Annotated in this window: 60 protein-coding genes, 7 pseudogenes and 1 riboswitch (1 of these 68 running past the window's edge); of the genes and pseudogenes, 61 read left to right on the top strand and 6 right to left on the bottom strand. The window is 41.1% G+C overall.

Translation table 11 applies throughout. The features are described from left to right. The 7 genes and pseudogenes from gndA to BCAMP_RS02895 all read left to right on the top strand — a co-directional run. A protein-coding gene (gene gndA, locus BCAMP_RS02925) for an NADP-dependent phosphogluconate dehydrogenase (protein WP_035313514.1) crosses the window boundary here: on the top strand, positions 1-1,135 show its 3' portion. 281 nt of this gene lie to the left of the window's left edge; 1,135 of the gene's 1,416 nt are visible here — the last part of the coding sequence; its start codon lies beyond the left edge, outside the window; the stop codon is at positions 1,133-1,135. Between the two features lie 544 nt (positions 1,136-1,679). Beyond that, positions 1,680-2,823 (top strand): annotated as a pseudogene (gene hemW / locus BCAMP_RS02920) (radical SAM family heme chaperone HemW). A gap of 160 nt (positions 2,824-2,983) precedes the next feature. After that, positions 2,984-3,208, top strand: coding sequence for a hypothetical protein (locus BCAMP_RS02915; RefSeq protein ID WP_035313513.1), 225 nt, complete (start codon positions 2,984-2,986; stop codon positions 3,206-3,208). Positions 3,209-3,421: 213 nt separating this feature from the next. Beyond that, entirely contained in the window at positions 3,422-4,462 is a 1,041-nt protein-coding gene (gene hrcA, locus BCAMP_RS02910) for a heat-inducible transcriptional repressor HrcA (RefSeq protein WP_035313512.1), read from the top strand. A gap of 17 nt (positions 4,463-4,479) precedes the next feature. After that, the gene (gene grpE, locus BCAMP_RS02905; protein WP_035313511.1) at positions 4,480-5,028 is read left to right on the top strand and encodes a nucleotide exchange factor GrpE; all 549 of its coding nucleotides are present in this window, start codon (positions 4,480-4,482) and stop codon (positions 5,026-5,028) included. Positions 5,029-5,084: 56 nt separating this feature from the next. After that, positions 5,085-6,912: pseudogene (dnaK, locus tag BCAMP_RS02900) on the top strand (molecular chaperone DnaK). Positions 6,913-7,041: 129 nt separating this feature from the next. Next, the gene (locus BCAMP_RS02895) at positions 7,042-7,995 is read left to right on the top strand and encodes a DnaJ C-terminal domain-containing protein (RefSeq protein WP_035313510.1); all 954 of its coding nucleotides are present in this window, start codon (positions 7,042-7,044) and stop codon (positions 7,993-7,995) included. An 85-nt stretch (positions 7,996-8,080) separates the two neighbouring features. On the opposite strand, the gene BCAMP_RS13395 is transcribed toward BCAMP_RS02895, so the two are convergent. After that, positions 8,081-8,764: an LPXTG cell wall anchor domain-containing protein gene (locus BCAMP_RS13395; RefSeq protein WP_198015685.1), complete on the bottom strand. Its 684-nt coding sequence runs from the start codon at positions 8,762-8,764 to the stop codon at positions 8,081-8,083. A gap of 76 nt (positions 8,765-8,840) precedes the next feature. Next, positions 8,841-9,440: an Ig-like domain-containing protein gene (locus BCAMP_RS12410; protein ID WP_051456837.1), complete on the bottom strand. Its 600-nt coding sequence runs from the start codon at positions 9,438-9,440 to the stop codon at positions 8,841-8,843. A gap of 261 nt (positions 9,441-9,701) precedes the next feature. On the opposite strand from BCAMP_RS12410, the gene prmA reads away from it, so the two are divergent. The 13 genes and pseudogenes from prmA to era all read left to right on the top strand — a co-directional run bounded on the left by prmA (position 9,702) and on the right by era (position 20,081). After that, positions 9,702-10,643 (top strand): 50S ribosomal protein L11 methyltransferase, encoded by a 942-nt coding sequence (gene prmA, locus BCAMP_RS02885; RefSeq protein ID WP_035313509.1) that lies wholly within the window; start codon positions 9,702-9,704, stop codon positions 10,641-10,643. Position 10,644: 1 nt separating this feature from the next. Then, positions 10,645-11,391 carry a 16S rRNA (uracil(1498)-N(3))-methyltransferase gene (locus BCAMP_RS02880; RefSeq protein ID WP_035313508.1) on the top strand — a complete coding sequence of 249 codons (747 nt, stop codon included), beginning with the start codon at positions 10,645-10,647 and terminating at the stop codon, positions 11,389-11,391. Positions 11,392-11,550: 159 nt separating this feature from the next. Further along, positions 11,551-11,724 carry a 30S ribosomal protein S21 gene (rpsU, locus tag BCAMP_RS02875; RefSeq protein ID WP_029091162.1) on the top strand — a complete coding sequence of 58 codons (174 nt, stop codon included), beginning with the start codon at positions 11,551-11,553 and terminating at the stop codon, positions 11,722-11,724. 19 nt (positions 11,725-11,743) lie between these two features. Continuing rightward, positions 11,744-12,187 carry a GatB/YqeY domain-containing protein gene (locus tag BCAMP_RS02870; RefSeq protein ID WP_035313507.1) on the top strand — a complete coding sequence of 148 codons (444 nt, stop codon included), beginning with the start codon at positions 11,744-11,746 and terminating at the stop codon, positions 12,185-12,187. A gap of 86 nt (positions 12,188-12,273) precedes the next feature. Further along, complete coding sequence (locus BCAMP_RS02865; protein WP_051456836.1) at positions 12,274-13,029, top strand: NfeD family protein; 756 nt, start codon at positions 12,274-12,276, stop codon at positions 13,027-13,029. A gap of 43 nt (positions 13,030-13,072) precedes the next feature. Beyond that, positions 13,073-14,080: a flotillin-like protein FloA gene (floA, locus tag BCAMP_RS02860; protein WP_051456835.1), complete on the top strand. Its 1,008-nt coding sequence runs from the start codon at positions 13,073-13,075 to the stop codon at positions 14,078-14,080. A gap of 20 nt (positions 14,081-14,100) precedes the next feature. After that, positions 14,101-14,610, top strand: coding sequence for a hypothetical protein (locus tag BCAMP_RS02855; protein ID WP_035313506.1), 510 nt, complete (start codon positions 14,101-14,103; stop codon positions 14,608-14,610). Positions 14,611-14,726: 116 nt separating this feature from the next. Continuing rightward, complete coding sequence (locus tag BCAMP_RS02850) at positions 14,727-15,689, top strand: PhoH family protein (protein ID WP_035313505.1); 963 nt, start codon at positions 14,727-14,729, stop codon at positions 15,687-15,689. 146 nt (positions 15,690-15,835) lie between these two features. Continuing rightward, a complete protein-coding gene (locus tag BCAMP_RS02845; RefSeq protein ID WP_035313504.1) occupies positions 15,836-17,860 on the top strand; it encodes an HD family phosphohydrolase in 2,025 nt (674 codons plus the stop codon). Between the two features lie 22 nt (positions 17,861-17,882). Further along, entirely contained in the window at positions 17,883-18,365 is a 483-nt protein-coding gene (gene ybeY / locus BCAMP_RS02840; protein ID WP_035313503.1) for an rRNA maturation RNase YbeY, read from the top strand. After that, positions 18,358-18,753, top strand: coding sequence for a diacylglycerol kinase family protein (locus BCAMP_RS02835; protein ID WP_269479252.1), 396 nt, complete (start codon positions 18,358-18,360; stop codon positions 18,751-18,753). The genes ybeY and BCAMP_RS02835 overlap by 8 nt, the downstream gene beginning before the upstream one ends. Positions 18,754-18,767: 14 nt before the next feature. Further along, a pseudogene (locus BCAMP_RS02830) lies at positions 18,768-19,162 on the top strand (cytidine deaminase). A gap of 4 nt (positions 19,163-19,166) precedes the next feature. Next, the gene (era, locus tag BCAMP_RS02825) at positions 19,167-20,081 is read left to right on the top strand and encodes a GTPase Era (protein WP_035313501.1); all 915 of its coding nucleotides are present in this window, start codon (positions 19,167-19,169) and stop codon (positions 20,079-20,081) included. Between the two features lie 165 nt (positions 20,082-20,246). Here the strand turns inward: era and BCAMP_RS02820 are convergent, their stop codons facing one another. Both BCAMP_RS02820 and BCAMP_RS02815 read right to left on the bottom strand, forming a co-directional pair. Further along, entirely contained in the window at positions 20,247-21,401 is a 1,155-nt protein-coding gene (locus tag BCAMP_RS02820; RefSeq protein ID WP_035313500.1) for a toxic anion resistance protein, read from the bottom strand. 15 nt (positions 21,402-21,416) lie between these two features. Continuing rightward, positions 21,417-22,076: a 5-bromo-4-chloroindolyl phosphate hydrolysis family protein gene (locus BCAMP_RS02815; RefSeq protein WP_051456834.1), complete on the bottom strand. Its 660-nt coding sequence runs from the start codon at positions 22,074-22,076 to the stop codon at positions 21,417-21,419. Between the two features lie 145 nt (positions 22,077-22,221). On the opposite strand from BCAMP_RS02815, the gene BCAMP_RS02810 reads away from it, so the two are divergent. From BCAMP_RS02810 to BCAMP_RS02620, 41 genes and pseudogenes are all read left to right on the top strand, one after another. Then, on the top strand, positions 22,222-22,773 hold the full coding sequence (locus BCAMP_RS02810; RefSeq protein ID WP_035313498.1) for an NUDIX domain-containing protein: 552 nt from the start codon (positions 22,222-22,224) through the stop codon (positions 22,771-22,773). Between the two features lie 145 nt (positions 22,774-22,918). Beyond that, positions 22,919-23,386, top strand: coding sequence for a ferric iron uptake transcriptional regulator (fur, locus tag BCAMP_RS02805; RefSeq protein WP_035313496.1), 468 nt, complete (start codon positions 22,919-22,921; stop codon positions 23,384-23,386). Between the two features lie 148 nt (positions 23,387-23,534). Further along, positions 23,535-24,428, top strand: coding sequence for a site-specific tyrosine recombinase XerD (gene xerD, locus BCAMP_RS02800; protein ID WP_035313494.1), 894 nt, complete (start codon positions 23,535-23,537; stop codon positions 24,426-24,428). A gap of 29 nt (positions 24,429-24,457) precedes the next feature. After that, positions 24,458-25,273 carry a purine-nucleoside phosphorylase gene (locus BCAMP_RS02795; RefSeq protein WP_035313492.1) on the top strand — a complete coding sequence of 272 codons (816 nt, stop codon included), beginning with the start codon at positions 24,458-24,460 and terminating at the stop codon, positions 25,271-25,273. A gap of 25 nt (positions 25,274-25,298) precedes the next feature. Beyond that, positions 25,299-26,609 (top strand): diaminopimelate decarboxylase, encoded by a 1,311-nt coding sequence (gene lysA, locus BCAMP_RS02790; RefSeq protein ID WP_035313521.1) that lies wholly within the window; start codon positions 25,299-25,301, stop codon positions 26,607-26,609. A 1-nt stretch (position 26,610) separates the two neighbouring features. After that, positions 26,611-27,348, top strand: a complete 738-nt coding sequence (locus tag BCAMP_RS02785) for a segregation/condensation protein A (protein ID WP_035313490.1) — start codon at positions 26,611-26,613, stop codon at positions 27,346-27,348. A 5-nt stretch (positions 27,349-27,353) separates the two neighbouring features. Beyond that, the gene (gene scpB, locus BCAMP_RS02780) at positions 27,354-27,980 is read left to right on the top strand and encodes an SMC-Scp complex subunit ScpB (protein WP_035313489.1); all 627 of its coding nucleotides are present in this window, start codon (positions 27,354-27,356) and stop codon (positions 27,978-27,980) included. Next, positions 27,952-28,683 (top strand): pseudouridine synthase, encoded by a 732-nt coding sequence (locus BCAMP_RS02775; RefSeq protein WP_035313487.1) that lies wholly within the window; start codon positions 27,952-27,954, stop codon positions 28,681-28,683. The genes scpB and BCAMP_RS02775 overlap by 29 nt, the downstream gene beginning before the upstream one ends. Positions 28,684-28,701: 18 nt before the next feature. Beyond that, complete coding sequence (locus tag BCAMP_RS02770; protein ID WP_035313485.1) at positions 28,702-29,424, top strand: response regulator transcription factor; 723 nt, start codon at positions 28,702-28,704, stop codon at positions 29,422-29,424. 75 nt (positions 29,425-29,499) lie between these two features. Next, positions 29,500-31,338, top strand: a complete 1,839-nt coding sequence (locus BCAMP_RS02765) for a HAMP domain-containing sensor histidine kinase (RefSeq protein WP_051456833.1) — start codon at positions 29,500-29,502, stop codon at positions 31,336-31,338. Continuing rightward, positions 31,325-31,840 (top strand): acyl-CoA thioesterase, encoded by a 516-nt coding sequence (locus BCAMP_RS02760; protein ID WP_035313483.1) that lies wholly within the window; start codon positions 31,325-31,327, stop codon positions 31,838-31,840. The genes BCAMP_RS02765 and BCAMP_RS02760 overlap by 14 nt, the downstream gene beginning before the upstream one ends. Positions 31,841-31,965: 125 nt before the next feature. Then, on the top strand, positions 31,966-32,421 hold the full coding sequence (locus BCAMP_RS12405) for a helix-turn-helix domain-containing protein (protein WP_051456832.1): 456 nt from the start codon (positions 31,966-31,968) through the stop codon (positions 32,419-32,421). Positions 32,422-32,571: 150 nt separating this feature from the next. Further along, positions 32,572-32,745: a hypothetical protein gene (locus BCAMP_RS13390; protein WP_156921114.1), complete on the top strand. Its 174-nt coding sequence runs from the start codon at positions 32,572-32,574 to the stop codon at positions 32,743-32,745. Continuing rightward, a complete protein-coding gene (locus BCAMP_RS02750; RefSeq protein WP_035313482.1) occupies positions 32,742-33,347 on the top strand; it encodes a hypothetical protein in 606 nt (201 codons plus the stop codon). Before BCAMP_RS13390 ends, BCAMP_RS02750 begins: the two co-directional genes overlap by 4 nt. 63 nt (positions 33,348-33,410) lie before the next feature. Further along, positions 33,411-33,734 (top strand): hypothetical protein, encoded by a 324-nt coding sequence (locus BCAMP_RS02745; protein ID WP_156921112.1) that lies wholly within the window; start codon positions 33,411-33,413, stop codon positions 33,732-33,734. After that, positions 33,731-34,573: a hypothetical protein gene (locus BCAMP_RS02740; protein ID WP_156921110.1), complete on the top strand. Its 843-nt coding sequence runs from the start codon at positions 33,731-33,733 to the stop codon at positions 34,571-34,573. Before BCAMP_RS02745 ends, BCAMP_RS02740 begins: the two co-directional genes overlap by 4 nt. Continuing rightward, complete coding sequence (locus tag BCAMP_RS12400; protein WP_051456831.1) at positions 34,566-34,883, top strand: ATP-binding cassette domain-containing protein; 318 nt, start codon at positions 34,566-34,568, stop codon at positions 34,881-34,883. Before BCAMP_RS02740 ends, BCAMP_RS12400 begins: the two co-directional genes overlap by 8 nt. Further along, positions 34,846-35,202, top strand: a complete 357-nt coding sequence (locus BCAMP_RS12975) for an ATP-binding cassette domain-containing protein (RefSeq protein ID WP_198015684.1) — start codon at positions 34,846-34,848, stop codon at positions 35,200-35,202. Before BCAMP_RS12400 ends, BCAMP_RS12975 begins: the two co-directional genes overlap by 38 nt. A gap of 79 nt (positions 35,203-35,281) precedes the next feature. Next, positions 35,282-35,404: riboswitch (FMN riboswitch) on the top strand. A gap of 159 nt (positions 35,405-35,563) precedes the next feature. Further along, positions 35,564-36,136 carry an ECF transporter S component gene (locus tag BCAMP_RS02730; RefSeq protein WP_035313475.1) on the top strand — a complete coding sequence of 191 codons (573 nt, stop codon included), beginning with the start codon at positions 35,564-35,566 and terminating at the stop codon, positions 36,134-36,136. Between the two features lie 14 nt (positions 36,137-36,150). Beyond that, on the top strand, positions 36,151-36,399 hold the full coding sequence (locus tag BCAMP_RS02725; protein WP_035313474.1) for a ferredoxin: 249 nt from the start codon (positions 36,151-36,153) through the stop codon (positions 36,397-36,399). 109 nt (positions 36,400-36,508) lie between these two features. After that, positions 36,509-37,546, top strand: a complete 1,038-nt coding sequence (locus BCAMP_RS02720) for a helix-turn-helix domain-containing protein (RefSeq protein WP_035313472.1) — start codon at positions 36,509-36,511, stop codon at positions 37,544-37,546. Further along, positions 37,539-38,969, top strand: coding sequence for a RecQ family ATP-dependent DNA helicase (locus tag BCAMP_RS02715; protein WP_051456829.1), 1,431 nt, complete (start codon positions 37,539-37,541; stop codon positions 38,967-38,969). The genes BCAMP_RS02720 and BCAMP_RS02715 overlap by 8 nt, the downstream gene beginning before the upstream one ends. A 217-nt stretch (positions 38,970-39,186) precedes the next feature. Further along, entirely contained in the window at positions 39,187-39,744 is a 558-nt protein-coding gene (locus BCAMP_RS02710; protein ID WP_198015683.1) for a LysM peptidoglycan-binding domain-containing protein, read from the top strand. 204 nt (positions 39,745-39,948) lie between these two features. Continuing rightward, positions 39,949-40,632, top strand: a complete 684-nt coding sequence (gene cmk, locus BCAMP_RS02705) for a (d)CMP kinase (RefSeq protein WP_035313468.1) — start codon at positions 39,949-39,951, stop codon at positions 40,630-40,632. A gap of 97 nt (positions 40,633-40,729) precedes the next feature. Then, complete coding sequence (gene rpsA, locus BCAMP_RS02700; protein WP_035313466.1) at positions 40,730-41,917, top strand: 30S ribosomal protein S1; 1,188 nt, start codon at positions 40,730-40,732, stop codon at positions 41,915-41,917. Positions 41,918-42,030: 113 nt separating this feature from the next. Next, positions 42,031-43,341: a ribosome biogenesis GTPase Der gene (gene der / locus BCAMP_RS02695; protein WP_035313464.1), complete on the top strand. Its 1,311-nt coding sequence runs from the start codon at positions 42,031-42,033 to the stop codon at positions 43,339-43,341. 20 nt (positions 43,342-43,361) lie between these two features. Beyond that, entirely contained in the window at positions 43,362-44,375 is a 1,014-nt protein-coding gene (locus BCAMP_RS02690) for an NAD(P)H-dependent glycerol-3-phosphate dehydrogenase (RefSeq protein WP_269479253.1), read from the top strand. A 173-nt stretch (positions 44,376-44,548) separates the two neighbouring features. Continuing rightward, positions 44,549-44,824, top strand: a complete 276-nt coding sequence (locus BCAMP_RS02685; protein ID WP_035313461.1) for an HU family DNA-binding protein — start codon at positions 44,549-44,551, stop codon at positions 44,822-44,824. Positions 44,825-45,064: 240 nt separating this feature from the next. Beyond that, positions 45,065-45,622, top strand: coding sequence for a GTP cyclohydrolase I FolE (gene folE, locus BCAMP_RS02680; RefSeq protein ID WP_035313459.1), 558 nt, complete (start codon positions 45,065-45,067; stop codon positions 45,620-45,622). Between the two features lie 21 nt (positions 45,623-45,643). Next, a complete protein-coding gene (locus tag BCAMP_RS02675) occupies positions 45,644-46,372 on the top strand; it encodes a heptaprenyl diphosphate synthase component 1 (protein ID WP_035313457.1) in 729 nt (242 codons plus the stop codon). Then, a pseudogene (locus BCAMP_RS02670) lies at positions 46,369-47,095 on the top strand (demethylmenaquinone methyltransferase). The gene BCAMP_RS02675 and the pseudogene BCAMP_RS02670 overlap by 4 nt, the downstream one beginning before the upstream one ends. After that, a complete protein-coding gene (locus BCAMP_RS02665) occupies positions 47,096-48,073 on the top strand; it encodes a polyprenyl synthetase family protein (RefSeq protein ID WP_232217897.1) in 978 nt (325 codons plus the stop codon). Between the two features lie 60 nt (positions 48,074-48,133). After that, positions 48,134-48,551 (top strand): annotated as a pseudogene (gene ndk / locus BCAMP_RS02660) (nucleoside-diphosphate kinase). A 183-nt stretch (positions 48,552-48,734) separates the two neighbouring features. Beyond that, on the top strand, positions 48,735-49,904 hold the full coding sequence (gene aroC, locus BCAMP_RS02655; RefSeq protein ID WP_035313455.1) for a chorismate synthase: 1,170 nt from the start codon (positions 48,735-48,737) through the stop codon (positions 49,902-49,904). Position 49,905: 1 nt separating this feature from the next. After that, positions 49,906-50,970 carry a 3-dehydroquinate synthase gene (aroB, locus tag BCAMP_RS02650; protein ID WP_232217896.1) on the top strand — a complete coding sequence of 355 codons (1,065 nt, stop codon included), beginning with the start codon at positions 49,906-49,908 and terminating at the stop codon, positions 50,968-50,970. A gap of 38 nt (positions 50,971-51,008) precedes the next feature. Next, on the top strand, positions 51,009-51,380 hold the full coding sequence (gene aroH, locus BCAMP_RS02645; RefSeq protein WP_035313453.1) for a chorismate mutase: 372 nt from the start codon (positions 51,009-51,011) through the stop codon (positions 51,378-51,380). Positions 51,381-51,382: 2 nt separating this feature from the next. After that, on the top strand, positions 51,383-52,489 hold the full coding sequence (locus tag BCAMP_RS02640) for a prephenate dehydrogenase (RefSeq protein ID WP_035313451.1): 1,107 nt from the start codon (positions 51,383-51,385) through the stop codon (positions 52,487-52,489). A gap of 10 nt (positions 52,490-52,499) precedes the next feature. Continuing rightward, positions 52,500-53,778, top strand: a pseudogene (gene aroA, locus BCAMP_RS02635) (3-phosphoshikimate 1-carboxyvinyltransferase). A 279-nt stretch (positions 53,779-54,057) separates the two neighbouring features. After that, positions 54,058-55,326 carry a tetratricopeptide repeat protein gene (locus BCAMP_RS02630; RefSeq protein WP_035313449.1) on the top strand — a complete coding sequence of 423 codons (1,269 nt, stop codon included), beginning with the start codon at positions 54,058-54,060 and terminating at the stop codon, positions 55,324-55,326. A gap of 11 nt (positions 55,327-55,337) precedes the next feature. After that, positions 55,338-55,886, top strand: a complete 549-nt coding sequence (locus BCAMP_RS02625; protein ID WP_035313447.1) for a YpiB family protein — start codon at positions 55,338-55,340, stop codon at positions 55,884-55,886. An 85-nt stretch (positions 55,887-55,971) separates the two neighbouring features. Further along, a complete protein-coding gene (locus tag BCAMP_RS02620) occupies positions 55,972-56,649 on the top strand; it encodes a zinc metallopeptidase (protein ID WP_035313444.1) in 678 nt (225 codons plus the stop codon). 159 nt (positions 56,650-56,808) lie between these two features. Here BCAMP_RS02620 and BCAMP_RS02615 read toward each other — a convergent pair whose 3' ends face one another. Together BCAMP_RS02615 and BCAMP_RS13720 are read right to left on the bottom strand one after the other, a co-directional pair. Beyond that, entirely contained in the window at positions 56,809-57,129 is a 321-nt protein-coding gene (locus BCAMP_RS02615; RefSeq protein ID WP_051456827.1) for an IS3 family transposase, read from the bottom strand. A 146-nt stretch (positions 57,130-57,275) separates the two neighbouring features. After that, positions 57,276-57,671 (bottom strand): annotated as a pseudogene (locus BCAMP_RS13720) (hypothetical protein); the annotation flags it as partial.

The following is a 57,671-nucleotide window of genomic DNA, read 5'->3' as shown; positions in this document are numbered from 1 at the left end:
TGATATTTTAATCGATGGTGGTAACACATTTTACGAAGATACAATCCGTCGTAACGCTGAATTAAGCGCTGAAGGATTCAACTTTATTGGTACTGGCGTTTCTGGTGGTGAAGAAGGCGCGCTTAAAGGGCCTGCAATCATGCCTGGGGGACAAAAAGAAGCGTATGAATTAGTTGCTCCAATCCTTAAAGAAATTGCTGCTCGTGCTGAAGATGGCGAACCATGTGTGGCTTATATTGGTGCGGATGGTGCGGGTCATTATGTCAAAATGGTACATAACGGTATCGAATATGGTGATATGCAATTAATTGCTGAAGCGTATGCATTACTCAAACATCATGTTGGTTTATCACATGACGAATTAGCTGACGTGTTTGAAGATTGGAACACTGGCGAATTAGACAGTTATTTAATCGATATCACAAAAGATATCTTGAAGAAAAAAGACGAAGAAACAGGCTTACCATTGGTTGATGTTATATTAGACCGTGCAGGTAACAAAGGGACTGGTAAATGGACAAGCCAAAGCGCATTAGATTTAGGGACACCATTACCACTTATTACTGAATCTGTCTTTGCTCGTTACATTTCGGCTTTAAAAGAAGAACGTGTGGCAGCAAGTAAAGTCTTAACTGGTCCTGCTAAAGTACCGTTTACAGGCGATAAAGAAGCTGTCATTGAAGCGGTTCGTCGTGCATTGTACTTAAGTAAAATTGCGTCATATGCACAAGGTTTTGCTCAAATGCGAATGGCATCAGATGAAAACAACTGGGACTTAAACTTCGGTGAGATTGCTAAAATCTTCCGTGCAGGTTGCATCATCCGTGCTCGCTTCTTACAAAAAATTACGGATGCCTTTAATAAAGCACCAGAACTTAAAAACTTGTTCTTAGATCCTTACTTTAAAGATATTGCTGACAACTACCAAGAAGCATTGCGTGATGTTGTGGCAACAGCTGTTAAAGCGGGTATTCCGGTACCAACATTCTCGGCTGCTGTTTCTTACTACGATAGTTACCGTACAGAAACATTACCAGCGAACCTTATCCAAGCGCAACGTGATTACTTCGGTGCTCACACTTACGAACGTACAGATAAAGAAGGTACTTTCCATACTGAATGGATGGACAAATAAGCATTTTTCTACAACTGAAGCAGGTATTTCATTCCGTTAGCGGGTGAAGTACCTGCTTTTTTTGTGCTGAAAATTGAAAGGAATAAAAAAACCAGTCGTTGACAGCGACTGGTGAAAAAGGGAGAAACTGTTAAGCGACTGAGTGACAAGGCTCAGCACTTAGTAAAAGAAAAAAAAAGAACAATAATAATGATAGGAGCAAAAACTGCCACTTCATTTGGTTTACTCATTAAATATAACAAGTGAATGTGAAAAAAACATGAAGAAAATGCTACCTTTTGAAGAAATAAAAACGGCGAAATATGCGGGTAATAAAAATCGAACAAACAATTGAAAGAAAGTGTCGAACTCAAAATGACTAAACTAGAACAACGGATTAAAAATAGATTTTTAAAATAAATTAAGGTCAATGAAGAAGAAGCAAAGTCTAACGTCGTTGCATGGATAAAAACGTAGTCTAACTGATTGTTTTAAACGACCGACTTGAATTAAGCCTCCGCTTCACGTAAAATGAAAAGCGTTAAGTAAGAAAGGAAGGCCAATTATGACAGCCGTTTATATACACATCCCATTTTGTGAGCACATTTGTTATTACTGTGACTTTAACAAAGTTTTTTTTAGAAGGGCAACCCGTTGATCGTTACATTGATACGTTGTTGTTAGAAATGAAAATGCGACTTGAGCAAACACCAGTCGATCATGTTGAAACAATTTTTGTTGGCGGTGGAACACCGACAACGTTGACGCCAAACCAACTCGATAAGTTATGTCGTGGTATCCGTGAGCTACTGCCTTATGATGAAGCAACGGGTGAATTTTCATTTGAAGCAAATCCCGGTGATTTATCGATTGAAAAATTAGCGGTGATGCATCAACACGGTGTCAACCGCCTTAGTATGGGGGTACAAAGCTTTAATCAAGATTTGTTGAAAAAAATCGGACGGATTCATACGGTGGCTGATGTGTATCAATCAGTTGATAACGCTCATGCTGTCGGTTTCGAAAATATTTCTATCGACTTGATTTTTAGTTTGCCGGGTCAAACCGAGGCGGATTTCAAAGACACGCTCACAAAAGCGTTAGCGCTTGATCTCCCGCATTACTCGGCCTATTCACTAATCGTCGAACCGAAAACGATTTTTTATAACCTCATGCAAAAAGGCAAGCTCATCTTGCCAGGGCAGGATGCCGAAGCCAATATGTACGGTTATTTAATGGACACAATGGCTGCCCATGGCCGCAACCAATATGAGATTAGTAACTTTTGTAAGCCAGGTTATGAAAGTCGTCATAACATTACGTACTGGGCCAATGAACAGTATTATGGCTTTGGTGCGGGTGCTCATGGCTTTTTAGGGGATGTTCGTTATGCGAATGCCGGTCCGCTAAAAAAATACATGACACCACTTGAAAATGGTCAATTACCAACTTTTCAAACAAAGGAACTAGCCTTACAAGAACATATTGAGGAAGAAATGTTTCTCGGTCTGCGTCGGGTGCAAGGTGTATCGGTGTCGCATTTTAAAGAGAAGTTTGGTCAAAATATGTTTGATATTTACCACGAACCGATTGCGCGTTTTGTGGCGAAAGGTTTAATGGCACACGAAGATGGTTTTGTTAAACTAACCCGACAAGGTCGCTTTTTAGGAAATGTCGTCTTTCGTGATTTTTTATTTGAACGAGAGTAACAACCAGCAAAAAGACACTTAGTTACGTGCACAAACACAGATGTTGTGCGCCCTCTAAGTGTCTTTTTCGCTGCCTACTCATTTGACAGCACGGTCGTCAAATAGCTAAGTTAAAAAGAGAGGCTAGCAAAACAAAACGTGTTAATGAGGAGGAGCACCGATGGTGAAAAAACAAACAACGTCGGAACGTCCGACCGCGCTTAAGGTGTGGCCACATTTTTTTATAACGCTGCTATTAAGTCTACTATTAGCACTACTGCTATTGTTCAAGCTGCCTAAACGTTTCATTATCATAGGCGAACTAATCATCGCTAGTTATTTCACAACGATTATCGTCATATATATAATGCAAAAAATGGTGGCCTTTTTAGATGATATGAATTAACAAACTTGCAAGTACAGCTGTTAGCTATACAAACTGCCCGAATAAAATGACCGCTTTTCAAACAGTTGAGAGGCGGTTTTTGAGGACTGAAAAAATATTGGTCAAAAAAGGTCATTTTTCGAGTGTAAGTTATTGACATGTTCTGACTTATTTGTTAAATTAAGAATGTAGTTAGCACTTGAACGATCAGAGTGCTAAAAGGAGTGATGCTAAATGTTATCAGAAAGACAGCTACTGATACTGAAAACCATTGTCCGCAACTACATTGGAACGGCAAAACCGATTGGCTCAAGCTCATTAGTGAAAGAAGGTCAATTGCCATTTAGTTCAGCGACGATTCGTAACGAAATGGGTATTTTAGAACAACAAGGTTTTATCGAAAAGACACATTCGTCATCAGGACGCGTCCCATCTGAACAAGGGTATCGCTACTACGTGGACTTTCTTGTTGGTAAGATGGCCATTCACCCGACTGATATGCAAGTCATTCAGCAACTTTTCACTCATGATTATGTTGAAATGGAAGAGCTGATTCGTAAATCAGCAACGATTTTAGCTGATTTAACGAACTACACGGCGATTGTACTTGGTCCTAATTTACAATTGAATCGCCTGGCGAGTTTTCAGTTGATTCCAATTGGTGAACGACAGGTTGTTGCGATTTTAGTTACAACAAGTGGTCATGTAGAGAATCATCGATTTACGCTTGAAGCAGCCGTTTCACCGACTGATATTGAACGGGTCGTGAATATTTTAAATGATAAACTGGTGAACCTACCATTATCAGATATAAAAATGAGACTACCGCGAGAAGTCAATCAGTTATTAAAACAACAAACGAACGAATTTGATGCGATTCAACAATTATTGCAAAACGTGTTTCATCAAACACCTCAAGAAAAAATTGTCTTTTCGGGACAATCGCATATTTTAAATCAACCTGAATTTAGTCAAACCGCCCAAATTCGCGATGTGATTAAATTACTCGAGCAACGCGATGATGTTTTTGAACTCGTCAACGATGTGCCTGAAGGTATCAACGTGATGATCGGTGAAGAGATTTCTAACGACTTGTTTAAAGATTTCAGCTTGATAACAAGCACATACAAGGTTGATAACCAAAAGGCAGGTGTGATTGCCTTGCTAGGACCAACACGTATGTCGTACGATCATTCGATTCAAGTGATTGATGAGGTGAGTAAAGATTTATCCCGCTTTTTAACAACACGTTATGATGAGGGAAATATAAACTGATAAAGTGAGGGAATAATGTGAGCGAAGAAGTGAAGTCAGATAAGGTTGAAGAAGTAACTGAAACAAATGAAACGGTTGAAGAGGCAGTTGAAACAACCGAAGAAGAAGTGGTTGAAGTATCTGAACTTGACCAACTAACAGCCAAATATGACGCGCTTGAAACACGTTACTTACGTTTACAAGCTGACTTTGATAACAGTCGACGTCGTCAAAAAATCGAAGCACAAAGCGCTGCGAAGTTTCGTTCGCAAGCGGTGATTGAAAAATTATTGCCAGTCTTAGATAACTTTGAACGGGCAATGGCGACAGACTTGGCGGGGGAAGATACGAAATCATTCCTTGAAGGAATTGAAATTGTCCAACGCCAATTAATAACAGCATTAGAAGCGGAAGGCTTAGAAGTCATCGCAACTGTTGGTGAAGCGTTTGATCCAAACATTCATCAAGCTGTTATGCAAGATAGCGACGACGCCTTTGAAAGCAATGTCGTTACTGCCGAATTACAAAAAGGATACCGCTTAAAAGAGCGTGTTATCCGACCTGCCATGGTTAAAGTTAACCAATAAACACGTGCAGATAACAACGCAACATCAAAAAAACATTTTCTAGGAGGAAATTTATTATGAGCAAAATTATCGGTATTGACTTAGGTACAACAAACTCTGCTGTCTCAGTTCTTGAAGGTGGCGAAGCTAAAATCATTCCAAACCCAGAAGGTGGCCGCACAACACCATCTGTTGTCGCATTCAAAGACGGTGAACGTCAAGTAGGTGAAGTAGCAAAACGTCAAATGATTACAAACCCAAACACAATTGCTTCAATTAAACGTTATATGGGTACTGACCACGTTACAACAATCGAAGGTAAAGATTACTCGCCACAAGAAATTTCAGCAATCATCTTACAATACTTAAAAGGTTATGCTGAAGATTACTTAGGTGAAACAGTTGATAAAGCGGTTATTACAGTGCCAGCTTACTTCAACGATGCACAACGTCAAGCAACGAAAGACGCTGGTAAAATTGCTGGTTTAGAAGTCGAGCGTATTGTTAACGAACCAACAGCTGCAGCTTTAGCTTACGGTATTGAAAAAACAGATGAAGACCAAACTGTCTTAGTATTTGACCTTGGTGGTGGTACATTTGACGTTTCAATCCTTGAATTAGGCGATGGTGTCTTTGAAGTATTAGCAACAGCAGGTGATAACTCACTTGGTGGCGATGACTTTGACCAAGCGATTATCGATTACTTAGTAGCTGAGTTTAAAAAAGACAACGGCATTGATTTATCGAAAGATAAAATGGCAACACAACGTTTGAAAGATGCTGCTGAAAAAGCGAAAAAAAGACTTATCAGGCGTTTCTTCAGTACAAGTATCATTACCATTCATCACAGCAGGTGACAATGGTCCAATGCACTTAGAAGTGACATTATCACGTGCTAAATTTGATGATATTACAGCTTCATTAGTTGAACGTACGGTTGTTCCTGTTCGTCAAGCAATGAAAGATGCCAAATTATCAGCAAGCGAAATCGACCAAGTTATTTTAGTAGGTGGTTCAACTCGTATTCCTGCCGTACAAGAAGCTGTTAAAAAAGAATTAGGTAAAGAACCACATAAAGGTGTTAACCCAGATGAAGTTGTTGCAATGGGTGCAGCAATCCAAGGTGGTGTGATTACCGGTGACGTGAAAGACGTTGTTTTACTTGATGTTACTCCACTTTCATTAGGTATCGAAACAATGGGTGGCGTTTCAACAGTCTTAATCGAACGTAACACAACAATCCCAACATCTAAATCACAAGTATTCTCAACTGCGGTTGATAACCAACCAGCTGTCGATATCCATGTGTTACAAGGTGAACGTCCAATGGCGAAAGACAACAAAACATTAGGTCGTTTCCAATTATCTGACATCCCAGCTGCTCAACGTGGCGTGCCTCAAATCGAAGTATCATTCGATATTGATAAAAATGGTATCGTAACTGTTAAAGCGAAAGACTTAGGTACTGGTAAAGAACAAAACATTGTCATCAAATCATCTTCAGGTTTAACTGATGAAGAAATTGAACGTATGGTTAAAGATGCTGAAGCAAATGCTGAAGAAGATGCTAAAAACAAAGCAGCAGTTGATACGCGTAACGAAGCCGATCAATTAATCTTCTCTGTTGATAAAACATTGAAAGACTTAGAAGGTAAAATCGAAGCTGATGAAGTTAAAAAAGCTGAAGAGGCACGTGATGAATTGAAAACTGCCTTAGAAGGCGAAGACATTGAAGACATCACAACTAAAAAAGATGCTTTAAATGAAATCGTTCAAGCGTTATCAGTTAAATTATACGAAGAAGCGGCTAAAGCACAACAAGCTGAACAAGGTGAAGCTGGCGACCAAGCTGACGATAACGTTGTTGAAGCTGAATTCGAAGAAGTTGACGAAGATAAAAAATAAGTAATCTAATCGTCAGAATAAAAGGCCATGTCCGCAGTTTGTGACGATGGCCTTTTATTTGTAACTAGCCTATTTGGGCAGTAAATGATAAAGTAAACCAATACGAGTTAAACAGGGAGTGACATTAAAATGGCAAATAAAGATCCATATGACGTTTTAGGCGTTAGTAAGTCTGCAACGGCACAAGAGATTAAAAAGGCATACCGTAAACTTTCAAAACAATATCATCCAGATATTAACAAAGAAGAGAGTGCCAAAGCAAAATACCAAGAAATATCAGATGCTTACGATATTTTAGGTGATGAGGATAAAAAAGCTCATTTTGACCGTTTTGGGCACGCTGACCCGAACGCTGGCTTTGGTGGCGGTGGTTTCGGTGGTGGCTTTAGTGGTGGCGGCTTTGGCGGCGGTGGCTTTGAAGACATTTTTGAAAGTTTCTTTGGTGGTGGCCGACGTCGTGACCCGAATGCACCGCGCGCAGGACAGGACATGCAATACACGATGCGTTTGAAATTCCGTGAAGCAATTTTCGGTAAAGAAATTGAAATTAGTTTCCGTCGTGAAGAAATTGACGAAAAAACGAATGAACGTGTGACAAAAGTGAAAAAATTAAAACTAAAAGTACCTGCTGGTGTCGATGACGGGCAACAAATGCGCGTTTCAAACCAAGGGGCTGCTGGTTACAATGGCGGACCAAATGGTGACTTATATGTCGTGTTTGATATTATTCCCGATGAGTTCTTTGAACGTCATGGCGATGATATTTACGCTGAAGTACCGATTACATTTGCGCAAGCCGCGCTCGGTGCTGAAATTGAAGTGCCAACCTTACATGGTAAAGTGCGCTTAAAAGTACCTGCTGGGACACAAAATGGCACTAACTTCCGTCTCCGAGGCAAAGGGGCACCGCGCCTCCAACGTACCGGACACGGCGATCAACACATTCAAGTGCGTGTAGTCGTACCGCAAAAAATGAACGATGCCCAACGTAAGGCTGTGAAAGATTACGCGAAAGCAACAGAAGGTGATAACAGCAACGATGGTTTCTTTGATAAGATGCGAAAAGCATTTAAAGGAGAATAATTGCTGATAGAATAAATAAAAGCTAACTCTCTATCGGTAACTTACCGATAGAGAGTTAGCTTTTTTGATTCGTTAAAGAAATAATTTAAGTGATCGTTATTTTTTTTATTTGTCTAACAGCAATTAATAGAAAAGTTAAACCAACCCATAAATACCAAGGGAGTTGTTGATTTTCACCTGTTTTGGGCAAATTATGTTGAGATATTGTTGTTTTTAGTTGGTTTTCTGAAGAATCAGGCGTAATTATTAGGTTGGAAAGTGATTGCTTTGAGTGAGTCTTAGTGGTATGTGTTATCTTTTCTTGTGAGATGTTTGAACCTATTTCAATTGCATCTGAGTTTGAGTCGTTTGAACTCGAATCGCTTGAACTGAAATCAGTTGAACTGGAATCAGTTGAACTCGAGTCGATTGAACTGGAATCGGTTGAACTGGAATTGCTTGAACTCGAGTCGTTTGAGCTTGAATCGATATTACCGCCACCTTCACCACCATATTTTTCTGAATAACCTATTATATGGTGGTTTTCTAGAGTGGAAGCACCATCAATTTTGGCGGTTACTTCAGCGGTGTTTGTGTATTGTGATTTAGAAAAATCAGTTTTCGTCTTATATGTGATGAAAATCCGTTCATTTGTATCGCGTAAGGGGATTTTAAAAGTTTTACTATCGATCCATTCAACTTCAACCTGTTCATCGATTGAGGCTGTCGCAGTGCTAGAGCCATAGACAACTCTTACTGAATTGCTTTGTTTAGAGCCGATAAATGTCAAACCGTCACCTAAGGTGTCGATGAAATAGCCATCTTGAAAACTTTTTTTTATCTTGGAAGGTATTGATGTAAATTTGTCACGTTAAGGTATCTTTTGGGTCTTGTTTTCCTTCGTACTTTCCATTTTTTGTAATCCAAGCACCTGAGCCAGAACCAGTGTTTGACTGAGTGATTAGTATTTCTTTCTCGACTGTGCCATTAATTGTTTCAAAAGGGATAACATTCATTTCGTCAATGGTAATATTATTAGCGTTAAAGTTTGCCCAAATATCGAAATAGGCCATACTAATACCTTGTTCAACGTTGGTGTTAAACGTTATTTCTACCTGTCCATTTTTTATCGAAGCGGTTCCGAAAATGAGGCCGTCACTAGTCTTTAAGGGAACGTCTGTCATGTCGATATTATTATATCTTATTTCAGGTGGAACCGAAAAGCTAGCTCTGTCTCCACCGAGAACAATTAATTCCTTAGGAATTGAAAACTCATAAGAAAGAATGAATTTTTTACTACTGTCAATTTCAGTGATAATTTGTCCGCCATTTGCAGTTGTATCTGCTTTGAAATTAACATCAGTTACAATGCTACTTGTGATGTTTTTAGCGAAAACAACTGGGTTTTGAAAGAAAGCAGCTATTATTACTAGTGCTAGCACAATTGAACGTTTTATTTTTTTCATTATTACTCCTCCTTTATTTATACATATATTAAGAATAAGTTATTTTTAAAAAAAAGAAACGATCGAGTTTCAAAAATCATAATAATCAGACGATTGAGGAGGCTATAAGCGTGTGACTGAGCGTAGGGCGATTTTTGCATCAACTTTTACAGTATGAAGTTTAGCGTGATGAATCAAGCTGTTTTTTGAAGAGATTTACTTTCAAGCCAATCATAGATAAGGTACAATCAAACAGAGAGCTAAAATAAAGGAGATGCAAAAATGGATTTTATCGAAGTGAGTGTCACAACGACGCATGCCGCAATGGATGCAATTTCAAATGTATTTATGGAAAATGGCGCCAATGGTGTCGCAATTGAAGATAGTGCGGACTTAACACGTGAACATCCCGACCAATTTGGCGAGATGTACGCGCTCGATTCAGCAGATTACCCAACAGAGGGTGTGATTGTAAAAGCGTATTATGAAGATAACGAAGATGTGACGATTGATTTTGAGGCTGTTCATGCTTTGATTAAAGGACTTGTTCAATATGACATCGACCTCGGACCGATTGATTGGACCTTAACTGAAGTGAAAGAAGAAAAATGGGCGACTGCTTGGAAAGAGTTTTATCATCCGGTCCAAATCACTGATAAATTAACGATTGTCCCAACTTGGGAAGAGTATACACCGCATTCACCTGAGGAACATATCATCGAATTAGATCCTGGGATGGCCTTTGGAACAGGGACGCATCAAACGACCCGTCTGTGCCTCGAAGCCGTTGAAAAATACGTTGTGGCGGGCGATGATGTCATTGATGTTGGTACCGGTTCAGGCGTCTTGAGTATTTTAGCGGCCAAGTTAGGTGCTAACTCAGTTTTAGCGTTAGATTTAGATGATGTCGCTGTTCGTGCGGCACAAGAAAACATCGACGTGAATAAGGTTGGTGACGTGGTTGAAGTCACAACCGGTAATCTATTAGAAGGTGTTGACCGCACGGTTGATGTGGTGGTTGCAAATATTTTAGCCGATATTATTTTACTGTTCCCCGACGACGTATACCGCGTCTTAAAACCAGGAGGCTTGTTTATTGCCTCTGGTATTATTGAGACGAAGGTTGAAGAAGTGGCCGCGGCGATTGAAGCTGCTGGTTTAACAATGATTGAGCGTGACAACAAGGACGATTGGTTTGCCTTGATTGCTCGAAAAGAGGGCTAAGATGCAACGTTACTTTATTGAAACATCAACACCGAACGAACCAACCATCGCTATCGGTGCACCACATTACCATCACCTGATTAACGTGATGCGTCATGAAGTCGGAGACGAATGCATTGTAGTCTTTAACGACCGCAACAGTTTCATTGCCACTTTGGTTACGATCACGAAAGCAGAAGCACACCTACAGTTAAAAACAAAGCTTGAAAAAACAGTCGAGTTACCAATAGAGGTGACCCTTGCCTGTGGCCTGCCTAAAGGAGATAAACTCGAGCTCATCGTGCAAAAAAGTACTGAATTAGGTGCGTTTGCGATTCAACCCTATGTGGCAGAACGCTCTATTGTGAAATGGGATGATAAAAAGCAAGGTAAAAAAAGACAACGCCTGCAAAAAATCGCCCAAGAAGCTGCCGAACAATCACATCGGATTCAGGTGCCTGAAATCAAAGCATTGCTAACGACGAAACAGTTAGCGGCAGCAGCCACTCAATATACCCACCTGTTTGTTGCAGACGAAGAAGAGGCTAAAATAAATGAAAACCAAGCGTATAAAGCGCTTTTAAGAAAAATCCCTGTTGGCTCACGCTTATTAATTATTTTTGGACCAGAAGGTGGTCTCTCTCGTTCTGAAGTTGATTTGTTCTGTCAAAACGGCGCTATAACAGGCTCTTTCGGTCCGCGTATTCTGCGGACGGAGACAGCACCACTCTATGCAATGGCAGCAATTTCATATGAATTTGAATTATAAACGATAAAACGTTGACGTTTAATTCTTACTATTATATAATTGCATAGAGTGATTGTTGTTTAGGCAATCATCTAGGTATTTTTAAGGAATACTTAGCAGGTAAATATTGATTCACGTTATTTACTGAGTAACTCCAGTGTGCGGAGGGAGGGTTAAGAGATGTCAAAAACAGTTGTTCGCAAAAACGAATCGCTTGAAGATGCTCTTCGTCGCTTTAAACGTTCGGTATCGAAAACAGGTACTATGCAAGAATTCAGAAAGCGCGAATTTTATGAAAAACCAAGCGTAAAACGTAAGAAAAAATCAGAAGCAGCACGTAAACGTAAGTTCTAATTAGTGAGGATGAAAATTCATGAGTCTTTTGGGACAATTAAATCAAGATATGAAGGATGCAATGCGTGCGAAAGATAAAGCACGTTTATCTGTCATTCGAATGGTTAAAGCTGCAATCCAAAATGAGTCTATTAAAAAAGGCGACGAATTGGATTCAGAAGAAGAACTAACGGTCTTATCTCGTGAATTCAAACAGCGTAAAGAATCGATGGTTGAATTTAAGAGTGCAGAGCGTGAGGACCTTGTAGCAAGCCTTGAGGCGGAATTACAAGTCATCGAACACTATTTACCAACACAACTTACTGAAGAAGAAGTGTTAGTGATTGTTGATGAAGTGATTGCTGAAACGGGAGCATCATCTAAAGCTGATTTTGGAAAGGTAATGAAAGTTATTTTACCAAAAGTTAAAGGTAAAGCGGATGGTTCATTAATTAGCAAACTTTTAAAACAAAAATTATCTTAATCTGATGTAATTAAAAATTGTAAAGCCGGGAGAACTCATGTTTTCCCGGCTTTTTTTAAAAATATCAAATAAATGAGGTGAAGCAAATGAAAAAATCAGCTTTGGCAAGCTGGCTTGCCATTGTTACTGTCTTTGCGATTTTACCCGCACAACATGTTTTGGCAGCGACACAGGTCTCGTCATCAAGGATTGACCATCTGGCGTCTTTTCTAACGCAACCAGTTGTGATTGCGACCCTGCTCGTGCTAGCAGGCGCTTGCTTTGCAATCGAACTTTTTACTAAAGGCTTTAGCATTTTTGGCATCATCGGACTGTTGTTAATATTCATTTATTTCTTCAGTCATATTATGATCGGACTTGCAAGTTGGCTTTTAGTAATGGTTTTCATTATTAGTTTTGCACTCGTTCTGTTAGAATTATTTGTACCGGGAGGAATTGTCGGGGCATTAGGCGTTATCGGCATCGTCGTTAGTATTTTCTTAGCCGGCTTTGAAGATTGGGTCACCATAATGATTGCGCTTGCTTGTGCAATGCTCGTGATGTGGGTCACAATATTAATAATGATAAAGGTGTTGGGAAAACGGATGAATATTTTTCGAAAACTCGTGTTGCGTGATGCGACAAAAACAGAAGAAGGTTACGTTTCAACTGAAAATCGTCCTGAATTAGTCGGCCAATCTGGTCTGACAAAAACAGCCTTGCGCCCAGCCGGATCAATGGTGTTAAATGGTCGTTTAATCGATGTAGTGTCAGAAGGCGATTTCATTGAAAGCGAAGTGCCAGTAACAGTTATCAAAGTAGAGGGTATGAGAGTCGTTGTTCGCGAGCAAACAGCAAAATAAGACGTGAATAAAGGCTTTTAAACAACAATAGGAGGTTAGACAGATGGAAGCATTAATTGGGCAAAACATGGGTGTGATTGTGATGGCAGTTATCGTTATTATTTTATTGATGATTATTTTCACAATTGTTCCTGTAGGATTATGGATCAGTGCATTAGCAGCTGGTGTCAGAGTAAGTATTACAACGTTAATCGGGATGCGCTTAAGACGCGTAAGCCCTGGGGGCATCGTCAACCCGCTCATTAAAGCACAAAAAGCGGGCTTAAACACAACGATTAACCAGCTTGAAAGTCACTATTTAGCAGGTGGTAATGTCGACCGTGTCGTCAATGCATTAATTGCTGCACATCGTGCCAACATTGAATTGACGTTTGAACGTTCGGCAGCAATCGATCTTGCAGGTCGTGACGTGTTACAAGCGGTTCAAATGTCAGTTAACCCGAAAGTGATTGAAACACCATTTATTTCAGGTGTGGCAATGAACGGGATTGAAGTAAAAGCAAAAGCACGGATTACAGTGCGTGCTAACATCGAACGTTTGGTTGGTGGTGCGGGTGAAGAAACAATTATCGCCCGTGTTGGTGAAGGGATTGTTTCGACAATCGGTTCATCAGTTGAACATAATAAAGTGCTTGAAAACCCCGATTTGATTTCAAAAACAGTCTTATCTAAAGGACTTGATGCGGGGACTGCCTTTGAAATTCTCTCAATTGATATTGCAGATGTCGACATCGGTACGAACATTGGGGCAGAGTTACAAACAGAACAAGCCGAAGCCGATAAAAACATCGCTCAGGCGAAAGCCGAAGAACGTCGTGCGATGGCCGTAGCTTCTGAGCAAGAAATGCGTGCCAAAGTTGAAGAGATGCGTGCGAAGGTTGTTGAGTCAGAAGCACAGGTACCACTTGCGATGGCGGAAGCGCTTCGGTCAGGTAAAATTGGTGTGATGGATTATTACAATCTTAAAAACATTGAATCAGATACAGACATGCGAGCGGCGATTAGCCAATTAAACGAAACACATGAAGAGGGTAAAAATAACAAACAATAGTTTAAAATGGAGGCGACCGAATGGAGTTTCTATTGATGATTATCGGTGGTGCTGCTTGGTTAATAACAATGTACCTCGATGATAAAAAGAAAAAAGAACGCAAGGCCGCTACTGAAGCGGCTAAGCAATCTAAACCTATTCGCACAGCCGATGAACCACGTCGACGAACAGCTAACCGTTCGTCCACCCGACAAAAAACACAGTCAACGGCAACGCCAGTTGCTGTTGAAGAAGTGCCAGTGAGGCCGCGTCGCTCAACAGAGCCACGTCGTCAAACAGTACGTGAAACTTCGACCAGGCAAGAGCGACTACAGTCCACTAAGGGGCAACGTCAATCGACACGTGGTCAGACAACTGAACTGAGCGAAGTAAGGGTGTCTCACCGTAAACACCAGCCTAAACAAGTTGTGCAGGCTGTAAATGTTGCAACGGGCGATGTGCTTCTAGGCAAGCAAGAACTTGTACGAGGTGTGATCATGGCTGAATTATTGGCTGCACCGAAGGCATTAAAAGGGAAACGACGGTTTTAAAGGAGCATCCTTGTGATGCTCCTTTTTATTTGGGGTGTTTTTCTTGCTAAGATTATGAAACAGACCGCGATTAGGGTAAAATAGAAGTATAACTTAATCGTAAAGGGGTAGTGGCGATGACTAATGCGAGTAATCAGTTAACAGATACATTTACACTCAGTTCATTAGAAGATGTTCAATTACTTATTGGTACGAATGATGCCAATATCCAATATCTTGAAGAGGCCTTTGGTGTCGTTATTATTACGCGCGGTGAAAGTTTCACGGTGACCGGAACCGCAGAAAACATCGTGGCAGTTAAACAAATTTTGGTGAGCCTCAATGAAATATTACAACGACAAATAGCGATAGACTTACGTGATGTGACGCAAGCTGTGAAGATGGCGAAAACAGGTAAACTTGCCAACTATAGCCGTCTCTATGACGAACATATCTTTAAAACAAGCAAGGGGAATCCGATTCGACCGAAAACATTTGGACAAAAAAACTATATTCAGACGGTCAAAGCAAAGGCTATTACTTTTGGAATTGGCCCAGCTGGAACGGGTAAAACCTACTTAGCCGTTGTAATGGCCGTCGAAGCCTTAAAAAGTGGTAAGGTAAGTAAAATATTATTAACACGTCCGGCAGTAGAAGCGGGCGAAAGTCTCGGCTTTTTACCCGGTGATCTGAAAGAAAAGGTTGATCCTTATTTACGCCCAGTCTACGATGCCTTACACGAGGTACTAGGAAGGGATACAACCACACGTTTGCTAGAACGTGGTGTCATCGAGATTGCTCCGTTAGCTTATATGCGCGGTCGCACCATTGAGCAGGCCTTTATTATTTTAGACGAAGCCCAAAATACAACAACAGCCCAAATGAAAATGTTCTTAACACGACTCGGTTATGGGTCGAAGATGATTATTAATGGTGATGTGACACAGATAGATTTACCAAAGGGGAGCAAAAGTGGCTTAATCCATGCCGAAAAGTTGCTACAACCAATTAAAGACCTCGGATTTGTCACCTTTAAAACCGAAGATGTCGTGCGTCATCCACTGGTTGGTAAAATTATTGACGCATACGGTGCTGAGTAGCATGTCGTATTAGCAGAGGAGCGTGAAGCTGACGATGAAAAAAAAACCGCAAGAAGCTAACCGCAACACAAGATAGACGGCTTAACATTACGACCTTAATCGTGTTGGCCATTATGTTGGCGGTTGTATTGAATGTGGCGAGCACGATGAAACCTTATCATATCATGAAAAATGAAATAGCACCGACAACCATTAGGGCGTCACAAACAGTTGTTGACGATAAAAAAACCGAGAGTGAAAAAGTTGCCGCTGCGGATAATGTGCAAGATGTATACACCATCAATTCGAACATTACCCAAAATCAAATCGACTCGGTTAATATGATTTTTACAGTGCTTGGTACCGTCCAAGATGATGAAGACAAAGCCGAGGAAACCGCGAAGAAAGAGAAAAAACAATTCGAACCTTTTTCGAATCAAAATATCGTAAAGCGGGCACGTGCATTGTTAAATAAGAGCGATCTGACATTTGAAGAGACATCGATTAGCGATGCGAGTTTAGTCACCTTGTATCATTTTAAACCATCAAAATTGACCGATTTTCAATCAACGTTAGTGAGTGTGATAACGAAACAACTACAAAAAGGTGTGACTAATACACAGTTGTTAAACATTCGAGCAGATTTACAAATAAGCATGAACGAGTTAGCGATTGCCTCATCGTTACGAGCTGTCGCGACTGAAATTATTAATGCTGGCATTACCGTTAATAGTTTTTATGATGCGTCTGCCACCAATCAACAGCGCTTGATTGCACAAAATAGTGTCCAACCGGTTCGAATCTTACAAGGGCAGGTGATTGTTCAAGAAGGCCAACTCGTAACCGATGATATTTATCGTCAGCTAGAACTAGTACATATGGTGAAATCATCGCTAAATTGGCTTGTTCTCCTGGGAAATGTCTTGATGGCGATTGTGATTGCAATTATGACCTTTTTCTTGGTCTATCGTTCACGGCGCGAGCAGCATGATGTCACGATTGTGTTTATGATTTTTAGTGCCTTAACTGTTTTGAGTTATTTAATACTTTTATTGTTCCGCTTTGCATTTGAACATCGGGTTGATAATTTAATTTACGTTTTGCCCGTTGTGTTTGTGCCGATGATATTACAATTGTTAGGTTATCGGGCACTTAAGCTCTTAGGCATATTGCAAATTGTAATGGCAGCAGTCCTCATATTACAAAGTAGTCAAAGTACCTTCAACATCGTTTATTTCATTGCTTATATTTTATTATCGAGTTTAGGTGCAACACTTATTTTAAACAAACCGAAAACGCGTAATGACTTATTCGTCGATTCAATGTATATTTCATTGTTTAATGGAGCTGCTATTTTTATCATTCAGCTTATTAGTGCAGTATCGATTTCAACTTTATCATTTTGGTGGCCTATCTTTTATGGTATGATAGGAGGGTTGATAGCATTTATTTTAAGTTTAGGATTACAACCGCTATTTGAGACGATTTTTGGGGTGTTATCACCGAATCGTTTAATGGAACTAGCGAGTCCATCACAACCTTTGTTGAAGCGGATGATGAATGAAGCACCGGGAACCTATCATCATTCCTTGATGGTTGCTAATTTGGCGGAGGCGGCAGTCGATGCCATTGGTGGTGATTCGTTGTATACACGTGTGGCTTGTTATTATCATGATGTAGGTAAAATGTCGAATCCAGCCTTTTTTGTTGAAAATCAATATGGTGATAAAAGTCCCCATGAGCAGTTAACAGCAACCGCCAGTCGTGATATTATTATCGCGCATGCGAAGGATGGTGTCGCAATGTTGCAAGCGGCCCATTTTCCTAAACCAATTGTTGATATGGCAGAACAACATCATGGCACAACGGTTTTGCGCTATTTTTATTATGCGGCCCAACAAGAGGATGCTAGCGTTGCAGAAGCAACGTTTCGTTATCCAGGACCTAAACCACAAACAAGAGAAATTGCCGTTGTTAATATTGCAGACTCAGTTGAAGCGGCAGTACGTTCGATGAAAACACCATCGACTGAAAAAATGGCGGACTTGATTCATTCAATCGTCGAAGAGCGTTTGTTGGACGGTCAGTTTGATGAATGCGAGCTGTCGATGAAAGATATGCTAACCATTAAAGACACTTTGTTGAAAGTATTAGTGGGTGTGTATCATCAGCGAATAGAATACCCTAAGTAGGGCGAAGGAAAGAGGGAACGGTATGCGTTTTGTAATTGATAGTGTAGACGAAACGGGTAAATTAGCAAATAAACAGCTGACAGATGTGGAAGACTTGTTGCAATTTGCAGCTGAACATCTGCGAATAGAGGAAGGCACTGAAATATCGCTTTCGTATGTAACGAATGCAGCAATTCAAGTCATCAACCGTGATTACCGACATAAAGATATGCCGACAGATGTTATTTCATTTGCATTAGAAGAAACAGGTGATGATGAAGTGGCGATTGTCTGGGAAGATGGAGAGATGCAACCACGCGTATTAGGGGATATCATTATTTCGATTGAACGGGCACAGGAACAAGCTGAGCGTTATGGTCATTCATTTGATCGTGAAATCGGCTTCCTAGCCTTGCATGGCTTGTTACATTTACTAGGCTATGATCATATGGAACCGGGCGAAGAAAAAATCATGTTTGATAAACAAAAAGAAATATTAGCAGCATATGGTTTAACACGTGACTAATGAAAAACCTGTTCTGACATTTAAAAACAAAACGTTTAGACGCTCTTTCCGGTTAGCGTTTAATGGTATCTGCCTTGTTTTTAAATATGAAAAGAACATGAAGGTACATTGTCTTAGTGCAATCTTGATTACTGTATTAGGACTATCTTTTAAATTGACCCAAACTGAATGGCTCTTTTTAGTTTTAGCTGTAGCCTTTGTTATTTTTGCAGAAATGGTCAATACAGCATGTGAACGCATTGTAGACTTATGCACCGGCGAGTATAATGAGTTGGCGAAACATGCGAAAGACATTGCCGCTGGAGCAGTGTTAATTGCGACGATTGGTGCGGTTATTATCGGTGCGATTATCTTTATGCCTTATCTACTAGCATTTTTTATAAAATAGAAGGAGTGATACAGATGAACACTGAACAACTAATCGTAGCAGCAAAAGCGGCACGTGAACAAGCGTATGTCCCTTACTCAAAATTCAAGGTAGGTGCAGCCTTAGTCACACCAACAGGCCAAGTGTTTGGTGGTTGTAACATTGAAAATGCATCATATGGTCTAACAAACTGTGCCGAACGAACAGCTATTTTAAGGCAGTCTCAGAAGGTCAAACAACGTTTTCGAAAATGGTGATTGTGGGCGAAACAGATGGGCCAATTTCACCTTGTGGCGCATGTCGTCAAGTGATTGCCGAATTTTGTGAGCCAACAATGCCTGTCTTTTTAACCAATTTAAATGGCAACACACAAGAAACGACTGTGAGTGACTTGTTACCAGGCGCTTTTACAGGAAAGGATATGGACTAATTATATGACTAATTCAGCTTTTAAATCGGGGTTCGTAGCAATTGTCGGACGCCCGAACGTAGGTAAATCAACACTATTAAACAATATCGTCGGTCAAAAAATCGCGATTATGAGTGATAAAGCTCAAACCACACGTAATAAAATTCAAGGGGTATACACGACTGAGAGCGCACAAATGATCTTTATCGATACTCCTGGTATTCATAAACCAAAACATAAACTGGGCGATTTCATGGTTAAAAGTGCCTTGAGCACGTTACGTGAAGTTGAAGTGATTTACTTCATGGTTAATGCGATGCAAAAATTAGGACCGGGTGACGAGTTTATCATTGAAAAACTACAAGCAATTGTGGGCGAAACACCCATTTATTTAGTCATTAACAAAATTGATCAAGTGCATCCTGATTACTTAATGGGCTTTATTGATGAATACCGTCAGTTGTTAGACTTTACTGAAATTGTGCCTATTTCAGCTCTAGAAGGTAATAACGTGCATAAATTACTTGAATTGACTGAAGCACAATTATCAGAAGGACCAATGTTTTATGACGAAGATCAGGTGACCGATCACCCAGAACGCTTTATTATTTCTGAGCTTGTTCGTGAAAAAGTATTGGAATTAACACGTGAAGAAATTCCCCACTCTGTTGCAGTAACGACAGATAAAGTTCGTCAAGAAAATGATGGTGAAAAAATCCACGTCATGGCAACAATTGTTGTTGAGCGTTCATCACAAAAAGGAATCATTATTGGTAAGCAGGGCTCGATGTTGAAACAAATTGGTACGAAGGCACGTAAAGACATCGAAGTGATGCTGGGCTCTAAAGTCTATCTTGAATTGTGGGTTAAAGTTCAAAAAGATTGGCGTAACAAAGATGTTTACTTGAATGATTATGGGTTTAATAAAGACGAGTATTAGGCCGTAAAGCAAAAAGAAACCGCCACTTCAATCAAATCGAAGTGGCGGTTTCTTTTTGTTTCTTTCAAACGTTAAGGGCTTTCAAAAGGGATTATGCTGCCAAAGGAAGTCAGTGTGTTACCTTTTTCCAAGTCCTATACATTTAAGCGAGTGTCATTGTTTTTATTATTTAATTTCAAGTAAATGTTGTTTTAATTCATCTTCCATCTGCAACAGTTCTTTTTCGGCTGATTGACGTTTTTGACGGCCATCAGCTTGGATTGCCAACGTTTCTTTGATTGTTTCGACGAGTTTGGTTTGGGTTTCTTTTAAGGTTTCAATGTCGACTAAGCCACGTTCGTTTTCAATTGCGGTCTCAATGGTATTGGTTTTGAGCAATTCCGCATTATGTTTCAACAGGTCATTCGTTGTGCGTGATACCTCTTGTTGCGCCTTGACAGCTTGCTGTTGACGCATTAAGGTGAGGGCAATCGCCACTTGGTTTTTCCATAAAGGAATAGCGGTCATGATTGATGATTGGATTTTTTCAGCAAGCACTTGATTCGTATTTTGGATTAAGCGGATTTGAGGGGCTGATTGAATCGTTATTTGGCGGCTTAATTTTAAATCATGCACACGTTTTTCAAGCCTGGTAGCGAATTGTTGTAAGTCATTCACGTCTTGAACGAGCATTTGGTCATGACTAGCAGCAGCCTTTGTTTGCAAGGCGGGTAAGTCAATCGTTAAAATAGTGTGAACCTTTTGTTCACCAGCGGCAATGTATATGTTTAAGGCTTGGAAATAGTCTTTGTTTTTATCGTATAGTTCATCAAGAAAGAGGTTATCTTCGACTAATACTTTTTTTGCTTGATCCAGTTTAATTGCAATACGATCAATTTGCGTCCCCATTTGTTGGTATTTTGATGAAATTTCGTTAATTGAACGTTTCATCTTACTAAAGAGCTTCGTGAAGACATTTGTAGTGCTGGCAAGTTCTTCGGGGCGTGCTTCTTCGATTTTATGCATTAATTCAGTGATGATATCACCAATCGGACCAACATCCTTACTTTGGACGTGCTGAAGCATGCTCTGTGAAAAATCATGCAATTTCTCTTGTGCGGGTGAACCATATAACAGCACAGATTGGCTATTGTTTGCATCAATTTGTTTGACGAGGTCATCGGCCATCTGCTTACTTTCAAGCGGTAAGCTGTCATACATTGTCACTGTTTTTTGTTCGGCCGTAGCTTCGAGCGCTATCGGTTCGGCAAATGGATTTGCCATTAAATTTTCCAATTCGGCAGAAACTGCCTTTGTGTGTGTGTTATTTGTTTCAGTCATCATATCTACGCCTTTCTATTTCGATTCGGTTGGTTGTTTCGTTTTATTCTGCGCTCTGTTAACCGTTTGCTGTGCAACGGCAACTTCAAAATCAAGGGATGAGACATCTTGTTGCAGCAACATTACTAAATCATTGCGGATGATGCCATCCATTTCGGTAATCATCTGTTCAGTCTCATTCAAGGTTGCTAACATCTTAGTATCTTTTGTTGGTTGCGCTTGGAGAAAGTCGTAACGACTAACAAGCTCAACTAAGGAATCCAAGTGGGAGAAGAAGAAGGCTTCTGTTGAAAAGAAACGGGCAGGTGTTTGATTGACAAGCCCATATAGTTGTTTGATGATTTTAATCGTGTTGTCTTTGCCTTTTAAGCAAGGAATTGTTTTATTCCGATAGGCTGCCTTTTGTAATTTAATGATTTTTTTACGGGCTTCGACTAAGTTACCAGAAATATAACGCATGTCTTTGCGACTTAAGCCGTGTTCTTTAGCAGAAGGTGGTGCGGGCGTTTGTTTATGTGAGAAATAATAGCCGAGGCTACCAACGAGTAAAGTGAGGATAACAATTGGGATAAATGTATCGTCGTCGAACTCTGTTAAAAATAATAAGACGATGAAAAGCGTGATTGCATACCAGCTCGTAATCGTAAAACGAAAAATGTTGCTAATTAGTTTCATTGGTGTTCACTCCTTTTAAATGACCGTTTTGCTACTTCGATAGTTTAAGCTTAGCATAATTAGCGACTGATTGTATCAGTCGTTAGTTGTAGTTTTCACCCTTTACTCGGTATGATATACTGACAAAAAAAAGGGGGCGTTGATGATGAAAGAGCTAATTGAAAAAACAATCGCAACAGAACAAGTGTTTAACGGACGCATGATTGATTTACAAATCGATACGGTCAGCCTACCTAACGGTGCAACAGCCACACGTGAAATCATTCGCCATCCTGGTGCGGTCGCTATTTTAGCAATTACAGCCGATAAAAAAATGATATTTGTCGAACAGTACCGCAAACCAATCGATCGCGTGATCTTTGAAATACCAGCAGGTAAGATTGATGCAGGTGAAATAGAACATCTGCTCACAGCTCAGCGTGAACTCGAAGAAGAAACCGCCTATCGTGCGGCAAACTGGCAGTTGCTGACCGCACTTTATACCGCGCCAGGTTTTGCCGATGAAATTATTCATATTTATGAAGCACGAGGCCTTGCAAGGCAAGAAGCGCCATTAGCGATGGATGTCGATGAATTTTTAAATGTACACACTCTAACATTAACAGAGGCAAAGGCGTTAATTGGCGAAGGTAAAATCGTTGATGCAAAGACAGTGTATGCGATTCAACACTTCGAATTAAATTATAATAATTATTAATAAGGCTTATTTCCAATTGATAATACTTCTGATTATCTGTCTATTTTTAAAAGAAACCGAGGTTCTATAAGATGATGGACAATTAGGAGGATATATGTTATTTTAAAGTTAAGAACACCTAATTGAGAATAGATAGAGATAATCAATGGAATCAGAGGCGATCATATGGCAATCAGAATGGAAGCGATTAAAAAAAAAGTTGCACCGTGAAAAATACAAATTAACGCCTCAACGTGAGGCAACCTTACAGGTTTTAATTGAAAATGAAAAGAGTCATCTGAGTGCAGAAGAAGTGTACCTACGCGTTAAAGAAAAGGCTCCTGATACAGGTTTGGCGACGGTTTATCGTACGCTCGATTTGTTATCGGAACTCGACATTTTAGATAAAATTAATTTTGGTGACGGTGTGGCGCGCTATGAAATTCGGCAAGAAGGTGCGAAGCATTTCCATCATCATTTAATTTGTCTTGATTGTGGTGAAGTCAATGAGATTCAAGAAGACCTATTAATGGATGTCGAAGAAAAGGTGTCGACTAAATATCACTTCTTAATTAAAGACCATCGTTTAATTTTTCATGGTATTTGTGACAGCTGTCAAAAACAACAAAAATAGCACAAACATGTCGCGGCAATTTGCTGCGCTTTTTTTTAGCGAAAAAACGGATAAAATCGTCTTAAAACAACGAAGATATAGGGCTTCTTCCGCTTTTATGATATAATGAATTAGATTAATTATGTGAGGTAAGGAGGGGTAGTTGTTGATGAAAACGAGTATTGAAGATTTTTTACATTATATTCGTGTCGAAAAAGGGTTGTCTGACAATACGATGCAAGCTTATCAACGCGATTTGACCGCATATTTGACGTATTTACGTGAACATCGTCAACTGACGAAGTTAGCGGATATTACACGTGAGGATATTGTCGGTTTCATGGCATTGATGAAAACCACAGGGAAATCAGCGCGATCGGTCGCTCGTTACATGGCATCAATTCGTTCGTTTCACCATTTCTTGTTAATCGAACAGAAGGCGACGAATGATCCAACAACACAAATAGCCACTCCGAAGCAAGCCCAACACTTACCTGATATTCTTCATATTGATGAGGTTGCTGCATTACTTGAAACCCCTGACAAAACGAGCGTGCTCGGTTTACGAGATGCCGCGATGTTAGAGTTATTGTATGCAACAGGATTACGTGTATCAGAATTAATCACCTTAACATTATCTGATTTACATCTGAATATGGGCTTCATCCAAACATTAGGTAAAGGGCATAAAGAACGGATTATTCCATTAGGTGAAACAGCGAGTCACGTGTTGACGACCTACTTAGCAGACTCACGCCCACAGCTCACCCGTGAAAAATATAAAAACGATACTGTCTTTTTGAATTTTCACGGTCAACCAATGACACGACAAGGTTTTTGGAAAAATTTAAAGAAATTAACACTTAAAGCGGGTATTAGTAAGGAAATCACACCGCACACCCTCCGACACTCGTTTGCAACTCATTTACTCGAAAATGGAGCGGATTTACGGTCTGTGCAAGAACTACTCGGACATTCTGACATTGCAACAACGCAAATTTATACACACGTAACAAAAAATCGTTTGGCTGATGTTTATCAACAGTTCCATCCCAGAGCTTAAAAATAAATCACTTCAAAGGAGATATTACTATGTATGAAAAAGCTTTAGAATCAAAAAACTATATTGCAAGCAAGGTCGCAACATTACCGACGGTCGGTCTTATTTTAGGATCAGGTTTAGGTGTTTTAGCGGATAAAATTAACAATCCGGTTGTGATTCCATATGAAGAGATTCCTTACTTCCCTGTATCAACGGTCGAAGGACATGCTGGGCAATTAGTGATTGGTGAATTGCAAGGTAAGACAGTTGTGGCAATGCAAGGGCGTTTCCACTTTTATGAAGGCTATACGATGCAACAAGTGACCTTCCCCGTACGTGTGATGAAATTACTTGGTGTTGAAAAGATGATTGTCACTAACGCAGCAGGTGGGATTAACGAAACGTTTTTACCAGGCACGTTAATGTTGCTAACTGATCAAATTAATTTCACCGGTACAAGTCCGTTAATCGGTAAAAATGATGAACGCTTTGGACCGCGCTTCCCTGACATGACAACCGTCTTTGATAAAGAGCTGTTAGCGATTGCCCGTCAATCAGCGACGAAATTAGGTTTAGCCAATGTTAAAGAAGGCGTGTACTTAGGCTTAACCGGACCAGCTTATGAAACCGGTGCTGAAATTCATATGATGCGTGGTATGGGAGCATCAGCAGTCGGGATGTCAACTGTCTCAGAAGTGATTGTGGCAGCACACATGTCAATTCCTGTGCTAGGAATTTCATGCATTACGAACTTGGCGGCAGGCATTTTAGATCAGCCACTTAATCATGCTGAGGTAATTGAAGTGAGCAATCGCGTTCAAGATGAATTTTTAGCGTACATGGAAGATATTATCGCAACAATTTAATCAGAAAGGGGACATTTAGTTGGAAATCAAGTTACATGGCACAAGCCAAATCAATCAACAACAGCATCTTCAAATCGGCGGAGTCGATGCCGTTACATTAGCACAGACATATGGCACCCCGTTGTATGTCTATGACACCTCCTTTGTGCGCAACCGTGCGCAGGCGTTTAAAGAGACGTTTGCAACCGAACAAGTCAAGGCACAGGTTGCTTATGCCAGCAAGGCATTTGCGACGGTAGCGATGTATCAATTGATGCACGAAGAAGGATTGTCGTTAGATGTTGTTTCGGCAGGAGAGTTGTACACAGCTGTTCAAGCCGGATTTCCAGCTGAACGAATCCATTTTCATGGCAACAACAAAACGGAAGCAGAACTACGTTACGCCATTAGCGAACAGGTCGGTTGCTATGTGATTGACAATTTTGATGAAATCGAATTGCTCAATCGGTTGGCGTCAGAAATGAGTGCAACGGTTAATGCGCTGATACGTGTCACACCAGGTGTAGAAGCACACACACATGAATTTATTACAACCGGGCAAGATGATTCTAAATTTGGTTTTGGTTTATTAAATGGGCAGACTGAAGCAGCGATTCAATTGTTGCAAACGAAGGCACACATTAACCATAAAGGGATTCATTGCCACATCGGTTCCCAAATTTTTGAGATGGATGGTTTTATCACGGCGGCTGATCGCATCATTACTAAAATGGCAGAATGGCAAATGACGTTAAATTATACTGTTGATGTGTTGAACTTAGGTGGTGGCTTCGGGATTCACTATACCGACGAAGATGAGCCATTAGCACCAGAAACGTACGTTCGTCATATCATTCAAGCGGTGAAACAGCAAACAGCGGCACTCGGACTTGACCTGCCCGAAATTTGGATCGAACCAGGACGTTCCCTTGTAGGTGAGGCAGGCACAACCTTGTATACTGTCGGTTCATCAAAAAAAGTACCGGGTATCCGTCAATACGTTGCCGTCGATGGTGGCATGGGTGATAATATTCGACCTGCTTTATATGAAGCAAAATACAGCGCAGCCTTAGCCAACCGCATGAACGAACCAGCCGATACAACCGTGTCGATTGCTGGTAAATATTGTGAATCAGGTGACATGCTCATTTGGGACGCACAGTTACCTCAACCAGTCGCTGGCGATGTGTTAGCAATGTTTAGCACGGGAGCATATGGTTATTCAATGGCCAGCAACTATAATCGTGTGCCCCGTGCCGCGGTAGTGTTTGTCGCTGATGGGCAACACCGACTGGTTGTTAAACGAGAATCGTTTGCCGACTTAGTCCGCAATGATTTACAGCTTAGAGGTGAGTAAGATGACAGAAATAACATTTAAAACAGCCGTGTTTGAAGGCCCACTCGATCTCTTGCTCCATCTGATTGGCGAACTCGAGATTGACATTTATGATATTCCGATTGCACAAATAACCGATCAGTATTTGGAGTACATTCATACGATGAAAGAATTGAAATTAGACGTTGCGGGTGATTATATCGTGATGGCAGCCAGTTTGCTGGCGATTAAAAGTCGCACACTCCTGCCACAGAAACCTGTGATGGTCGCTGAAGATGAGCAAGGTTATGAAGGCGAAGATCCACGTGAAGAATTAGTTGAACAGTTGGTTGCTTATAAGAAATTCAAAGAAATCGCGGTTGACTTAAAAACAAAAGAAAAAGAACGGCAGCAGTTGTATACGAAAGCACCGCTACCATTAGTCGAAAAGGCAGTTGTCGTCACTGAGGATGAAGAACGCGTAACGATGGCTGATTTACTCGGTGCCTTTCATAAAATGATGCGTCGTAAGAAATTGGCGAAGCCATTGCAAACAACGGTCGCGCGTTCAGAGATATCGATAGAAGATCGGATGGCAGATATGATAGAATTAATAAAAGGTAGTAAAGAAGCGGTTCTGTTTGAAACCTTATTTGAAACAGCGAGTCGTTCAATGCTTGTCGTTTCGTTTCTAGCCTTGCTAGAATTAATGAAACGTCAACTTATTATTGTTGAACAGGCTGACAGTTTCACTGATTTAGTGGTATCTTTAAGGGAGTGACATAAATGAAATTCAAAAACGAACAGGCAATTGTTGAAAGTCTCTTGTTTGCTGCAGGTGATGATGGTTTATCATTAAAACAACTCAGTGAAGTGATGACGATTCAACGCGATGTGCTGTTAGAAGTGCTTGAAAATTTACGATTGAAATATCAGTCGGATGACAGTTCCGGCATTCAGTTAATTGAGTTAGCGAACAGTTACCAATTAACAACTAAGGCGCAGTATGCGGATTACTTGCAGAAACTAGTGGATAGCCCTCATGCCTCTGCATTGACGCAAGCGTCGTTAGAAACGTTGGCGATTATCGCCTATAAACAACCAGTCACCCGAATTGAAATTGAAGAAATTCGTGGTGTTAGTGCGGATGGGCCTGTGAGAACCTTAGTGTCAAGAGGCCTGATTACCGATAAGGGACGCTCTGAAAAAGTAGGGCGTGCTCGCTTGTATGTAACGACAAAAGAATTTTTGGATTATTTTGGCTTAGCCAATTTAAATGAATTACCCGATGTATCTGAAGAATGGGAAAACGATAAACTCCAGGAAGAAATGGACTTATTTTTTAAAACGTTTCAAGATACGACTATAAAAGGACGTGTTGAAGATGGAAAGACTACAAAAAGTAATAGCTAACGCAGGCATTAGCTCGCGACGTAAGGCAGAAGAATTAATTACCAATGGCCGTGTGACTGTCAACGGTAAAACAGTACGCGAACAAGGCATTAAAGTATCACCAAGCGACAAAGTTGAAGTGAATGGTGTGCCGTTATCAAAAGAAGAAAACCGTTACTTTGTGTTATACAAACCACGCGGTGTTTTATCAGCTTCTTCAGATGATAAAAAACGTAAAGTTGTCACCGACTTCTTTGAGATGATTCCCGAACGTGTGTATCCTGTTGGCCGTTTAGACTATGATACATCTGGTTTAATTGTGTTAACCAATGACGGTGAATTTGCGAACATGTTAATGCATCCTAAATTCAAAGTTGAAAAAACGTATGTTGCCCGTGTCAAAGGCTTGCCGACACGTGAAACAATTAAACAACTACAAGACGGTGTGAGAATCGATGGTCGTAAAACAGCAAAAGCGAAAGCACACTTTATCTCAGGCGATAAAGGCAAAGATAAAGCCATTGTTGAATTGACCATTCATGAAGGCCGTAATCACCAAGTGCGTAAAATGTTCGAAGCCGTTGGTCATCCCGTTCAAAAATTAAAACGTGAACAATATGGCACACTTGTACTCGGTAATCTTTCGCCCGGCGAATGGCGTGAATTATCAGTCCATGAAGTGAAGCAAATGTATGCACTAGCAATGACAGGTAAACATCAATAAATTTCAGGGGGCATTTGTGTGGAAACAGTTGAAAATAATATAAAAGTATTAGTAGTTGATGATGAGGATAGAATTAGACGGTTATTAGCGATGTACTTAGAGCGCGAAAACTATCAAGTTGAACAAGCCGATAACGGTATCACTGCGTTAGAGTTAGCCTTAAACAATGAATATGATCTCATTTTATTAGATATTATGATGCCTGGAAAAGATGGCCTCGAAGTCCTAAAAGAGCTTCGACAAGTCAAAAAGACACCCGTAATATTACTGACTGCCAAAGCTGAAGAAGTTAACGTCATTGATGGCTTTAATACAGGTGCGGATGACTATGTCGCGAAACCGTTTAGCCCACGTGAAATTGTGTTGCGTGTGAAATCGCTCTTGCGTCGTGTCAATGAAAATCCGAAACAAACGATGGGTTCAGAAAACAGTGACGTAGTTGTGTATCACGAGTTATACATCGATAACGATGCACATCGCGTGACGGTTGCTAACAATGTCGTGAGCTTAACACCGAAAGAATATGATCTCTTGATTTTCTTAGCGAAGGCACCGAATAAAGTATTTGAACGTGAGCAGTTATTAAAAGAAGTGTGGCAGTATGATTACTTCGGTGATTTACGAACAGTCGACACCCACATTAAACGTCTGCGTGAAAAACTGTACAAACATTCTGAGGAAGTATCGAAGATGATTGTAACTGTTTGGGGTATCGGGTATAAATTTGAAAGCAGAGATTAATCTCAATAAGAAAATAGCTGTCTCGTTCTGACTTATCAGGCGAGACGTTTTTTCTTTCAAGTGAAAGGAGATACGATGAAACAATTTTTTATTAGTGTTGTCGGTAAACTCTGGGTAACAATTATTTTGCTATCGACGATTGGCTTAACGATTATTGTCGTGCTACTCATTCAAATTTTCACGACGAGTAACTTAAAGGATAATAAACAATTGCTTAAACAGACGACCACGAAGGTCGTGCAGATGGTCAAACAAAATTATACGAGTGATACCATCCAAGAGCAGTCGTTGGAAATGCTTCCTAAAAACATGAACGTTATCATTACGTATCCGACCAAAGACGAGGTTTATCGTTCGTCGGATCAACATTATTTGACTGCTGATATGCGTCAAACGTTAGAGAAGGAAGGGAAACGGATTATAGCGACAAGTGACAATGGCGATAGTTTTAAAAAGGTTGCAATTGAAAATAAGAGCGATGACGAGAAACTCGTGCTTTACGTTAGTGCCGCCGCTTATACCGTCAAAGGTATTCCAGGTAAAGGTTATGTCTACGTCTTTAAATCAAATGAAGATATTTATAAATCAATGGTAACGATGACAAAAACAGTCACCATCTTTTACTTCTTAAGTATTATTGCAGTGACGGTGTTTGCTTTGTTCTTATCGACGCGTATTGCGGCGCCGATACGTTCGATGCGCAATGCGGCCAGTCAAATCGCTTATGGTGACTTTGACATTCAGGTGCCGATTGTGTCAAATGATGAAATTGCCGATTTAGGTCGGTCATTTAATCGAATGGGTCGCATTCTCAAAGCAAACATTCAGACGATTGAAGCCGAAAAAGATCAGTTAAGCGGGTTGTTAGGGGCGATGGCGGATGGCGTGTTACGGTTTACACGTGACGGCCAAATTATCTTGAAAAACCCACCGGCTGATATTTTCTTATCAAAATGGCAGTCGTCGTTAGCCAATGAAAACGAGAGCTTAGTACCGCCGATTTTAGACGCGGCTGTGCGGGAAGCCTTCGTGACACAAACAACGCAGGAAGTGGAAATTGACATCGATAAATATTCATATGCGGTGGTGTTAACCTTGATTCGTGATGAGAGTGGCGAGATTAATGTGATTGCAATCACCCGTGATTATACCGAATTGAAACGGATGATTAATATGCGTACCGATTTCATCAGCAATGTGTCGCATGAATTAAAAACGCCACTGTCGATGATGACCGGCTACAGCGAAGCGATTATTGATGGTGTCGCAGAATCAACAGCCGACGTGATTGAGTTTTCGACAATTATTAACGAAGAAGCCAATCGCTTGGCACGGCTCGTGAATGATCTCTTAGATGTTACGCGGATGGAATCAGGCTTCATTGACTTGAATTTAAAATTCCAAGAAATACATCCGGTTGTAGATAAGGTGCTGCGTCAGTATGAATCCTATGCGACTGAGCATCAAGTCACGATGGTAGCTGATTTTGAAACGGCTGATTTTGTCTATAACTATGACGCTGATCGGATGCAACAAGTATTCGTCAATTTAATCTCAAACGCACTGCGCTACGCCTCAGGTCAAAGTGAGGGCGGTCGCGTAACGATTAAACAATATGTAACAGATTACTTCTTAGTGTTTGATATTGTTGATAACGGCCCGGGTATTACAGCCGAAGATCTACCTTACGTCTTTAATCGTTTTTACAAAGCAGATAAGGCACGTAAACGACATAAAACAGTCGGAACGGGTATTGGCCTCGCAATTGTCAAAAGTATTATAGAGGCTCATAACGGACGCATTAGTGTGCTCAGCGAATATGGAGAAGGAACAACCTTCCGGATTGAGCTGCCGCTCGTCAGTAAGAGTACTTTAACAATCGGTAAGGGAGATAAAAAACATGAAAATGCATAAAACGTGTATCGATTCATTTACAGCTAAAACAAGTCGGGTGTTTCCATTCGACATTAACGCCTTTGATACTTTATTTGGTGGTAATTTAATGTCGATGATTGATGATATTGCCTCAGTGAGTGCATCACGTCATTCGCAACATAACTGCGTGACGGCGAGTACAGATAATGTCAGCTTCTTTGCACCGATTCATCTCAACGAGTCGGTCTGCTTGCAGTCGTATGTGTGCTATACAGGCCGGACATCAATGGAAATCTTTATTAAAGTCGTCAAAGAGAACATGATGACAGGTGAGCGCCAGTTGGCGGCAACGGCCTTTATGACCTTTGTTGCGATTGGTGAAGATGGCAAACCGACACCAGTGCCGACGGTTGAACCGGTGACAGCCGAACAAAAAATCGTCTGTGCCGGTGGTGCTGACCGTGCGGCTGAACGCAAACAAAAAGTCGCGAAACAACGTGAATTAGCGAGTCAATTGGGCTTAGCAAGACCATGGGAGTAACTAAAAGACGTTAAAACACGCTAATAATCTGTAACACCCGTGAAGTAGTCACGGGTGTTCTTTTTTTGTTTCGATTGACAATCGGCAATAGTTTTCGTTATTCTTTTTTTAAAAGGAGTGATGCGATGTTAGGGGCAAACATTCGGAAATATCGCAAATTAAAAGGCTATTCACAAGCATTTGTGGCACAGCACCTACATGTAACACCACAAACAATTTCTAAATGGGAAACGAATAAGAGTATGCCGGATGTGGGAAGTTTATATCAGTTAGCGCTCTTTCTCGATGTATCCTTTGAACAATTGCTCGGACCACTGAATGAATCAGAGCCAGCGCTGCCTGTGCCTACTGGGTGGCTCTGGTGTAATCCCGTCGTCAGCAGTTGTTTGATTATGACTTTGAATCTATTACAACAGCAACTGCCGCTCGTACTGTTGTTACTGCTGTTTTTAATAGGCAGTTACGTGATGGTGAGACCTTGGCTGAAACCAATGTACATCCGTCATTACACGATTTTGTTTGCAGGTCTAAATTTTTCTTTGTTGCTCTATCTTTGTAGTTTAGTCTTATTTAACAAATAACAACGGAACGTTGCGTTAAAACAACGGTGCGTTGATGTCGTTTCCTCCCTTTACTTGCTAAACTAAGGGAACGAGAGTTGTCGAACGACTATTAGATGAGTGCAGCTATTATAGTTGTCTCAACGCTTGTTAGAAGGAGGAGAACGAACAATGAAAAAACTCATCCAAACAACCTTAGTGCTACAAATCATTGTGTTCTTTTTGATTGCGCTTTACTGGGCAAATCTATTTAATCAAAACAAGTTGTTATATAGCGATGCTGAAACAGTGATTGTCCTATCAGAACAGCCAGATAAACAAGCACTACCTTTGGCAAAAAAGTGACAGGCTTACAAACGGTTGCTCGTGACACAAAGGTAGAAGTGACTAAAGTTGTTTGGCAATCGGCCACCAACATGCTCCTTTATACGAATGCACCAGAGCGATTTATCGCGAATACGAACGGAGCCAACAAAACAGATGGGCGTTTATCTAATCAACGTGGTGATTTTAAGTGGTTTGATCAACGGCAAACAATCGAGCTAAAGTTGTTAGCACAGCTCAGTGAAAGTGGCACCGATGGCACCTATTATTTGCGAGGGACAACAGCGGAGCTGGCAAAGGCGAAAACCCAATTAGCAACCGTCCTCCAAGCAAATGTAGCTGTTGACGAAAATTTCCTGGGAAATCTTTATTTTTTAATCGCCTTTATCACTGAACCGTTGTTAATTGCTATCGTTCTGCTCTGTTTGTCGATGACGACCTATGCTTTGATTTTTATGTTGATTCAACAATCGAAAAAAAGCGCCTTAATGCAGGTGATGGGCTATCGTAAAGGCCAACAATTACAAAAAATAATGCAGCTGTTTTATCGTCAATTGGCAATCGGAGTTGGTAGCGGGAGTGTGCTGATGTGTACGTTGCTGCTTTGGCGTTATCAGAGTTGAAGCAATCTCACCCAAACGCTAGTCTTTGTGGGATGTGCAATTCTGCTGCTAATGTGCTTAATTGTGAGTGTGACACTCAGTTGGCTACTTATCGTCAATCGTGCCAACCATTGTCACCTTTACATTAAAGCGAAAAAACCGACCTTGTCGGTGCTGATTGTTAGTAAAGTGACTTTGATTATCTTTTTAATCGTGTTGCCACTGTTTGTCAAACAGTCAGTCAGCCATTACTCAGCGATTAAAAAAAGTCAGCAAGCAAATGCACTGTGGCAGCAAACCAAGGCGGTTGATCAATTCAGTGCCCAGTTTATGACGCAGGACTACGAGGCCTTGCAACCGTATGAAGAAAAAGTGAAGACGTTTACCTTGAGAACGCCACTAACTTGATGATTATTGATGCCCCTCATTATCAAGATGATGAAAAATGGCAACTCCGTAGCGCTGAGGCGCAAATTGATCCCGATGAAGGCAATACCATTACGGTGAATGCGACGTATTTAAACCGTCACACAATCTATCAAACCGATGGCAAAGCGGTCGGTAAGGCCGATATCGTGACGGCACCTTACACACTCAATCTACTCGTGCCAGTAAAATACAAGGATGAGGAAGAAACGATTCATGAGCGATTTGCAGCGGATTTTTTATTTTCAGCCTATGAGTTGTCTCCGATCTATGATGAAACGGCCAATCAGATTCCCGACCCGATTGTGACGGTAGACACCGGGAATTTAGCCGCAAGCGTGTATTATTCCATCATGACCCGCAACATGTTTTTAATCCGTCATGACGCCCATATAGATACGGGGCAGTGGCAAGCAAAGCTAGTCGACAGTGGCATTCGTGAGTTGATTCAAACAATTACCCCGGTCTATGATCAACGCGCGGCACAACTGCGACAACACGAACAACGGGTCTTTTTTTATACCAGTTTACTCGGCTTAACCATCATGACCATTGTCTTTGCCTTTTTAAGCTTTAACTATGCCTTATTTGAGCGCCACAAACGTAAAATCATCTTGGAAACATACTATGGTTCGTCCTTGCTGAGCATTTTAGCGCATCATTACGTGAAATGGATGGGGCTAGACATTGTTGTCCTCTCTTTGGCAATGCTACTGTTTTATCGAAGTGCGTTTGTGCCGCTGCTGCTGTTGATGATTGGTCTGCAAGGTGTTTTAATTAGTATTCATTTAAACAAAAGAAGAGGTGAAGGCAATGATTGAGCTTGAAAATGTGATGAAACAATATGACAAAACCACCGTTATTCGCGAAACAAATTTAACAAGCTCAGCCCCTGGATTAACGTGTTTAACCGGTGTCAGTGGCTCAGGAAAAACAACGCTATTAAATCTCATCAGTCTGATTGAAACGCCGACGCAGGGGCGGATACTGTTTGATGGCGAAGCGATTACAACGCAAAAACAAGTGCGTGCCTTCCGTCTGGAATTTGGCTATGTCTTTCAAAATTATGGTCTCGTTGAAGAAGAAAGTGTTGTTGATAATTTGGCGCTGGCGACTCGCGACTCGCTTTAGTCCGTTAAAGAAACAAGGGCGGTTATTGGCTTACCGGGAAGCGATTGAACAAGTCGGTTTAAGAGGCGATTTTTTACTGAAAAAAGTGCATACGCTCAGCGGAGGCGAGCAACAAGGAGTTGCGTTAGCCCGCCTCTTACTGACGAAGCCACGGATTGTCTTTGCTGATGAGCCAACCGGCAACTTGGATAATGCCAATCGTGACCTTGTTTTTAAGCTGTTAAAACGGATTGCCCAGCAAGGCACACCAGTCATCTATGCGTCGCACGATCCAGTACTAATTGCGGATGCACAAGAAGTGATCCAATTGCCGCTCTAATAATTAGTTACAAAAAGTAAGCGAACTGGCTTGAATATTTAAACGGATATGCTATACTGATGGAGTAATAAAATAAAACGTTCATCTTCAGGGCAGGGTGTGATTCCCGACCGGTGGTAAAAGTCCACGACCTTCTTGCAAAAGAGGCTGATGCGGTGTAAGTCCGCGACCGACTGTATAGTCAGGATGGGAGAAGATGTGATCGCAGGCTGTTACGCGGTCCTATTTCCCTTTGCCTAAAATAAGAGGCCAAGGGGATTTTTTTTAGGTGTAAATAAGACGTCACTAAAAGGCTGTTTATTTTAACGTGTTTCAGACTGTAGAACTCTTCACTTGATGAACAACAAGGGAGAGAATTTGGATGACAAATTCAAAAGTAAAAATGCTTGTCAGTGTCTCGATGTTAAGTGCGCTAGCGTACATCTTAACATTAATTAAGTTTCCGTTACCGGTGTTCCCCGATTTTCTCACGATTGATTTTAGTGATATCCCGGCCATGCTCGGTGCCTTTATTTTTGGACCGGTGGCAGGCGTGTTGATTCTCTTTATCAAAAATGTGATTAATTATATGACGATTGGTAGCCCAGTGGCATTTCCGATTGGTCAAGCTGCTAATTTTGTGGCAGGGCTGCTCTATGTCTTACCGACACACTACATCTACCGCCACTTTAAAGGCAATAAAAAGGCGTTAATAACCGGCATCGGTGTGAGTACCGTTTTAATGACCGTCTTTATGTCGTTGTTTAACTATTACATCCTCTTACCGGTCTACTTGAAATTATTGCATTTTGATTTAGGTGTCTCGTATGCCAAAACAGTGGTTGTGAGTATTATGCCATTCAACCTTATCAAAGGAGTGATTGTCGGCTATCTCTTTCTGTTAATGTTTGGCCGGATGCAAAAATGGATTGAGCGACAACGTAAGCAAACTTAAAAGGAAGTGACACAATGGCAGTCTATACAATTATTGATCAATCAACCTGTATCGCCTGTGGTATGTGTGGCGTGTGTGCTGACAAGATATATGACTATGACGATGAAGGCATTGCGTATGTGGTGCATGATAATAATAGCGGTACTATCGCAGTCAACGAAGCGGACGAAGACGATGTGATTGATGCCCAAATGAGTTGTCCAAGCGACTCTGTTAAAGTTGCAACGTGCAGCTTCGAGGGTAATCCCGAGCGTTTTAGCTAACACCAGCCCCAATGTGCCTTGCAGCCATTGGGGTTTTGTTGTTTTAGCGCTTAACTGTTCACGGATACAGTCGATTCGTTTATACTAGAGGGAGAAGGAGAGGTGTCACATGACGGATTATGAACGGTTAATCTTAGATCTTGTGCGGCAATTAAACGGCTCCAAAAAGCGGCGCCAAGTGACAGATATTTTACAAGGGAATAAAACGAGTCAAAACATGATTGACATTTATTTGCACCGCATCCTTCCGTTTTTTGGTGTGCTTGAAAACGAACATTTTATGACCTTAAAAACAATCATCCAACAGTTGCTAGAAACCGGGACCTTAATTGAACGTGAGGACGGCCGTCTACAACTGACTGATAAAGGTTTGAGCGCGGTGTCAGACTTTACCTTACAAACGAATTATCGCCATCTTAATGGCTGGCGGTGGCATCGTCGTCTACCGTTATTTGCAATGGCCTTGCAGTTAACCACGCAGATGACCGCCAATGCACATCAAGAAATCGCCCATTATTTTCCGATTGTGCGCGATACGAGCGTGCAAGTCTATTGTAAACAGTGGTGGCTTAAAGCTGCGAGCGGCGATAAAACCGCTTTAGCAAAAAGTTATCATGATGAATTGATGAGTTTACTCGAAACGATTGAAATCGCACCGAATGTCATTGTTGATCGCTTAACGGGCGGTCCCATCATCGGTTTAACCGCCGAACAATCAGCTCAAAAACAACACATTCCTACCGAACGTTGCAATTTACAATGGTTAGCAGGGCTGTCAGAAATGATGGATTTATTAGAACGCTATCCAAAAAGTTGGCCGCTATTAGCACAGTTAGTGCCGATCCGAGCACTACAACTAACAGAATCGGCCCAACAAACACATCAACTTTTATTGGCAGGTGTCCCTGTGCGGGAAATTGAGCCACGCAGACGGCTGCAACAATCAACCATTGTCGATCATTTCGTGCAGCTGATTGGGTTGCAAATTCTGCCACTTGAGCGCTTTGTTTCGGCTGCTAACATTGCCTACTTTAAACTAAATCAGCAACGGGCAACGTCACTTAAGGCGGCCCGTGACTTTGTTCCAGCATTAGGTTACGATACGTTGAAACTTTGCCTCGTATCAGAAGGAGGTTATCATGCTTGAAACAGCCCTAAAACAACATCTCGGTTTTGAGCATTTTCGCACCGGCCAAAAAGAAGTAATTGAAGCCGCTGTTGCAGGTGAAAACACCTTTGTGATGTTACCGACTGGTTCTGGTAAGACCGTTTGTTTTCAGCTAGCTGGTTATTTGCGGGAAGGGCTGGTTATCATTATTTCGCCCTTGCTTTCATTGATGCAAGACCAGGTTGAACGGATGAAGGTCTATGGTGAAAAACGAGTTGTCGCCTTGAACTCCTTTTTAGATGCCGCCGAAAAAACGACGATTTTAAATGAGTTAGACCGCTATAAATTCATCTTTATCTCACCAGAAATGATTCAGCAAGACCATGTGTTAGCCGCATTCAAGCGGCACACTATCGGTCTGTTTGTCATTGACGAAGGCCACTGTATTGCACAATGGGGGCCGGACTTTAGACCGGATTATTTGCAGTTAGGCAACGTGCGCACAGCGCTCAATACGCCAGTGACAATGGTGTTGACAGCGACGGCAACTAAAAAAGTACGAGCAGAAACACAAAAAGTGTTACAGCTTGAAAAAATGACGCAGTTTATTTACAGTGTTAATCGCCCCAACATTGCCTATGAGGTGGTGAACTGTGAGACTCGCAAACAAAAGGATGAGACCTTGTTGAAAACAGTGCAAGGCTTGCAAGGGCCGGGTATCATTTATTTTAGTAGCCGCAAAAAATGCCAAGAAGTGAGTGAACTGTTAGCCGATCGTCTCAATTTAAGTGTCGCCTATTACCATGGTCGCATGGACCCCGCTGATCGGGTCGCCATCCAGCAACAGTTTACCCATCATCAATTAAATATCATTTGTGCAACGAGCGCCTTTGGGATGGGGATTGATGTGCCCGATATCCGGTTTGTGATTCATTATCATCCCGCCCAAAACATTGAGAGTTTCATCCAAGAAGCGGGCCGTGCAGGACGAGATGGTCAATTGTCGCTCAGTCTGTCGCTTTGTCATCTGGATAGTGATTACCAGTTGGCTCAAAATCTCGCGCAAAGTGATTTGCCAGACTATGATACGATTTTAAATCCAAAATCGTATACGAGTGAAGCATTTATTAATCATTGGGTCGGTGAGACACAATGGCGTTTCTTAAAGACGTATAAAGAAATGGGCTACAGTCCAGCGGCTATTTGGGAAGTGGTCAAGGAGCGTAGAACGGTTAAAAAGAACCAAATTGATGCCTACTTTAATTGGCTACGATCGCAAAACTGTCGTCGAGATGGTTTATTACGCTTTTTTGACGAAGAACCGATTCAACAGGCGGAAGATTGTTGTGATAATTGTGGCCTAGAGCGCGAAAAATATGCCCAACAGCAAAAAAGACCTAAATTAATAGCAGAAAAAGATTGGAAAATGACACTTTGGGAAATATTTGTAAAGAAAATGTAATATTTACAGGGATATTTCTTGTTGAAAACCTGTTTTAAAAGTATACTGGATATATACGATAATTGAAAAAATAGTAATAATGATGGAGGTGCCTAAATGTCTAATTATAATAATGACGACTATAAAGAAGAAAAGAATAAGATTGCAGAGGATGAGTTGAGTCGCGCAAATCGACGCAATCAAAAAAAAGAAGAATGTGATTTTTAAGTATCCTTTTTTGAGTACGTTGCTTATTGCCATTATCATCATTCCACTCGCGTGTCTGATTACTTATGCCTATGTTCATGAAAATGCTGAAAATAAAAATGACGTTGTGAAAGATACGTCATCAGATAGCAGTGTTGTAATCGAGAAAAACACGTCGGCAGCTTCGAAAGAAACAGTAACTGCTGCTCAAAAAGCAAAAGAAGAAGCAAAAGCTGAAAAAGCTTCGAAAGAAAAAGCTGAAAAAGCCAAAGCTGAGTCTGATAAAAAAGCGAAAGAAAACGAAAGATTAGCTTCGGAATCACGAGCGAAAGCTGAAAAAGCAGCAGAATCAGCTAAAGCACGTGAATCCGAAACAGCTCAAACAAGTACGTCAGAAGAATCAAGTGAAAGTGAAGAAAAGACACCAGCATCAACTTATACAGTACAAGCTGGTGACACCTTGTATCATATCGCATTGATTAGTTACGGGTCTGGTAATGCAGAAAATCAAGCGTTAATCCGCAATGCAAATGGTCTTTCGGGTAATACTGTTTCTGTTGGCGCAACGTTGACAATCCCGGCTAATTAGTTATAGAAGTGAAATCATCTCAGTTTTGACTTTAATTACTGAAGAAAAAATGAAGTCAGTCTGCTAAAAGCAAAACCCTCCCAGCGAGTGGTTTTGCTTTTTTTAGATAATGCATTCATTTTGAATTTTATTGCATATCCTACCAAAGATAGGTATTATAGTTAGTGGATAAATAACAGTTTGATGAGGAAAGAGAGTGAGCAAATGTCTGGAATTTGTATAGCAATCGATGGACCAGCTGCAGCCGGTAAAAGTACAGTGGCAAAAATTGTTGCCAATCGTTTAGGATATATATATTTAGATACAGGAGCTATGTACCGAACATTGACGTATGCGGCCCAACAAGCACAGGTGACATTGTCAAGTGAATCAGAGTTAGAACACCTTTTACCGACAGTTGCAATTACGTTTGCACCTGACGAAGTGAATGGTGGGCAACGTGTTTTTTTAAACAATGTTGATGTTAGTGACGCCATTCGCTCAGAAGCGGTCACAAACAATGTCTCAATCGTGGCCCAAGTGTTGAGTGTACGTGAAGAAATGAAAAAACGCCAACTTGCCTTTGCTGCTGATGGTGGTGTTGTGATGGACGGTCGTGATATCGGTACGAATGTCCTCCCTAACGCTGAATTGAAAATATTTTTACTCGCATCAGTCGATGAACGTGCGATTCGTCGCTTTAATGAAAATAAGGCGAAAGGTTATAAACATGTGCCACTTGAACTCTTAAAAGAAGAAATCGAAGCACGTGATAACCTTGATTACACGCGGAAACATGCGCCGTTAAAAAAGGCAGAGGACGCAATTGAATTGGATACAACTTCACTTTCAATCGATGAAGTATCCACACGGATTTATGATTTAGCTCAGACAAAGTTGCACGCATAAAAAAAACGTTTTTATATTTGCAGTAAAACTGTGGTAAAATAAGGATAACTGTATATTAAACAGATAATAGAGTGATGGTAGAGAGAGGATGAACGAAATGACTGAAGAAATGTTTACGTTTGAAATTGCTGAATTGAAAAAAGGTGATACTGTTGTAGCGACTGTATCAAGTGTTGAAAATAAAAAAGTGTTTGTAAGTATCCCAAATGCAAAACAAGATGGGTTATTACCAGCTTCTGAATTAGCAGTAGAACCTGTTGAAGATGCTCATGAACTTGTAAAGGTTGGCGACGAATTAACACTTGTTGTTACACGTGTTGAAGATGATTTAATCGTTTTATCAAAAACAAAAGCAGCTGAAGGTGAAACTTGGACTGACTTAAAAGAAAAATTCGAAAACGGTACAATCTTTGATGCAACAGTAACAGAAGTTGTTAAAGGTGGGTTAGTGGCTAATGTTGGTATTCGTGCCTTTATTCCAGGCTCATTAGTATCTGATCAATTCGTTGAAGATTTTTCATCATATAAAGGTCAAACATTGGCCGTTAAAATTGTTGAATTTGTTCAAGAAAAAGGGCGCGTTGTTTTATCTCATCGTGCAATTGTTGAAGCAGAAAAAGCAGTTAAACAAGCTGAATTATTTGCAACAATTAACGAAGGTGATATCGTTGAAGGTACTGTCGCTCGTTTAACAAACTTTGGTGCGTTCGTTACAGTTAACGGCGTTGATGGCCTTGTGCATATTTCACAATTGGCTAACAAACGTGTGTCTAACCCGAACGAAGTTGTTACTGTTGGTGAAACAGTGAAAGTGAAAGTAATCGGCGTTGATAAAGACAAAAACCGTTTAGCACTTTCAATCAAAGCAACATTACCACAACCTTGGGATAACATCGCTGAACAAGTAGCACCTGATGATGTGTTAGAAGGAACTGTTGCTCGTTTAACGACCTTTGGTGCCTTTGTTAACATCTTACCTGGTGTTGATGGTCTTGTGCATATTTCTGAAATTGCACACGAACGTATTGGTACGCCACAAGAAGTATTAAAAGAAGGACAAGCTGTAACAGTGAAAGTCTTAAGTGTTGATACAGCAGAACGTCGTATTAGCTTATCAATCAAAGCTTTGACTGACGCACCTGTCGTTGAAGAAAAAGCACCAAAAGCACCAAAAGCAACTAAAAAAGCAGTGGAATCATATACACTTCCAGAAGAAGAAAGTGGTTTCTCTTTAGGCGAATTATTTGACGCTGATAAACTGAAAGCAATGAACTTAAAAGACTAATTGTATGATAGTAAAGCGTCTCTCTTGTCTTTAATCACACGTGATTGATTCAGTCGGTGTGAAGTACAGGTGAGGCGCTTTATTAATTAATGTAAAGAAAAGAAGGTGATTGTATGGCAAAACCAGTAATAGCAATTGTTGGCCGTCCGAACGTCGGCAAATCAACAATATTTAACCGTATTGTCGGAGAACGTATCTCAATCGTTGAGGACGTTGCCGGAGTAACTCGTGACCGTATTTATTCAGCAAGTGAGTGGTTAACACAACAATTTAACGTCATCGATACAGGTGGGATTGAATTGAGTGACGAACCGTTTATGGAACAAATTCGTCAACAAGCCGAAATCGCGATTGAAGAAGCGGATGTCATTATTTTTATCGTCAACGGGCGTGAAGGTGTCACTGATGCTGATGAAGCTGTTGCGAAAATTTTATATCGTTCAAATAAACCGGTCGTGTTAGCAGTTAACAAAGTCGATAATCCAGAAATGCGTTCAGAAATTTATGATTTCTATGCACTTGGATTTGGCGAACCGTACCCGATTTCAGGTTCACATGGTCTTGGTCTTGGTGATTTACTTGATAAAGCAATCGCAAGCTTCCCTGAAAAAGATGAGATTGAATACGAAGAAGGTACCATCAAATTTAGTTTAATTGGCCGTCCAAACGTTGGGAAATCTTCATTGATTAACGCGATGTTAGGAGAGGAACGTGTCATCGTTTCGGATATCGCTGGTACAACGCGTGATGCAATCGATACACCGCATACGTTTGATGATCAAGAGTACGTGATGATTGATACAGCCGGTATGCGTAAAAAAGGTAAGGTTTATGAAAATACTGAGAAATACAGTATTTTACGGGCATTGCGCGCGATTGAACGTTCAGATGTTGTTTTAGTCGTAATCAATGCTGAAGAAGGCATCCGTGAACAAGATAAAAAAATTGCCGGTTATGCACATGAGGCAGGCCGTGGGATTATTATCGTTGTTAATAAATGGGACACATTGGATAAAGACAATAAAACAATGGATAAATTCACAACTGATATTCGTGAACAATTTATCTTCTTGGATTATGCGCCAATCATTTTTGTGTCAGCTTTAACGAAACAACGTTTACCTAAATTGTTCCCAATCATTAACGATGTGTATAACAGTCACTCAATGCGCGTGCAATCAAGCGTCTTGAATGAAGTTATTACCGATGCCGTTGCGATTAACCCAGCACCGCAAGATAAAGGCCAACGTTTACGTATTTATTACGCAACACAGGTGGCAATTCAACCGCCAACCTTCGTTGTCTTTGTCAATAACCCAGAGTTAATGCATTTCTCTTACCAACGTTTCTTAGAAAACCGTATTCGTGATGTCTTCACGTTTGAAGGGACACCGATTCGTTTGATTTCTCGTCAACGTAAATAAATTCATGTGAATGAAGGGTGATTATAATGAGTAAAATTGCAGTGTTAGGTACAGGGAGCTGGGGTACTGCCTTAGCTTCTGTATTAGCCGATAACCAAGTGGACGTCACAATGTGGTCTCATCGTGAGGCTGCCGCCGTGGAAATTAATGATCAACACCGTAATCAGAAATACTTACCTGATGTCGAACTACCAACTAATTTAAAAGCGACTGCATCAATGGCAACGGTTTTAAGAGACATTGATATACTCGTGTTGGCAGTGCCGACAAAGGCGATTCGTGAAGTGATTGCGTCAATTAATACGCAGCTTGATCATCCCGTGGTTGTTGTTCATGTCAGTAAAGGAATCGAACCAGAAACGAATTTACGAATCTCGGAGATTATTACTGATGCAATGACACCGTCACTCGTGGCGGCGGTTGTCGCTTTGTCTGGCCCAAGTCACGCCGAAGAAGTGTGTCGGCGGATGCCAACAACACTAACAGCAGCTTCAACAGATGAGTCGGCTGCAAAGCTTGTTCAAAATGCCTTTTCTAATTTGAATTTACGGGTTTATACCCACCATGATATTATCGGTACAGAAATTGGTGGTGCCTTAAAAAACATCATTGCCCTCGGTGCCGGAATATCTGATGGTGTCGGTAATGGCGACAATGCCAAAGCCGCTTTAATTACGCGTGGCATGCGCGAAATTATTCGTCTTGGTGAAGCCGTCGGTGCGGAGGAAGAAACTTTTTCGGGCTTAACAGGCATCGGTGATTTGATTGTCACTTGTACGAGTCAACATTCACGTAACTGGCAAACTGGTTATCGTTTAGGTAAAGGTGAAACGTTAACGGAAGTGTTGGCATCAGTTGGTATGATTGTTGAAGGAGTTCGCACAACCGAAGCTGTTTATTTGTGGGCAAAAAAACTGCAGATTTCAATGCCGATTACCGAGGCGATTTACGGTATTTTGTATGATGAGAAATCCCCTACTGTCGCAGTCGATGAGCTGATGGGTCGCCAGAAAAAAAAGCGAATATTAAGCTAAAACTAGTCATTATATAGTCTAAAAGGTGTGAAAACGCTTAAAAAAACGTCTAATCACTTGCAGTGACAAGGTTTATGTGATAATCTTTTAATGAAATTAAGTTTTTTAAATCACTTGATTTTTCAAACCGTACGATTTTTAATTATCCTTTTTCAAGGAGGTGAAAACATACAATGGCAAACAAGACAGATTTAGTAAACAGTGTTGCAGAAGCAACAGAATTATCTAAAAAAGACGCAACTAAAGCGGTAGAAGCTGTTTTCGCTTCTATTCAAGACACTTTAGCTAAAGGCGAAAAAGTTCAATTAATTGGCTTTGGTAACTTTGAAGTTCGTGATCGTGCAGCTCGTAAAGGCCGTAACCCACAAACTGGTAAAGAAATCCAAATTCCAGCAAGTAAAGTACCTGCTTTCAAACCAGGTAAAGCACTTAAAGATGCTGTAAAATAATTACATATTTTACAGATAGTGTTAAGAACTGCCTCGGCAGTTCTTTTTTTTTTTGCCTAAGTCGCGCTAGCTAATGGTTTAAGTGTAGCGGTTATAATTTATCTCCCAAAACAGCAGTTTATAAAATGCTTTTAAGATAACGGTAAGTCAGTGAGACAGTAGAAAGACGTATTTATTTCTAAAAGGGTGTATGATATGATGTATTAGAAGTATTTTATAAGGTGGAGAAGGTGTCTATGACTGTTAATAAAGGAAAAAATCGCAGCCGCAGTGAAAAGTATTTTAGAAGCTGTTGGCGAAGATCCGACAAGAGAAGGTTTAATCGATACGCCAATGCGTGTAGCGCGTATGTATGAAGAAATTTTTAGCGGTCTTCACACCGATGCTAAACAGCATTTAACGACCGTGTTTGATGAGCCATACAGTGAAATGGTCTTAGTCAAAGATATTCCATTTTATTCCGTCTGTGAACATCATCTTGTTCCTTTTTTTGGAACAGTTAGTATTGCCTATTTACCTCAAAATGGTAAGGTCGTCGGTTTAAGCAAACTGGCACGAATTGTCGAAGAAATAAGTAAGCGTCCCCAAGTCCAAGAACGTATTACAGTGACGGTGGCGGAAATGATTATGACTGAACTCAAGGCAGCGGGTGTGTACGTCTTTGTTGAAGCCGAACATATGTGTATGACGATGCGCGGTGTTAAAAAGCCAGGAGCAGTGACAATTACGACAGCAGCACGAGGCCATTATGCTGACAATGATGCTGCACGTCTTGAATTATTGAATATGATTAAGTAACCGTTTAGAAAGGGGGATAAGATGTTCCAACAAACAACCGACGATGTGAATAACATCTTGTCATATATTCGCAAGCGAGCAGACTACCCCTATTTAGAACAGCATTTTCAAGTGCCCCAAAGCACGTTAACCGAAGTGCTGGTCACCTATGAAATTGTCCAGCAGCAACCATCAGTTGAGAAGCGTTCGCAAATTATGTGTGCAACCCTACTCATTAAACAAGCGCTCGACATTCATGAAGCTGTGAGTGAAGGGACCTTAGCGACCGAAGCAATACGCAAAGAGCGTCAACTGGCTGTGTTAGCAGGAGATTATTATAGCGGTTTATATTACCGTGAATTAGCTAAGCTAGCGAATGAAGATTTACTCGCTATCTTTTCACAGGCAATTGGTGACATCAATCAAGTACGGGCCAATTATTACGAACAACTGCCACAGACCAAGGGCGATTTAGGCCAATTAATGGTGACGGAGTCGCTCATTCATACGTCATTAGCAGGCTACTTTGGCTTTACGCAACAGCAACAAACAATCTATCAATGGGCACTTGCTTTGGCCCGGTTAAAACAGCGTCCAACACGTCTGATTGATACTCAAATAGAACAGCGACAAAGTCTGATTGAAACGTTAGTCGCTAAGTTGGCGACTGCGTTGAAACAAGCTGAAGAAGGAACCGTGAGTGTGCAGTTAAAGACGCATTTAAACAACCTCATTGATCCGAATAGTAAAGGGGAGACCGTTAAATTATGAGTAAAGAAGAATTAGATCAACAGTCAAAACTCGAAAAAGTACATGATGTGTTTGAAAAAGTATCGCCCGGTTATGATAAAATGAACGCGGTTATCAGCTTTCAATTGCATAAAGGTTGGCGGAAACAAACGATGTCAGACATGATGATTAAACCAGGTTCCAAAACCTTGGATGTATGTTGTGGTACGGCTGATTGGACCTTATCAATGGCCGAGGCTGTTGGGCCAACGGGTGATGTTACCGGTTTTGATTTTTCAGCCAATATGTTAGCTGAAGGACAAAAAAAAGGTCGATGCCTCTGCCTTCGATAACATTACATTAATTGAAGGTAATGCAATGGAATTGCCATTTGCTGATAACAGCTTTGACTATGTAACAATTGGTTTTGGGTTGCGAAATGTCCCTGACTACTTAACGGTTTTACAAGAAATTAACCGGGTGTTAAAACCAGGCGGCTTATTGGCTTGTTTAGAAACCTCACAACCAACCATGCCGGGTTACCGTCAACTATACTTTGGTTATTTTAAATATGTAATGCCGTTATTTGGACGTGTTTTTGCTAAGAGTTATAAAGAATACGCTTGGTTAAATGATTCGACACGTCTGTTTCCCGATAAAGAACGATTGGCACAGTTGTTCGTGAAAGCAGGTTTTGTGGCAGTGACGTATAAATCATTTTCGGGTGGCGCTGCTGCAACGCACATGGGTGTGAAGAAAAGTTAAATGGCAAAAAAAATGTTGGATTTAATGAGTCTTTATGCCAGCTTGAAAAAAGACTTAAAAACAATTGATAAAGCGCTCCTTAATCTTGTCGAATCGGAAGAATCACCGATCATTGAACAAGCGGCGAATCAATTGTTAGCAGCAGGTGGCAAACGTATCCGTCCGATTTTTGTGCTGCTATGTGCCCGGCTCGGTAAAATTAATCAAGCCGCTGCAATGAAACTCGCTGTTGCGATTGAATTAATTCACTCGGCGTCAATTTTACATGATGATGTGGTCGATGATTCAGACATGCGTCGCGGCAAAATATCGGTCAAGGCGAAATGGGATAATCATATCGCCATGTATGCAGGCGATTATCTCTTTGCTAAAAGTTTGGAAAGTGTTGCTCAAATGGGTAACCCGCAAATTCATCAGATTTTGAGTCAAACAACCTATGAATTGAGCTTAGGTGAGATTGAACAAATCCGCTATCAATACGATGCCACACAAAACATACGTGTGTACTTACGTCGCATTAAACGTAAAACCGCGGTGCTGATCGCAGCTAGCTGCCAATTAGGTGCAATTGCCGGTGGGCTTGAGCAACATGCGAAGAAACTGTATTTGTTTGGCTATTATGTCGGTATGTCTTTTCAGATTAGAGATGACATTTTAGATTATACGATGACAGCGGCTGCAATTGGCAAACCAGTCGGTGAAGATTTACGCCAAGGGAACATCACTTTACCGGCCTTGTTGGCGATGAAGAACCCTCTCATACAGGCGCAAATAGCAAGTGTCAATGAAACAACATCACCAGCAGAGCTACAAGCGGTATTAACAGCCATCCGCTCAAGTGGCGCGATTGAACAAGCACAGCTTGTGAGTGAACAATACTTACGGAAAGCAGTTGCGATTCTTGATTCATTTCAAAACCCAACAGCAACAAAGCCGTTACGTCAAATTACTAATTATTTATTAGATCGCGACGATTAAACGTAGGTAACAATCGAGTCTGATAGCAACGGATGAGTTTAAATAAAGGGGTGCATAGTCATGGAACAAACATTTATTATGGTTAAACCTGATGGTGTAAAGCGTCAGTTAATAGGGGAAGTTATCAAACAATACGAACAAAAAGGCTTGCAACTTAAGGCAGCAAAATTAATGGTGATTTCGGAAGAACTTGCCAAACAGCATTACGCTGAACACGAAGGTAAGGCTTTTTATGCAAAATTAATTACATTCATTACTTCAGGTCCAGTTTTTGCGATGATTTGGCAAGGGGGAAAATGCTGTGGCAGTAGGTCGTAAATTGAATGGGAAGACGAATCATTTAGAGGCCGATTTAGCATCAATTCGTGGTCGGTTTGCGACGGATACATCATTAAACGTCGTGCATGGCTCAGATTCACTTGAAAGTGCAGCGCGTGAAATTGGTTTGTTTTTTAACAAAACAGAACAAATTGGTTAAAGAATAACAGAAAGTCGGGCAAAGGTAACGGAGATGTTGCAGCTGTCGGACTTTTTTTACGTCATTAAATAGACTTACTATTTCGATAATTGGCAAAAAAGGGTATACTAGGTTGAAGCAGTTTCTAAATTATGCTAAACTACTAATATACTTTAAAGCGATAAAGAACAGGAGTGTTAAACGATGAGATATTTAACCGCAGGAGAATCACATGGTCCACAACTTACAACGATTATTGAAGGGTTACCAGCAGGTTTTACGATCCTTGCTGAAGATATAAACAAAGACTTAAAACGACGTCAAGGTGGCTATGGGCGTGGTGGACGTATGAAAATCGAAAAAGATCAGGTGGCAATCACAGCCGGTGTACGTCATGGCAAAACCTTAGGTTCACCTGTTGCCTTAGCAGTGACAAACCTCGATTACCGTCATTGGTTAAAAGAAATGGGCAGTGAACCAATCGCTGACGATGTGGTGGTGAAACGTACTGTAACACGCCCACGTCCCGGTCACGCTGATTTAGTCGGTGGTATCAAGTATGGGCACCGTGATTTACGAAATGTCTTAGAACGCTCGTCAGCACGTGAAACGACGATGCGAGTGGCAGCTGGTTCAGTTGCCAAACAACTATTAAGTGAATTAGGCATTACCGTTGCGAGTCATGTACGTAAAATTGGTGGTGTGACAGCGACTGTTGATATTTCACAACTAACAGCTAGTGAAATTCAAGCACGGGCTGAACAATCCGAAACGCGTACCTTAGATGAAGAAGCCAATGAACAAATGAAAGCACGGATGGACCAAGCGCGTCGTGATGGTGATACAATCGGTGGTTTAGTTGAAGTTGTGGTAGATAACGTGCCTGAAGGCATCGGCAGCTACGTTCATTATGATCGTAAACTGGATGCCCGCATTGCGGCAGCAGTAATGAGTATCAATGCCTTTAAAGGGGTTGAATTTGGCCTAGGTTTTGAAATGGCTAACATTCCTGGTAGTGAAGTGCAGGATGAAATCCTTTACAACGAAACAGACGGTTATAGCCGTCGGACGAATCATTTAGGTGGATTTGAGGGGGGAATGTCAACTGGAATGCCGATTGTCGTCCGTGGTGTGATGAAACCAATTCCGACGTTATACCGTCCACTCCAAAGTGTTGATATTGATACAAAAGAACCATTTAAAGCGAGCGTTGAACGTTCTGATTCGTGTGCTGTGCCAGCGGCGAGTGTCGTAGCTGAGCATGTGGTTGCTTGGGAAGTTGCCAACGCGATTTTAGAAGAGTTTTCACACGCGACCTTAGCTGATTTAAAACGTGAAGTCGCAGCCAGACGTCAAAGCGCAAAGGAGTTTTAAAATGCCTACGATTACAGTGAAAACGGCAACGGCTAGTTATCCTGTTGTCGTTGAGCAAAACTGTTTGCAACAACAAAAAAAGACGATAGAGGGATTGTTGGCCAACTATTCACATGTATTAGTCATCACCGATCAGCATGTATCCATCTTGTATAAAGAAGTTTGTGACTGGTTACAGAACAGCAGCAATAGTGTGTTGCCGTTTGTGACACCAAACGGCGAGTCTGCTAAAACATTTGCAATCTACGAAGCGGCGATGACACATATGATTAGCCATAACTTGGACCGTAAAAGCGTTATCGTCGCCTTAGGTGGTGGAGCAGTCGGCGATTTAGCCGGCTTTGTGGCCGCCTCATACATGCGCGGCATTGATTTTATCCAACTGCCAACCACTGTCTTAGCACATGATAGTGCTGTTGGTGGCAAGACCGCTATCAATCATCCCTTAGCTAAAAACATCGTTGGTGCCTTTCATCAACCGCAGGCAGTTTATTACGATACAAGTTTATTGGCGTCCTTGCCTGAACGCCAAATGCGATCAGGCTTTGCCGAGTTAATCAAACACGGACTAATTGCCGATGCCACTTTGTTAGCCGAAGTGATGGCTAATTATCAAAATTGCGCCTCGTTATACGCGCGCGACATGACACCATTTTTAACCAAAGGGATTCAAATTAAGGCCGATATCGTTGCCGAAGATGAGCGTGAACAAGGCATCCGTGCCTATCTCAATTTTGGGCATACATTTGGCCATGCGGTCGAAGCAGCTGGTGATTTCAAACACTGGTTCCATGGTGAAGCAATCATGATTGGCATGAAATTCGCCTTATTATTATCACAGCAACTAACCGGTTTGCAGTTTGATGTCACCAGATGGCAACACTGGGCCGAAAAGCTCGGCTATGACTTTTCATTACCACCAACACTGACCTTCGAACAATTGTATGATAAAATGATGCACGATAAAAAGAACAACCTATCAAGCGATTCATTTTGTTTTGTTGAACGCGGTCGGTCAACCGATTTCACAAGTTGTGACGAAAACACAGTTAGCAGAAGCATTTGAAGCAATGCACTAAAACATAGAAGAGCGAGGCGAACGAGATGATGAGAGGGATTCGAGGGGCAACGACAATTGCTCAAAATACAACCGCAGCCATTGAAACGGCAACGGTGGCCTTACTAACCGAAATAATTGAGAGGAACCAGTTGCAAGCAGAACAGATTAGCTCAGTGTTCTTTTCTGCAACAGCAGATGTCACTGCTTGTTTTCCGGCCAAGTTTGTTCGTTCCTTTAAAGGTTTTGAGTATGTGCCAGTGATTGACATGCTTGAAATGTCGGTACCAAATGCCTTACCACTCTGTATTCGTGTGATGGTTCACTGTGACAGTGATCTGGAACAGGCGGCCATCCATCACGTTTACCAAAACGAAGCGGTACAGTTGCGCCCGGATTTAACATTAAAAGAGGTGTGACAATGACAAAACGACTTTTATTAATAGGCATCGGTTTAATTGGCGGCTCCTTAGCGTTAGCAGTTAAACGTGGAGCACCCGATGTGAGAATTATTGGTCATGATGCCCATCTAGCAACCTTAGCAGAAGCATTGCGTCTAGGTGTGATTGATGAGGTGGCAACTGATTTTGATGCCCAGGCTTCGCAAGCGGATGTGATTGTGTTAGCAGCGCCAGTCCGACAAACGAAGGCGATGATTCAGCATTTAGCCCAACTCCCTCTGCAACAAACGGTGATTATTACCGATACGAGCAGTACGAAGGCAACGGTCGAACAGACAGCCGCGGTTTTAACGGCACAGGATTATACGTTTATTGGCGGTCATCCAATGGCGGGCTCACATAAGAGTGGTGTGCAAGCGGCGAAGGCGATATTATTTGAAAACGCCCTCTACATGCTCACACCTGCCAATGATCGTGCGGCTGCCCGTATTCCAGAATTGCAACATTACTTAGAAGGAACAAAGGCCCATTTTTTAATTAGTTCAGCGCAGCAACATGATCAAATGGTGGGAATGATTAGTCATTTACCGCATTTAATTGCCGCCGGACTGATTCAACAAACCGCTAAATATACGAAACGATTGCCACAGACGATTCAGCTGGCTGCGGGTGGGTTTCGGGATGTGACCCGGATTGCTGCAAGTAACCCCAAAATGTGGACCGACATCATCTTAGAAAACCGCGACAACCTCGTTGAATTGTTGGCGATGTGGCAAAATGAAGTAGCCTTGATACAAGCACTTGTTGCCAATGGTAATGAAGAAGCCATCCATGCCTTTTTTGCCGAAGCTAAAACGTACCGCGAGGAGTTACCGAATAAACAGCGTCATGCCTTACACGGCTATAGTGACCTGTTGATTGATATCCCCGATTATCCTGGTGTGATTTCAGAAGTAACAAGCGTCCTTGCGGCTGCTCATATTAGTTTGACGAACATTCGTGTTGTCGAAACGCGCGAGGATATTATGGGGATTTTACAGATTAGTTTTCAGTCTACACAAGAGCGTCAACGCGCCAAACAAGTCATTGAACAAGCGACGTCATTTGAATGCAGCGTCCTAGAATAGAGGTTAAGCGATGAGAACAATAACACGAGTACAACAATTAAACGGCACGATTGAAGTGCCGGGTGATAAGTCGATTTCACACCGAGCGATTATGTTTGGTGCATTGGCGAAGGGTGAAACAACGATTCGTCATTTTTTTAAAGGGAGACGATTGTTTAAGTACAATTGCCGTTTTTCGCCAGTTAGGGGTTGCCATTGAACTTGAGGCTGACTGTGTCCGCGTGCATGGGCAAGGGATTGCTGCGCTCCGACAGGCAACAGATATTCTCGATGTAGGCAACTCAGGCACAACGATTCGTCTCATGATGGGTATTTTAGCAGGCCGTCCATTCACGAGTCGCTTAACCGGTGATCTGTCGATTCAAAAACGACCGATGAACCGTGTCATTGCACCGTTAACACTGATGCAAGCCACGCTAAAAGCACAGCCTGGTGGATTGGCACCGGTAGAAGTGAACGGTCATTCGCAACTAAGAGGTATTCATTACGACATGCCAGTTGCCAGTGCACAGGTGAAGTCCGCTATTTTATTTGCGGGAATGCAAAGCGAGACGGAGACAACCGTTGTTGAAAAAGAAAAATCGCGTGACCATACCGAACGGATGTTGCAACAATTTGGTGGTGAAATTGCGATTGATGGTTTAACACTTACGTTAAAAAAACAGCCGGAATTACAAGGACAAGACGTCTATGTACCAGGTGATATTTCATCAGCAGCCTTCTTTTTAGTGGCAGCAAGCTTGGTTGCCAATTCACAGGTGAGGTTGACCAATGTCGGCGTTAATCCAACTCGAACGGGTATTCTTGAGGTGTTGGCGCAAATGGGCGCAAACATTACGCAAACAGCAAACAAGACTACCGGAGAACCAATGGCGGATTTAACAGTGAGCACTGCCAAATTAACGGCAACTGAAATCGGCGGCAGTCTTATTCCACGCTTGATTGATGAACTGCCGATTATTGCCTTACTGGCAACACAGGCAACAGGTACGACCGTCATTAAAAATGCCGAAGAACTGAAGGTGAAAGAAACAAACCGCATTGATACTGTCGCAACAGAATTACAAACGTTAGGGGCCGATATTATCCCAACCGCGGACGGCTTAATTATTAACGGACCAACCCCCTTACATGGTGGGCTGGTCTCCTCACATGGTGATCACCGTATTGGGATGATGTTAGCGGTGGCAGGTTTAATTGCAAGTGAACCTGTCGAATTGGCGGATGCGGCAGCGATTACCGTGTCGTACCCGACCTTTTTTGAGGATATTGCTGAGTTGGCAAAATAAATGTTTAATCAAACCCCTAACGGATTAAACGACAATTTGAGACAAAGTCGAATTAAACTGGTTTTACTTTGAACGTTCGTTCAAGTGACTTTGGCGAAAAGATGACTTGACTGAAAAGAAACGTTGTTATATCCTCTCGTTTATCTTCAGTCTGAGACAGCCACACTACGTGATGGCTGTCTTTTTCCGCCTAATAATTTTTCTAAACAGGCGACAGTCTTTTTTTGTCATAATATGGTACAATTAGTAACCATGAGCAAGAGAAAGGATTTGAAATAAATGGCATATGGTATGAAAATGATTGAAGCGCTACATAATGATGATTTAGAAGGTGCACATGTTTATCTTAACAAGGCACTGGAGAACGACAATGATGAAGAACAATATGATTTAGCAGAACAACTTCTCCAACTCGGTTTTTTAGATGAGGCAGAAGCTTTATATGGAACATTACTGATTAATTATCCCGGTGAAGGTGAGTTACTCGTTGCCCTAGCTGAAATAAATGTTGACCGCGATGATGAAGATACGGCGTTGACATACCTAGACCAAGTACATCCAGAAGACGACAGCTACCCACGGGCGTTATTAGTATTAGCTGATTTGTATCAATCACAAGGTTTGTTCGAAGTAACCGAACAAAAATTATTAGAAGCAAAAGATATGGTACCAGAAGAACCTATTATTGATTTTGCCCTCGGTGAACATTACAATCAAATGGGTCGTTTCGTTAACGCGATTAACTACTATAATACTGTTCTTGAAGCAGGCATTGATGAAGTATCAGGGGTCCTCATTCAACAACGCTTAGCAGAATGTTACAGCAGTGGTGGGTCATTTGAAGAAGCAATGAGCCATTATGAAGCAGCATTGGACCAACATGCTAATGTCGATACCTTATTTGGTTTAGCTTTTACGGCCTTCCAGGCGCATAAAATGGTTCGTTCAATTGAAGCCTTTAACCAATTAAAAGAATTGGATCCAAACTATACCTCACTTTATCCGTACTTAGCGAAAGCCTATGAACATGAAAATAAATTAGTCGAAGCATTCACGGTGATTAAAGAAGGAACAGTGCTTGATAACTTCAACAAAGAGCTTTACTTTGAAGGTGGAAAAATTGCCCTTAAATTAGATGATCAAGAGGCTGCTGAAAAGTACTTACGTGAAACACTAGTGCTTGACCCTCATTTCATGGAAGCCGCGCTCACTCTAAACAAACTGTTCTTAAAACAAGCAGACTTTGCGGCAGTGATTGATTTGAGTTCATGGATGGAACAAGAAAATGAAGAAATCGATCCGCAATTGGACTGGGATTCAGCTATTGCGTATAAAGAATTAGAGGAATTTGATAAGGCAGCGGCAGCGTTTGAAAAAGCGTATGCACGTTATGCAGAAAATCCACTGTTCTTAAAAGACTATGGTTACTTTATGCGTGAAGAGGGGCAAACAGCAAAAGCACTTGAGCTGTGGACGAAGTATTTAGCGCTTCAACCAGATGATGCCGAAATTTTACAAGAAGTGAGTTACTTAGACGATAACGAATAGGAGTGAGGACCGTGGCGATTACAGTGACGGAAAAACGCGACTTTTTAACGTGGTTTATACAACATTTTCGGATTCACGTGCCAGAGGTGCGCATCTTATTGGAATTTTTAAAAGGAGATGACACCTTATTGGCAAGTGTTCATTTTGTCTCAGATAGTACCAAATGCGAACGGGCGTTATTAATCTCGACCGACACTGAGAAACAAGAACCGTTTTTGTTTTTTAAACAGCAGCTTGTAACGACTGACCCTCAAAAAGCTTTTCATGATATTCGGATGCATCCAGAGCAGGAGCTGTATCTCGATATTGATTTTCCGAACGCGATGCTTGCACCACAATATGCTCGCGTCCATGAAGAAAATCCCTTCAAGTTGGAGCAAAAACTTAGTGCGGACGAACAACAAACAGTCAACCACTTTGTTGATGAAAAACTTCGGCAAGAACGAATTGAGCAATTGGAGCAAGCGATCAATGAGGCCTTAGATGCAGGTGATGCACAAAAATTTACAATCTATGCAAGCGCTTTGAATGAATTGCACGGCATCACGTTATCAGAGTAGCCCCGTCTAGCTTATCAATTGCGTTGGTGTTATAAAGACGGTAAACTATTAAGTAATACATATTAAAAATAAGGATGTGTTAATAATGGGTTCATATTTAATTTATATTGTCGTCATCATGATTATTCCGCTGTGGGCACAATATCGTGTCAAAGCGACGTATGAAAAATACCAAAAAGTACCCAACCGTAATGGGATGACAGGTGCACAAGTGGCACGTCGTATTTTAGATGAGAATGGCTTGTTTGATGTAACAATTCACCCTGTTAAAGGGCATTTAACCGATCACTATGATCCGAGTAAAAAAGGTGTCTTTTTATCAGAAGCGAACTATCATGGGACAACAATCGCTGGCACAGCAGTCGCTGCACATGAAGTTGGACATGCGATTCAAGATGCGCAAAACTATAACTTCATGCGCGTACGCAGCGCACTTGTTCCGGTAGCAAACATCAGTTCAAATATCTCGTATGTGTTTATTTTAATTGGGATTATTTTCACTGCATTAAACAGTTTCTTGTTAATCGGGATTGCTTTAATGGCTGCTGGTGTGCTGTTTCAACTCGTTACCTTGCCAGTTGAATTTGATGCATCAAATCGGGCGTTAAATCAATTGGTAGCTACTGGTATTTTGCAAAGTGATGAAGAGCCACAGGCACGTAAAGTGTTAAGTGCCGCTGCGATGACGTATGTTGCAGCTGCAGCAGTTGCTGTGATGGAATTATTACGTTTGGTAATGATTTATTTAGGCCGGAGAGACTAACAGTATGTCGATTTAGCCTTATATTCTCGTAGCTAAAGTCACTTGAACTAACATTCAAAGTAAAAGCAATTTGATTCGACTTTGTCTAAAACCTAAAAGAGAACCGATAGAAAACGGGAATGCAACTACTTTTTGACACAATTTAAAAAGAGCATCTCATTAGGTCATCTTTTTCCGGTAATCTACTGGTGAAAGATGACCTAATTTCGTTAAGACTCGTTTGTTATTCCAAAATGTAATGTAGTTTTCAACACTATCGATTACAATGTTATTAGAACCAATCGGTTCTTTGTTAATGTAGAATGTTTCAGACTTTAACGAGGAATGAAACAATTCTATTGGTGCGTTATCTGAGGGCGTCCCCATACGGGACATACTTCGGATAACGTTTTTTTTGCGGGCTACTTCAAAAAATTCTTTTGTAGTGTAGGTTGAACCTTGCTCACTAGGTAAAATGGCTCCTTTTGGAAATTTATCCATTTGCTTTAAGGTAGCTAAGTAATAGCCATTGTCACTTTACAAAGAGGTATAGCTATTGCCCAATCCTTAGTAATGACATTTCCAAAAAATTCATTTGGATTACCAAGCTTCTTAAATTTTTTCTTCTTCACAATACAATTTTATCCCTATTTACGCATAATCCTAGCTCCTTTATTAATACCTACAAAAAACGCGTTACTGATAAGTGCATGAATTTTCCGATAGCCATAGAGAAAGTGATTTTCTTTCGTTAGTTTTTGAATCCTTTGCTCTAGATAGGAAAATTTAAATGTCTCTTTATTTTGGTGACGATAATAAAAACTTCTAGATATTCCAAATAATTCCGTTAATTTAGTAATGGAAAAGGTATCTGTATTTTGTTTAATAAACTGCACTATATTTTCAGCTATCACCATCTTTCTTGAGAAAAATATTTTTTTTAATAAGTTTAGCTCTTTCGTTACTTTATCCAATTGTTCAGATATAGAAATATCCTTTTCTAATCGTCGTCCAGAAGAACTTTCTAGACTTCTTATTTTCAC

Source organism: Brochothrix campestris FSL F6-1037 (genome assembly GCF_000525915.1).
In the GTDB taxonomy this organism is placed as follows: Bacteria; Bacillota; Bacilli; order Lactobacillales; family Listeriaceae; genus Brochothrix; species Brochothrix campestris.
Note: the sequence above shows the minus strand (reverse complement) of the source record. Positions and strands in the feature narration are given on the sequence as shown.

Excerpts from the sequence above, each read along its gene's own strand:
- BCAMP_RS02915 (WP_035313513.1), top strand. The coding sequence starts at position 2,984 with ATGGTGAAAAAACAAACAACGTCGGAACGTCCGACCGCGCTTAAGGTG.
- hrcA (WP_035313512.1), top strand. The coding sequence starts at position 3,422 with ATGTTATCAGAAAGACAGCTACTGATACTGAAAACCATTGTCCGCAAC.
- BCAMP_RS02895 (WP_035313510.1), top strand. The coding sequence starts at position 7,042 with ATGGCAAATAAAGATCCATATGACGTTTTAGGCGTTAGTAAGTCTGCA.
- BCAMP_RS12410 (WP_051456837.1), bottom strand. The coding sequence starts at position 9,440 with ATGAAAAAAATAAAACGTTCAATTGTGCTAGCACTAGTAATAATAGCT.
- prmA (WP_035313509.1), top strand. The coding sequence starts at position 9,702 with ATGGATTTTATCGAAGTGAGTGTCACAACGACGCATGCCGCAATGGAT.
- BCAMP_RS02880 (WP_035313508.1), top strand. The coding sequence starts at position 10,645 with ATGCAACGTTACTTTATTGAAACATCAACACCGAACGAACCAACCATC.
- rpsU (WP_029091162.1), top strand. The coding sequence starts at position 11,551 with ATGTCAAAAACAGTTGTTCGCAAAAACGAATCGCTTGAAGATGCTCTT.
- BCAMP_RS02870 (WP_035313507.1), top strand. The coding sequence starts at position 11,744 with ATGAGTCTTTTGGGACAATTAAATCAAGATATGAAGGATGCAATGCGT.
- BCAMP_RS02865 (WP_051456836.1), top strand. The coding sequence starts at position 12,274 with ATGAAAAAATCAGCTTTGGCAAGCTGGCTTGCCATTGTTACTGTCTTT.
- floA (WP_051456835.1), top strand. The coding sequence starts at position 13,073 with ATGGAAGCATTAATTGGGCAAAACATGGGTGTGATTGTGATGGCAGTT.
- BCAMP_RS02855 (WP_035313506.1), top strand. The coding sequence starts at position 14,101 with ATGGAGTTTCTATTGATGATTATCGGTGGTGCTGCTTGGTTAATAACA.
- BCAMP_RS02850 (WP_035313505.1), top strand. The coding sequence starts at position 14,727 with ATGACTAATGCGAGTAATCAGTTAACAGATACATTTACACTCAGTTCA.
- BCAMP_RS02845 (WP_035313504.1), top strand. The coding sequence starts at position 15,836 with ATGAAACCTTATCATATCATGAAAAATGAAATAGCACCGACAACCATT.
- ybeY (WP_035313503.1), top strand. The coding sequence starts at position 17,883 with ATGCGTTTTGTAATTGATAGTGTAGACGAAACGGGTAAATTAGCAAAT.
- era (WP_035313501.1), top strand. The coding sequence starts at position 19,167 with ATGACTAATTCAGCTTTTAAATCGGGGTTCGTAGCAATTGTCGGACGC.
- BCAMP_RS02820 (WP_035313500.1), bottom strand. The coding sequence starts at position 21,401 with ATGACTGAAACAAATAACACACACACAAAGGCAGTTTCTGCCGAATTG.
- BCAMP_RS02815 (WP_051456834.1), bottom strand. The coding sequence starts at position 22,076 with ATGAAACTAATTAGCAACATTTTTCGTTTTACGATTACGAGCTGGTAT.
- BCAMP_RS02810 (WP_035313498.1), top strand. The coding sequence starts at position 22,222 with ATGAAAGAGCTAATTGAAAAAACAATCGCAACAGAACAAGTGTTTAAC.
- fur (WP_035313496.1), top strand. The coding sequence starts at position 22,919 with ATGGAATCAGAGGCGATCATATGGCAATCAGAATGGAAGCGATTAAAA.
- xerD (WP_035313494.1), top strand. The coding sequence starts at position 23,535 with ATGAAAACGAGTATTGAAGATTTTTTACATTATATTCGTGTCGAAAAA.
- BCAMP_RS02795 (WP_035313492.1), top strand. The coding sequence starts at position 24,458 with ATGTATGAAAAAGCTTTAGAATCAAAAAACTATATTGCAAGCAAGGTC.
- BCAMP_RS02785 (WP_035313490.1), top strand. The coding sequence starts at position 26,611 with ATGACAGAAATAACATTTAAAACAGCCGTGTTTGAAGGCCCACTCGAT.
- scpB (WP_035313489.1), top strand. The coding sequence starts at position 27,354 with ATGAAATTCAAAAACGAACAGGCAATTGTTGAAAGTCTCTTGTTTGCT.
- BCAMP_RS02775 (WP_035313487.1), top strand. The coding sequence starts at position 27,952 with ATGGAAAGACTACAAAAAGTAATAGCTAACGCAGGCATTAGCTCGCGA.
- BCAMP_RS02765 (WP_051456833.1), top strand. The coding sequence starts at position 29,500 with ATGAAACAATTTTTTATTAGTGTTGTCGGTAAACTCTGGGTAACAATT.
- BCAMP_RS02760 (WP_035313483.1), top strand. The coding sequence starts at position 31,325 with ATGAAAATGCATAAAACGTGTATCGATTCATTTACAGCTAAAACAAGT.
- BCAMP_RS12405 (WP_051456832.1), top strand. The coding sequence starts at position 31,966 with ATGTTAGGGGCAAACATTCGGAAATATCGCAAATTAAAAGGCTATTCA.
- BCAMP_RS13390 (WP_156921114.1), top strand. The coding sequence starts at position 32,572 with ATGAAAAAACTCATCCAAACAACCTTAGTGCTACAAATCATTGTGTTC.
- BCAMP_RS12400 (WP_051456831.1), top strand. The coding sequence starts at position 34,566 with ATGATTGAGCTTGAAAATGTGATGAAACAATATGACAAAACCACCGTT.
- BCAMP_RS02730 (WP_035313475.1), top strand. The coding sequence starts at position 35,564 with ATGACAAATTCAAAAGTAAAAATGCTTGTCAGTGTCTCGATGTTAAGT.
- BCAMP_RS02725 (WP_035313474.1), top strand. The coding sequence starts at position 36,151 with ATGGCAGTCTATACAATTATTGATCAATCAACCTGTATCGCCTGTGGT.
- BCAMP_RS02720 (WP_035313472.1), top strand. The coding sequence starts at position 36,509 with ATGACGGATTATGAACGGTTAATCTTAGATCTTGTGCGGCAATTAAAC.
- BCAMP_RS02715 (WP_051456829.1), top strand. The coding sequence starts at position 37,539 with ATGCTTGAAACAGCCCTAAAACAACATCTCGGTTTTGAGCATTTTCGC.
- cmk (WP_035313468.1), top strand. The coding sequence starts at position 39,949 with ATGTCTGGAATTTGTATAGCAATCGATGGACCAGCTGCAGCCGGTAAA.
- rpsA (WP_035313466.1), top strand. The coding sequence starts at position 40,730 with ATGACTGAAGAAATGTTTACGTTTGAAATTGCTGAATTGAAAAAAGGT.
- der (WP_035313464.1), top strand. The coding sequence starts at position 42,031 with ATGGCAAAACCAGTAATAGCAATTGTTGGCCGTCCGAACGTCGGCAAA.
- BCAMP_RS02685 (WP_035313461.1), top strand. The coding sequence starts at position 44,549 with ATGGCAAACAAGACAGATTTAGTAAACAGTGTTGCAGAAGCAACAGAA.
- BCAMP_RS02675 (WP_035313457.1), top strand. The coding sequence starts at position 45,644 with ATGTTCCAACAAACAACCGACGATGTGAATAACATCTTGTCATATATT.
- BCAMP_RS02665 (WP_232217897.1), top strand. The coding sequence starts at position 47,096 with ATGGCAAAAAAAATGTTGGATTTAATGAGTCTTTATGCCAGCTTGAAA.
- aroC (WP_035313455.1), top strand. The coding sequence starts at position 48,735 with ATGAGATATTTAACCGCAGGAGAATCACATGGTCCACAACTTACAACG.
- aroB (WP_232217896.1), top strand. The coding sequence starts at position 49,906 with ATGCCTACGATTACAGTGAAAACGGCAACGGCTAGTTATCCTGTTGTC.
- aroH (WP_035313453.1), top strand. The coding sequence starts at position 51,009 with ATGATGAGAGGGATTCGAGGGGCAACGACAATTGCTCAAAATACAACC.
- BCAMP_RS02640 (WP_035313451.1), top strand. The coding sequence starts at position 51,383 with ATGACAAAACGACTTTTATTAATAGGCATCGGTTTAATTGGCGGCTCC.
- BCAMP_RS02630 (WP_035313449.1), top strand. The coding sequence starts at position 54,058 with ATGGCATATGGTATGAAAATGATTGAAGCGCTACATAATGATGATTTA.
- BCAMP_RS02620 (WP_035313444.1), top strand. The coding sequence starts at position 55,972 with ATGGGTTCATATTTAATTTATATTGTCGTCATCATGATTATTCCGCTG.
- BCAMP_RS02615 (WP_051456827.1), bottom strand. The coding sequence starts at position 57,129 with ATGGATAAATTTCCAAAAGGAGCCATTTTACCTAGTGAGCAAGGTTCA.